This window comes from Caballeronia sp. LZ033 (assembly GCF_031451265.1).
Taxonomy (GTDB): domain Bacteria; phylum Pseudomonadota; class Gammaproteobacteria; order Burkholderiales; family Burkholderiaceae; genus Caballeronia.
The window spans coordinates 693534-749957 of record NZ_JARUXQ010000002.1 but is presented as its reverse complement, the minus strand read 5'-3'; the positions used below and the strand labels follow the sequence as shown (position 1 = coordinate 749957).

The window sequence follows — 56424 nt, the reverse complement described above, 5'->3', positions numbered from 1 at the left end:
ATGGAGCACCGATCCGGTCGACACTCTGTCAACACATGCGATATTTATTGCCGCCACCGCTTTCCGTACGATCTTCATCACTCAACTTAACCTGGGAAAGACAATGAAGATCACGGTAGTCGGATACGGCAATGTCGGCGCGGCCATGGTGAAGCAGCTCAAGGCAGCCGGTCACGACGTGCAGGTCACGGGCCGCAAGCTGGAAGGCGCGGAGAAAGTCGCGCAGCAGTTCGGCGCAACGAGCGCATCGCTGGCAGCGGCGGCGAAGGATGCAGAACTGGTCGGCGCGCGATCAGGAAAGCGGCGACACGCGCGGCAACTTCCGCATCGGCGTGGCAGCGGTACCGCGCGTCTGATGCACGCGAAGACTAACGTGACCGCAGCGGGCCAGCCGGGACGCGTGCTCGTGATCGGCAGCATCAACACGGATTTCGTCGCGCGGACGCGGCGTCTGCCGCAGGCGGGCGAGACCGAGTTGTCGCATGCATTCGAAACGGTGCCCGGCGGCAAGGGCGCCAATCAGGCGATCGCGGCGGCGTGCATGGGCGCACGCGTGGCGATGATGGGCTGCGCCGGGCGCGACGAGTTCGGTGTGCAGCGTGTCAGGGAACTGGCGGCGGAAGGCATCGATTGCGCGGGGATCGAGGTGTCGGAGACGCATCCGACCGGCATCGCGATGATCACCGTGTCGGAGACGGGCGAGAACAGCATCGTGGTGGCGTCGGGCAGCAACGCGGCGCTGTCGCCTGCCAGCGTGCTCGCGCAGACCGACCGCTTCCGTGCCTGCGATGTCGTCGTGTGCCAGCTCGAAACGCCGCCCGACACGGTCCATGCGGCGCTGGCGATAGCGCGGCGGCTCGGCAAGATCACCGTGCTCAACCCGGGACCCGCGACGCAGCCGCTGCCCCGACACTGGATGCCGCTCATCGATTACCTGGTGCCGAACGAGAGCGAAGCGTCGATCCTGGCCGACGGCTTGCCGAGCGCAGAGGACGCCGCGCTGGCGCTGCATCGTGCGGGCGCGCGGCATGTCATCGTGACGCTGGGTGCGCGCGGGGTCCATGTGATCGGGGATGCCGTCGAGGGCGCGCATCATCCGGCGCGGCCGGTGCGCGCCGTGGATACGACCGTTGCCGGGGACACCTTCGTGGGCGTGCTGGCCACGCAACTGGCGACAGGTTGCACGCTCGACGACGCGATGGCGCACGCTCAGATCGCCGCGAGCGTGTGCGTTCAACATCATGGTGCACAACCCTCGATCCCCCGACGCGAAGCCTTGCCGATCTTCGATTCAGTGAGGTAGCGGCTTGCGGTGCAGCGCGAGCCTTCGCTCCGGCGTCTATGCAAAGCACAAACGATTGGTTCGCAGCGCGCCTGATCGATGCTTCAATTGCGCCTTTGCGTTCAAGTCCGTCACCACCGAATCATGTCATCCCCGCCCGTTTCGACGACCGCGCGCGCCGGTACCGCGCGCGTCGCTTTTGCCGCCTTCATCGGTACCACCATCGAGTGGTATGACTTCTACATCTACAGCACGGCGTCCGCGCTGATCTTCAGCCACACGTTCTTTCCCCCTGCCACCAATCCGCTTGCCGGCATTCTCGGTTCCTTCGCCGCCTACGGCGTGGGCTTCTTCGCACGGCCGCTGGGCGCCGTGTTCGCCGGTCATTTCGGCGATCGCATCGGGCGCAAGCGCGTGCTGGTGCTTTCGCTCGTGCTGATGGGCGTCGCCACGGTGCTGACCGGTCTGCTGCCGACCTACGCGAGCGCCGGCCTGCTGGCGACCGCGCTGCTGGTGACCCTGCGCCTGCTGCAAGGGGTCGCGACCGGCGCCGAATGGGGCGGTGCGTCGCTGCTGTCGGTCGAGCACGCGGCGCCGCGCCGGCGCGGGCTGCTCGGCTCGTTCACGCAGGTCGGGTCGGCGACGGGCATGCTGCTCGCGTCCGGGACCTTTCTGGCGGTGCGCTCGACGCTCTCGGTCGAAGCGTTCAACGACTGGGGCTGGCGCATCCCGTTCCTGTTCAGCGTCGTGCTGGTGGCGGTTGGCGCTTTCGTCCGCTCGCGCATCGACGAGCCCGCGCCATTCGTTGCCCTGCAGAGCGAAGGCCGCATCCGCCGCGCGCCGGTTGCCGACGTGCTGCGTTACCACCGGCGCGCGTTGCTCGTCACGATCGGCCTGCGTCTGCTGCAACCGGCCATGTACGCGATCGTCACGACCTACGCCATCAGCTATCTGAATCTCAAGCGCGGCGGCGCGTCATATGCGCTGACTGCGGTGATCGTCGGATCGGCGTTCGCGGTGATCGCGACGCCGCTGTGGGCCGCGCTCACGGATCGCATCGGCCGGCGCGGGCCGGCCATCTGGGCCGTGGTGGGCATCAGCCTGCTGGTCTGGCCGTTCTTCTGGTTTCTCGATCATGGCGATCTGCGCTACCTGCCGCTCGTCTTCGCGATCGAACTCGCCATTTTCGATGCCGCCATCTACGCGCCCGGCGCTGCATGGTTCGCCGAGCAGTTTCCGGTGGAAGTGCGTTATAGCGGCATTTCGCTCGGGTATCAGATCGGCACGTTGCTCTCCGGTGGGCTCACGCCGTTCGTTGCCGCCGCATTGCTGGCCGTGGGCGGCAACACGCCCTGGCTGATCTGTGCTTATATCAGTGCGCTCGGCTTGCTGAGTCTCATCGCAGTGCTGGCCGCCGCCGATCCGGCTGCACGCGGCGCACTGCGCGCTCCGCAGCCGCCCGTCGATCCTGCTGTCGCCAGTCCGGGCTGAGCGCCGTCATCACACGAAAGGGAAGTCATGAGTCACCCACGCTCTCATACGGAAGAAGCACGCATCCTGGCCCGGCTCGAACGCGAGCAAGCCGCGCCCAAGGCGTTTCGCGCGCTGTCGGCGCCGGTCTGGAAGGCCGGCGCGCTGAGTGAGAAGGACAAGCATCTGGTTGCCGTCGTGATTGCGCAGATCACGCGCTGTGCGTTCTGCATCGAACATCACGCCGAGCTGGCCCGTCACGGCGGCGCCAGCGCGGCTGAAGCGGTGGCGATCAGCTATCTGAGCGCCGCGCTCGAATCGCTGGGTGATGCAGTCGTGTCTGTTGATGCGGGCAATCTTGTTGTACAGGATGAGGACGCGGTCGCGGGTTCAGGCATCGCCGAGGCAAGACAACGGTTCGTGCAACAGGTGTTCGATACGGACGCGCTGACGCCGGCGCTGGTCTGGGTTGCTGCGGCCGCTGCCGCGTACGCGCAATCAAACGACGCGCGACGACGGGTCTTTCACGCCCAGGCGCTCGAAGCCGGTGCGCCAGGCGAGGCGCTCGATGAAGCGTATGCGATCGCCGTGGTGCTGCGCGCGGGTGCTGTCTATGCGCACGTGCTGCACGTGGCGGATGCGTTCGCGCACCATGGTTGAAAGCACGGCAGCGGGATGCTGAGTGCGGCGACTACCACTGATTCAAATCAGTGACGTTCCGATGCCTTTTCTCATCCGACGCCCCGGCAGCGTCCGAAGTCGTGTGTGCCTGCGCTTCCTCACGCTCTTGTTCGAGCATCACACGCGCCTGATGGGTGAGCTTCAGCAGAACGTTCGGCAACATCTCGCGCTCTGAACGCGTGAGGCAGGACAGCAGCCGCGCATTGCGCTCCTCGGCGATCGGAAACACCTTCGACACCAGCGCCCGCCCTTCCGCCGTCAGTGTAATGACGACGCCGCGGCCATCGGTGGCATCGGCCTCGCGCGCGAGCAGGCCGCGTTCTTCGAGACCGCGCACGGTGCGGCTCGCGAGCCCGCGATCGAATTGCGCATGCTCCGCAAGCCGGTTCATCGACATGCCGCGCTTGCCGTGCAACAGGGCAATGCAGCGCCATTCGTTCATCGTCAGCCCGAAGTTGCGCTCGTATTCGCTCGATGAACCCTTCGTGTAGATGTTGCTCAACTGACGCAACTGAAACGAGACGAGGTCGCGCAAATCGCGCAACGCGGATGCATCGTGCTCTTCTGCAACGGCTCGTCCCGCAGCCTGCCCCGCTGCTTGTCCCTTCGCCTTACGAACAGTCGCCCCCACGTTCACCTCCACCGGTCAAGATCCGCTTTACATGACATCGTCACGCATTTTAGCAGAAGCGGCAAGCACGTCGGCGGCGTGCACGGCGGGTTCGATGCGTGGCGCGTTGAGGATGAAATCGGCGCAGCGTTCGCCGATCATGATCGCCGTCGCGTTGGTGTTGCCACTGACGAGCGCAGGCATCACCGATGCATCCGCCACCCGCAAACCGCTCACGCCATGTACGCGCAAGTGCGGATCGACGACGGCCAGTTCATCGGTACCCATGCGGCAACTGCCTGCCGGATGGAACACGGTCTTGCACACCGTACGAACATGTTCTTCGATGCGCGCATCGCTGATTTCATCGGCCGCGCCCGGCAACAGCTCTTCCGCGATCACCTCACGCAACGCAGGCGCACGCAGGATCTTGCGGCTGATGCGCACGCCGCGAATCATCGTCTCCATGTCATCCGGGTGACTGAAGAAGCGCGGATCGAGCCTGGCGGGCGCAAGCGGATCCTTCGACACGAGCCGCACCGTGCCGCGTGACTTCGGCCGCACGACACACGGTCCGATGGTGATGCCGTGCCCTTCCAGCGGCTTCCTGTCGACGTCGCCGACGAGCGTGGGCGTCGTATGGATCTGGATGTCGGGACGGCCGCTGCCGCTGGTATCGATGAACGCGCCGCTCTCGATCACGTTCGAACTCAGCAGGCCCGAACGCGTGAGCACGTATTGCAATCCATGCCGCAGCGCGCGATAACCCCGGTCATGCCCCAGCACGCTATGCGGATGACGCGCACGGCCGTAGACCGGCGCGGTCAGATGATCCTGGAAGTTTTCGCCGACGCCGCGCAGATCATGCACGACGGGAATCCCGAATTCACGCAGATGCGCCGCCGGCCCGATGCCCGAATGCATCAGCAACCGGGGCGAAGCGGCGCCGCCCGCGCACACGATCACTTCCTCGCGGCACATCAACTGCTCGGTTTCGCCGTTCGCGTGCCGTACGAGTACGCCCGTTGCGCGCCGTCCTTCGCACAGCACCTTGAGCACGTCCGCGCCGGTGACGAGACGCAAGCGCGCATCGTGCTTCACCATCCTCAGATAGGTTGCCGCGCTGCTGCCGCGACGGCCATCGAACGTGGTCGTCTGAAACAGGCCGGCGCCTTCCTGACGCTCGCCGTTGAAGTCATCGGTGAGCGGCACGCCTGCCTGAACCGCCGCGTCGACGAAGGCGCGCGTGAACGGATGAACGTGACGCGCATCGTTGACCTTGAGCGGGCCGGACGTGCCGTGCAGCGGGCCTTTGAGCCGCGCATTGCCTTCGCTCTTCACGAAGAACGGCAGCACGTCGCGCCAGCCCCAGCCGCGCGCGCCGAGCGCTTCCCAGTCGTCGAAGTCTTCGTGCTGGCCGCGAATGTAGATCATCGCGTTGACCGAACTGCCGCCGCCGAGCGTGCGTCCCTGCGGGATGTACATTTCGCGATCGTTCACGTTGCCTTGCCGCGCAGTCTTGTACATCCACATGCGATTCGTACCGTGCACCTTGAAAAAGGTCGCAGGAATATGGATGAACGGATGATTGTCGGGCGGTCCCGATTCGATCAGCGCCACGCGCTTTCCCGCCTGCACGAGGCGTGCGGTGATCGTGCATCCGGCGGACCCGCCGCCCACGATGACATAGTCGAATGCGTCCATTTGGGGTGTGCTGGTTGAGTGACTGTTTTTTAGCGATCGAACTGCGCCGCGCGGCTCACCGCCAATTCATCGGAACGGATGCGCAGCGCGAGCACGGCGGCACTCAGCGCGCTTGCGCCGATGATCATCAGCCCGAGTGCATAGCTGCCCGTATGCTGTTTGACGTAGCCCATCAGATACGGCGCGCCGAAGCCCGCCAGGCTGCCGATGGTGTTGATCATCGCGATGCCCGCCGCCGCGCCGGTGCCTTTGAGGAACATCGGCGGCAGCGACCAGAACGGCGGCAGCGAAGCGAACGTGCCGCACGCGGCGAGTCCCAGCCCGATCATCTTGAGCGTGACCGTATCCGACTCCGCGGCGATGGCAAAGCCCGCGACCGCCACCAGCAGCGGCAGGATCAGATGCAGCTTGCGTTCGCCTGCGCGGTCCGACTTGCGGCCCCAGACGATCATCGAAATGGCGCCCGCCAGGAACGGCAGCGCGGTGATCAGACCCGTCTGCATCTTGCTGAAACCGAACTCCGACACGATCAGCGGCAGGAAGAACACGCAGCCGTAACTGCAGGCAATCAGCGCCACATTGATCAGACTCAGCAGCCATACGCGCGGATGCACGAACGCCGCCATGATCTCGCCGCGTCCGTGCGATTCGACATGCTCGACATCGCGTGCAAGACGTGCGATCAGCCACTTGCGTTCGGGTTCATCGAGCCATGTGGCTTGCGCGGGGGTATCGGTGAGAAAGAAGAAGCAGAAGAACGCGAAGAACACGGCAGGCGCTGCTTCGATGACGAACACCCACTGCCAGCCCGACAGGCCGCCCACGCCGTCCATATACAGGATCGATGCCGACACCGGCGCGCCGATCACGATGGACAACGGAATGGCGACGAGAAAATAGCCGAACGCCCGCGCACGATAAGTGGACGGAAACCAGAACGAGATGTAGTAGATCAGCCCCGGAAACAGCCCCGCTTCCGCAATGCCGAGCAGCACGCGCAGTGTGAACAGCGATTTCGCGCCGACCGCGAAGGCCATCGCGCCGGACAAGAGGCCCCACGTCAGCATGATCCGCGAGATCCACAGCCGCGCGCCCAGCTTCGACAGGAAGATGTTCGACGGAATCTCGCAGATCACATAGCCGAGAAAGAAAATGCCGGCAGCAAAGCCGTAATCCGTCGGCGACAGACCGAGTTCGCGGTTCATCGCGAGTGCGGCGACCGCGAGATTGCTGCGGTCGATATACGAGATCAGATAGCAAATGATCAGGACCGGCATCAAGCGGAACATGACGCGTTTCATGACCTGCTGTTCAAGATCCATTGCTTCGTCTCCGTCAATTTGTTTTGTATTTGAAGGCGCGCTTGCCTTGGACCAGTCGCGCCAGGCGGGTTTCAGATGTCGAGTTGCGAGATGTACTTCAGGTTGAGGTAGGCATCGATGGCTTCCGCGCCGCCTTCCGTGCCGTAGCCGCTGTCCTTCACGCCGCCGAACGGCACTTCCGGAAACGCGATGGCGATCTGGTTGATCGTCAACATGCCGGTCTCGACTTCAGCCGCAATGCGATGCGCCTGCCGGGCCGACCGCGTATAGGCAAACGCGCACAAGCCGTACGGCAGGCGGTTGGCCTCGGTGATCATGTCGTCGAGCGAATCGAACGCGTTGACGACCGCGATCGGACCGAACGGCTCTTCGCGCATGATGCGGGCGCCTTGCGGCACGTTGGCGAGCACCGTCGGCTCGAAGAAATACCCGCGCTCGCCGATGCGCTTGCCGCCCATGCGCAGTTCGCCGCCACCGGAAACGGCGTCATCGACCAGCCCTTGCAGCGCGCGTACCCGGCGTTCGTTGGCGAGCGGCCCCATCGTCACGCCGTCTTCGAGACCGTCGCCTACGCGGACCTTGTTCATCGCGGTCATCAGCTTGTCGAGGAACGGTTCGAACACGGCGCGCGCCACCATGAAACGCGTCGGCGACGTGCACACCTGACCCGCGTTGCGCAGCTTGAATGCGCCGAGTTGCGCGGCGGCGGTGTCGATATCGGCGTCATCGCAAATGAGCACGGGACCGTGGCCGCCGAGTTCCATCGTCGCTTTCTTCATGTGACGTCCGGCCAGTTCGGCGAGATGCTTGCCGACCGGTGTCGAACCGGTGAACGAGATCTTGCGGATGGCCGGATGCGGCACCAGGTATTCGCTGATCTCCGCCGGCACGCCATACACGAGATTGATGACGCCACGCGGCACGCCTGCATCCGCGAACGCGCGAATCAGCGCGGCCGGTGCGGCGGGCGTTTCTTCCGGCGCTTTCACGATGATCGAGCAGCCCGCCGCCAGCGCCGCCGAGAGCTTGCGCACCACCTGATTGATCGGGAAATTCCACGGCGAGAATGCAGCGACCGGACCGACCGGCTCCTTGATCACCAGCTGATACGAACCCGGAATCCGCGACGGCACCATGCGTCCATACGCGCGGCGTCCTTCATCGGCGAACCAGTCGATCAGATCGGCGGCGGAGAGCGCTTCACCCTTCGCTTCGGCGAGCGGCTTGCCTTGCTCCAACGTCATGATGCGTGCGATGCCATCGGCACGTTCACGCAGCAGATTCGCCGCGCGGCGCATGATGTTCGCGCGCTCGTAGGCGTTCATGCGCTTCCACGTAGCGAAGCCCGCTTGCGCGGCGGCGACCGCGGCATCGAGGTCCGCGGTTTCCGCATGCGCCACGCGGCCGATCGTTTCCTCGGTCGCCGGATTCACCACGTCGATGGTGCGGCCCGCTGCGCCCGCTTTCCATTCGCCATCGATAAAAAGTTGAACGTCTTCGTACATGAATTTGCTTCTCCTGGATTATTGGGCGTTCGGTGAGACAGCGAACACGGCGCTTGCCGTGGCGACGACGTCATCGTCGGCGTTGCGCGCCTCGGCTTCGCAGAATGCGAGCGTGCGGCCGCTGCGGCGCAGTTGCGCATGCACGGCAATGCGTCCTGATGCAGGCTTCAGGTAGTTCACGGTGAGGCTCGCCGTGCCGAGGTTCTGGACGCGCCCGCTGGCGCGCGTGGCGAGTCCCATCGCGGTATCGAGCAGCGCGGCCAGCAGGCCGCCGTGCGCGTTGCCGTGGCGGTTGGTGTGGCGCGGCTGCACAGTGCAGGCGAGCGTGCTCCAGCCGTCGCCGTAATCGACCAGCTCGAATCCTTGCTCGATGCAGAACTCGGATTCGAGCAAGAGCGGCGGAAGCGTCGCGGGCGCGTTCATGCGGCGAGCGCTTTGGCGCGCATGAGCATCGGGTTGAGTCCGGTGCGTGCGACCCGGCTCGCAAGTTGCCGCCCGAGCGCCGTTTCGCAAGCCTCCGACGCTTGCATCATCGCGTCCAGATCGATGCCGGTCACGACGCCCATCGTTTCCAGCACGTTCACGAAATCTTCCGTGCAGACATTGCCGGTCACACCGCCGCCGTACTTCACTTTCGCGGGATGCCCGCCCGTGCCGCCGAACGCGACGTCGAAATGACGCACGCCGGCTTCGAGCGCCGCCAGATAATTGACGATGCCGGTGCCGCGCGTGTCGTGGAAATGCGCGATGGCATGCACGCCCGGAAACGCTTGCAGCATCGCGCGGAACAGGCGCTGGGTGCTGGCCTGCGTCGCCACGCCGATGGTGTCGCCGAGCGTCACATGATGCACGCCGAGTGCGGCGAAGCGTTCGACATCCGCGAGCACGCTGGCTTCACTGATCTCGCCTTCGAACGGGCAGCCGAACGCAACAGAAATAGTCCCGATGAGGCGGAAGCGGCCCTTCGCGGCGGCGGCCATCGCTTCGATGCGCTTCCACTGATCCGCGCGCGACTGCTTGAGGTTGCGCTGCGAGTGCGCTTCGCTCGCGGATACGAGCAGGCTGATTTCATTGGCGCCGATGCCCGCATCCAGATCCGCCAGCGCGCGTTCGACGGCGCGCAGGTTCGCGCAGGTCGCCTTGTAGAAGACGCCGTCCAGGCGCGGCAGCGTGCGCAGGAGCTCGGTGGCATCGGCGAACTGCGGAACGACTGCCGGGTTCGAATACGACGTGGCTTCCACGCGCGCAAAGCCGGCACGCGCGAAGCGGTCGATCAGCGCGGCTTTCTCCGGCGTCGGGATGAATTCGGTCTCGTGCTGAAGCCCGTCGCGGGCGAAGCATTCACACAGAGTCAGGTCGGACATGGTTGGGCGGTGCTTGCGCAAGAGGTTGACTGTCAAGCGAATCAAAACATTGTTGTGATGCAATGTCAACTATATGGCCGAATGTTTCTGACAAGTCCACAAGTCGTTCAGCGCCTCGTAAAACAGGCCTAAACACCTCTATTTGCAACGTTTATTTACGACATGAGTGTCACCGTATGCCCGCAAAAAACGACCTGAACAGACTCAAATAGCGGGTTTACACCGACCCAATTGCGCTCGAATTAGTTGTTTTCATCACGGATATTTGTTTGACTTAATCACGCATCGGCCTTACTCTTTGCACCATCGCTTCGACTCGACTACTCATGACCACCTCTGACAGCCTCCTCATCGAAGACCGCGCCGCCGTGCGCGTCCTGACGATGAATCGCCCCGACAAGCGCAACGCGCTCAACAACGAACTCACGCACGCGCTGCTCGCCGCACTGCAAGCCGCCGAGCGCGATCCCGCGGTGAAGGCCATCGTCCTGACGGGCGCGGGCAAGGCGTTCTGCGCCGGCGCCGATGTCAAGGAATTCGGCGGCTTCGTCCAGTCCGGCAACGACGATGCAGCCAGCGCCGCCCAAGCCGCGCTCGAACGCGCGCATCTGACGACGAATCTGCATCGCGTGTTCTCGCAGATGTCGAAGCCGGTCGTTGGCGCGGCGCACGGTCATGCGATGGGCGGCGGCGCCGGTCTCGCGCTCGCCTGCGACATGCTCGTCGCGGGCGAAAGCCTCAAGCTCGGCTATCCCGAGCTGAAACACGGCATCGTGGCCGCCATCGTGATGGCCAATCTCGTGCGCCAGGCCGGACGCAAGACGGCGTTCGAACTGGTATCGCTGGGCGAAGCCGCCGACGCGCAACGCACGCTTGCGCTGGGCCTTGCCAACCGCGTCGTCGCTGACGAGGACATGCTCGACACCGCCGTGGGCATCGCCGAACGCCTCGCCGCCTTCGATGCCCCCGCCATGGCCGCGACCAAGCGCCTGTTCCATCGCGTCGCGGATTTGCCGCTGCAACAGGCGCTCGATGCATCGCTCGATACGAATCTCATGATGCGCAGCTTCCGCAAGCAACGCGCAAACGACCAATGACCGACGCTCAAGTCAAACCGCTCGCAGGCGTCACGGTCATCGAACTCGCGCGCGTGCTCGCGTGCCCGTTCGCGGACATGATCCTGGCCGAACTGGGCGCGACCGTCATCAAGATCGAGCAGCCGGGAACGGGCGATGAAACCCGCAGTTTCGAGCCGCAAGTGGGCGACGAATCCGCGTATTACTTCGCGTGCAACCGCGGCAAGCAGTCCGTGACGGCCAATCTCAAGACCGAAGCGGGACGGCGCATCGTCCGCGAACTCGCGCAGAACGCCGATATCCTCATCGAGAATTTCCCGGTGGGCACGCTGGCGCGCTACGGTCTCGATCACCAGACGCTGCGCGCGGATAATGAACGCCTCGTGTACGTGTCGTGTACCGGCTTCGGCCAGACCGGTCCGTATGCGAAGCGCAAGGGCTACGACACCGTGTTCCAGGCGATGGGCGGCATCATGAGCCTGACCGGCGAGCGCGGCGGCGGTCCGGTCAAGCCCGGCCTGCCGATCGCGGATCTGACGTCGGGCATGTGGATCGCCATCGGCTTGCTGTCGGCGCTGAATGGCCGCGCGATGACGGGCAAGGGCTGCCACATCGACTTTTCGATGCTCGATGGACAAGTCAGCCTGCTCACGCTCGCGGCGGGCCGCTTCTTCGCGCTGGGCGAAGTGCCGCCGCGTCTTGGCACGGAACATCCGGGCCGCGTGCCCTCCGCGACTTTCGCATGCAGCGACGGCGCGTTCGTGCATATTACGTGCAGCGACCAGCACTGGCTGCCGCTCTGCAAACTGCTGAAGCTCGATGCACTTGCCGGCGATCCCTTGCTGTCGACCAACGCGGGGCGCGTGGAGCATCGCGAACGCGTGATGGCGGCGCTCACGCAAGCCATTGCGGGCTGGACACGTCAGGCCTTGTGCGATGCGTGCGACGCCGAAGGCGTGCCCGCCGGTCCCATCAAGGACGTCGCGGAAGTGCTCTCCGACCCGCACGTGAAGGCGCGCGGCATGGTGAGCGAGTTCGAGCATCCCACCATCGGCACCTTCGGCGCATTGCCGCTGCCCTTCAAGTTCGATGGCTTCGCCGATCCCGAAGTGGTCCGCCCGCCTTTGCTCGGCGAACATACGGAACAGGTCCTGCGCGAACGGCTCGGCTACGACGCACAGCACATTGCAGCGCTGCGCCGCGACGGCGCCATCTGAGCGTGGCGCGCGCGGTACGGAATCAAGCATCAAGGGGAAACCATGACAGATGACCAAACGCTGATCGTCGAGCGCCTGGACGGCGTGGCCGAGATCATTCTCAACCGGCCGGAGCAGCGCAACGCGCTCAACGCACTGATGTGCGACGAATTGCGCGCCGCCGCGGTGCGCCTGCGCGCCGACGACTCGATCCGCTGCGTGATCGTGCGCGCCAACGGCCCGGTGTTCTGCGCGGGCGCGGACCTGAAGGAACGCAAGGGCATGAATATCGACGATGTGCGCGCCCGCCGCCTCAAGGCCTTCGCCGCTTACGATGCGCTCGAGAAGATCGGCAAGCCGTGCATCGCGCTGGTCGAAGGGCCGGCGGTCGGCTCGGGCGGCGAGATTGCGATGGCATGCGATTTCATCGTCGGAACGGAGAAAACGAGCTTTCGCACGCCGGAAGCGCTGTGGGGCACCGTCGGCGCGACGCAGCGTCTGCCGCGCGTGATCGGCAAGCGGCTCGCGAAGGACATGGCCTATACGGGCCGCACCCTGAGCGCCGACGAAGCGCTGCACGCCGGTCTCGTGTCGCGTATCGTGCCCGCCGGCGAAGCGGTGAAGCTTGTCCGCCAGATGGCCCGCGATATCGCCGATGCCCCGCCGCTCGCGATGCAGCTGACGCGCGATTGCATCGACCGTGGCGTGGAGACCGACCCGGCGGGCGCGCTTGCCATCGAGATTCTCGCTATCGACACGGTGCTGCAAAACTCCGACTGGAAGCAGTCGATCTCGGGCTTCGGCCAGCGCAACGATGCCGACGACAAACATGACAGCAGCGGAGCGCGCCATGCATGACGATTACCTGGCCTATGCCGAACGCTTCGGCCTGACACAACCGGTCACGCTGCCCGCGATCCTCGCCGCGCGCGCCGCCGCGACACCGGATGCCGAAGCGCTCGTCATCGACGGTGAGCGTATTGCTTACGGCGCCCTGGCGGAACGCGTGCAAAGCGCCGCCGCGCGAATGATCGCAGCGGGCGTGCAGCATGGCGAGCACGTCGGCATTCTGATGGGCAATTCCATCGACTGGGTCGTGCTGTTCTATGCGGCGGCGTCCATCGGCGCGGTGACGGTTCCGGTCAATACGCGCTTCAAGCTCGACGAGCTGAACTACTGTCTGAAGCAGGGCGACGTGCGCGTGCTGTTCTACGTCGATACCTTCCTCAACATCGACTACTCACAGCTGCTGCGCGACGTCGAACCGGCCTTCGATGCACACCTGCCCGGCGACGTGCTGCCGCTGTTGCGCCGCGCCGTGCTGGTCGGCAAGACGGAACGCGCTTTGCCCGCCGGCGTCGAACGTTTCGAAGCGCTGGCCGACACGCCGGAGACGCGCGCCGAAGCCACCAGGCGCGCGAACGAAGTCTCGCCCGAAGACACGCTGCTGATCCAGTACACGTCCGGCACGACCTCGTTCCCGAAGGGCGTGCTGCTCCGGCATCGCAACATGCTGATGAACGCGGCAGCCTCGGCGCAGCGCATCGGCGTGCAGCCGGACGACCGCTATTTCAGCGTGCGCCCGTTCTTTCACGTGGCGGGCACGACGATGTCGCTGCTCGTATCGCTGGTATCGGGCGCGTGCCTGCTGTCGGTGCCGTCGTTCGACGTGCCGAAGGTGCTCGACATCCTCGATGAAGAACGCTGCACGCTCACCTCGGGCAACGACACCATCTTTCTGATGATGATGAGCCACCCCGAATTCCGGCGCGAACGCATCCACTTGCGCGGCGGCTGGGCGGCGGCGGGTCCCGAGATCATGCAGAAGATTCACGACGTCATGGGCGTGAGGCACATGGTCGGCGCATACGGGCAATCGGAAGCGTCGCCGAACGTGGTCCTCAACGACTGGCGCGATCCGCTCGAGACTCGCGTCGCGGGCTGGGCGTCGCCGCATGCGGGCATCGAGATTCGCACGGTATCGACGGAAACGGGTGAAGTGCAGCCCGCCAACGCGCCCGGCGAAATCCAGGTGCGCGGCTGGAGCGTGATGAAGGGCTACTACAACAAGCCGCAGGAAACCGCGAAGGCGTTCAGCGAAGACGGCTGGCTGCGCACCGGCGATCTCGGCGTGATCGATGCCGATGGCCGCATGCGCATGCTCGGCCGCCTGAAGGACGTGTTCCGCGTCGGCGGCGAGAATGTCGCGCCTGCCGAAGTGGAAGAGACGCTGTTCGGCCATCCCGCCGTGCAGCTCGCGCAAGTGGTCGGCGTACCCGATGCGCGTCTCGGCGAAGTGGCCGCCGCATTCGTCGTGTTGCGGGCGGATGCCGAGGCATCGAGTGAAGAGTTGATCGCGTGGTGCAAGGCGCGCTGCGCGAACTTCAAGGTGCCGCGCTATCTGCGGGTGGTGCAGTCGTTCGACGACATCGGCATGACGGGAAGTTCGAAGGTGCAAAAAAACAAACTGCGCGACTACGCGATCCGTGAGTTCAAGCTCGCGTGATTGCAAGGCGGACGGCTGCGGCCGTCCGCGTGTCGACGCAAGCTGAAGAAGCCATCCACCAAGGAAGAGACAATGACGACGTACGCATCCGGCGCCGTCGGGCTTGCACGCCCGGAAGAAGCCGTCAGCGAAGCGACGTATCGCAAGATCAGCCGGCGCATTTTGCCGCTGCTGTTCGTGTGCTACATCATCAATTACATCGACCGCGTGAATATCGGCATCGCGCAGATTCAGTTCAAGGCCGACCTGCAGTTCAGCGATCTGGTGTACGGCATCGGCGCGGGACTGTTCTTCGTCGGCTTTCTGCTGTTCGAGGTGCCGAGCAATCTGCTGCTCGCGAAGATGGGCGCGCGCCGCACGCTTTTGCGCATCATGGTGCTGTGGGGCGCCGTCTCTGCCGCGACGATGTTGGTGCGCACGCCGTGGGAGTTCTACATCGCGCGCATGTTGCTGGGCGTAGCCGAAGCGGGCTTCTTTCCCGGCATCATCCTGTACCTGAGCTACTGGTTTCCGGCGGAGCGGCGCGCGCGCGTGACGGCCTTGTCGTTCATCGCCATTCCCGTTGCAACGATGATCGGCGCGCCGCTGTCCGGCTGGATCATGCGCAGCTTCCACCAGTTCCATGGCCTCGCGGGCTGGCAGTGGATGTTCCTGCTCGAAGGCTTGCCTGCGATTCTGCTCGGCGTCGTCGTGTATTTCCGGCTGGAAGACAAGCCTGAATCCGCTGCATGGCTGACGGCTGAAGAGAAGGCAAGCCTGGTCAGCGCGCTGTCCGCCGAACGCCGGGTGCGCGCCACGCATGGACACGGCGGCATGCTCGCCGCCCTGAGCGACTGGCGCGTGTATGTCGCGGGGCTGGTGTCGTTCTGCGCCTATGTGCTTGCCAGCACGATCGCCTTCTTCGCGCCGATGGTGATCCAGGCCACCGGCGTGCGCGATGCGCTGCACGTCGGCCTGCTCGCCGCCATTCCGGCGATCGCCGGCATCGTGACGATGGTCATCGTCAGCCGCCATTCCGACCGCGTCCGCGAACGCCGCTGGCACGCCGCCGTGCCGCTGATGTGCGCGGCCGCCAGCCTCATCGCCCTGCCCTTCGCACGCGGCGACCTGATGTTCTCCGTGCTGCTGCTCGCCATCGCGACATCGGGCCATCTGTCGAGCCTGTCCGTGTTCTGGACCATTCCATCGACCTATCTCGGCTCGACGAGCGCGGCGGCGGGGATCGCGCTGGTGAGCAGTATCGGATCGCTGGGCGGGCTGGTCGGCCCGAGCATGATCGGCTATGTGAAGTCGGTGTCGGGCAGTCTCACGCTCGGCATCCAGTTCGCCGGCTGCCTGATTCTTGTGGGCGGCGTCACCTTGCTGATCGGCATTCCGGCGCGCCTGCTGACGACCCGGAGCTGAGTTTTTAGAACAGGAATTTGGAGGATCGCACGATGACACCGACCCGACTCACCCGCATGCTGAACATTCGCTATCCAATCATCCAGGCCGGCATGAGCTGGGCGTCGTCGAATGCGGCGCTGCCTGCCGCCGTCAGCAACGCGGGCGGCCTCGGCGTGATCGCGGCGGGACCGATGTATCTCGATGCCTTTCGCCAGGCCGTGCGCGAGGTCAAGGCCGCCACCCACGGCGCGACGTTCGGCGTGAACCTGCCGCTGTATCGCCCCGAAGCGGCGCTGTTTCTCGATGTCATCGAGGAAGAGCGCGTGCCGGTGGTGTTCGCCTCGCAGGGCGGACCGAAAGCGCATCTGGAGCGCTTCAGGCGCGTCGGCACGCGCTGGATTCATGTCGTCTCGACGATGGAACATGCGCGCAAGGCCGCCTCCGCAGGCGTCGATGCGCTGGTCGTCGTCGGCGCGGAAGCAGGCGGTCATCCGCCCGCAAACGGCGTCAGCACGCTGATCGCGGTGCGGCGCGCGGCACAGGAGTTCAGCGTGCCGATCGTCGCGGGCGGCGGCGTGGCGGACGGCTACGGCATCGCGGCGCTGCTCGCGCTCGGCGCGGATGCGGTGCAGCTCGGCACGCGCTTCATCGCCACGCGGGAAGCCGGCGTGCATGAGAACTACAAGCGCGCCGTGCTGGAAACCGAAATCGATCAGACCGCGCTGGTGGGCGTGCGTCAGCTGCCGGTGCGCATGACGAAGAACCAGTTCGCCGCCGATGTCCTGCACGCCGACACCCACGAACCCGACGATGCCGCCTACGACACGCTCTTCAAAAGCAGCACGCTCAAACAAGCCGCGCTCGATGGCGATATCGAACGCGGCAAGGTGGAGCTAGGCCAGTCGGCGGGTCTGATCCACGATCTGCCGGGCGCGGCGGAAGTCGTGGCCCGACTCGTCGATGAGTATCGCGATGCGGTGGGACGGCTCATCGGCTGAATGAATGCAGCGGTATCCGCACGGATGCCGCTTCATGCAACCACTATTTCGCCACCCTAATCAAAATAAACCGGAGACTTGCAAGATGAAGAACGCATGCGCTGCAGCCGCTCTGCTCGCTTTCACCTGCGCCGCACACGCGCAAAGCAGCGTCACGCTGTACGGCCTGATCGATACCGCGATCTCGTGGCAGAACAACCAGGTCGGCGCGACGGCCGCGAACGGGCGCGCGCTGTCCAGCGGCAGTTCCGTGGCGCTCGGACCGGGCTTCTTCAACGGCTCGCGTTGGGGCTTGTTCGGCACGGAAGACCTGGGCGGCGGACTGTCCGCGATTTTCCGCATCGAGGCGGGCTTCAATCCGGGGACGGGGGTCTCGCTGCAAGGCAACCGCGAGTTCGGACGGCAGGCGTATGTCGGCATCAAGAGCAGCTATGGTCAATTGACGTTGGGCCGTCAATACAGCGTACCGTTCGAAACGCTGCTGCCATACGATGTCATCGGCTGGGCCAATTCCGCCGCCAGCGACGTGTGGGTTCAGTTGCTGGCCGGCTCGCGCATGGACAACACGGCGAAGTACACGCTCACCCTCGATCAGTGGAAGATCAACGCGGCCTACTCGTTCGGCGGCCAGGCGGGCAGCGTGTCGCACGGGTCCACGTATGCAGCCGGGCTCAACTATACGGGCAACGTGTTCTCCGCAGGCCTGACTGCGCAGCAGGCGAAGGATCTCGTCGGCAACAAGCAGTCGAATCTCGGCGCGGGCGCGTTCGTCGTGACGGGACCGGTGACGTGGCAGGCCTACTACCTCTACACGCGCCGCGACGGCGGCTTCACGCCGACCAGCGGTCAGGACTTCTCGCCCACTTACGGCACGTATTCGCAGCTCTACACGAATCCGGGCAATACGAACATCGGCGTGAGCAGTCAGGCGCGCACGGACAACGTGTTCCAGTTCGGTGCGACGTGGCAGGCGACGTCGTCGGTGCAAGTCAAGGCGGCCGCCATTTACGACCTCGGCCGCCATGTCAACGCGAACGGCGAAGGCGGCAACAAGCTATCGACGTTCCTGACCGGCGACTACTTCCTGTCGAAGCGGACCGACGTGTATCTGGCCGGCGCATACAGCAAGGTCAGCGGCACGTTCAATGGCCCGTTCGCGGGCAATGACGACAGTGCGTCGGTCACGCTGGGGCTGCGGCATCGGTTCTGATCGGGATACCGACACGATGCTGCGTGCGGGCAGGGGCTCCATGCTCGTGACTGCCGGCTAGTGCCGGCAGCGCCAGAACTTCTGTGCCGCTGCCTCGCTTCGAAGATCAACGGTCATTCGAATGACTGTACGCGGGCTTCGACCCCGGACAAGGCCATGCAACCGGTTTGTCCGGCCGAACGAAATCATCGAGCTTCCCGCCGGTGATTCTCTGCCGGTACTCCTCGGTATGCAGCATCGAATGCGGGAAGATCGGCGGGGGCTGGCTCACGGCATCGAGGTGCGCGACGTCCTCGGCGGAAAGTGCGATGTCGGCAGCGGCAAGATTCATGCGCAATTGTTCGACGCTTCGTCGTCCGATGGTCGGCAGCACGCCTTTCGCCATCACCCAGGCAGTGGCGATCTCATCCGGGCTCACGCCGCGCGCTTGTTCGGTCGCATATGAGGCGGAGGGGTCCGTTGGATGACTCGCTACGGATGTTGGGCTACAGCAACCGGACGGCGCGCAGGTTCTTTGTGCGGCAATAGATCAATGATGCTTTCGTTCGTCGCATCGTGTGCGTGTCGTACGCACGGTTGTCGAGTCCGATCGACGCGACCCAACGATGAACAATACGCGCGTACTGACGCGTCGACACATGGGCTGACGCGTGCTACCGACGTGGAAACAAACAGTCGGCTGGCCTTAATCCTCGAAGCGAAATCCAACCCGAAACACCTTGACGGGATCGAACACTGACTGCTCATGAACGATGGCTTCACAGCCGGTCGCAGCCATTCGATTTGAGACTACTGAATTTATTGTTGCAGAACCAAGGCACTACCCAATGCGGCTGTATCGCTTCGATCGCGACCTGAATTGGGCTAGCTCTTTCTCAGTGAGCAGGTATTCTCGGCAATCAAGCAGGCGAGCAAAAGCGAGGTCCAGGAAGGCTCGTACTCGCTTGGGTTGAGCAGCCCGGCTTCCGTAGTACACGTGCAAACCGATATGCGCGCTCATATGCCGCAAGAGAACTGGCTTCAGTCGGCCAGCCCGGATGTGGGCCGCTGCCGAGAAGCTCGCGAGTTGACCGATGACCTGCCCCGCAAGCACGGCTTGTAATTCGAGCTCCGAATCGTTCGTCGCGAATGCGGGGGACAATTGCCGGTGTTCGAGCTTACCGTCCACGGTCAAATACCAGGGCGCCACCTTGCCAGTGACCGGATGCCGGAACACACTGCAGCGATGTGCCGCCAGATCATCGAGTATCGATGGCGCGCCGTACGCTTTCAGGTAGGCGGGCGCCGCGCACACGATCATCTGGATCGGGAAGAGTTGCCGACCGATCACACCCTCGCTGGGCGACGCACCGATCCTGAAGCCGACATCTACGCGGTCCAGCACCCAGTTGCCGATACCGTCATCGAGCTGGACGTCCGGCTCGATGCCAGGGTACTCCCGGCAGAACTCGTCGAGCAGAGGCATGAGGATGGCGGCGAACGACGATTTCGGCCCGACGATCCGCAACGGCCCCGCGATCTCATCCTTGGACTCCCGCGCCAAGGCCAGAGCCCTGTCCAGTGCCGCCAGGGCGGGCTGTGTATTTTCCAAGAAGCGTTGGCCCTCCTCGGTTAAGGCGAGGCTGCGCGTCGTCCGATGCAACAGGCGCACTCCTAGATGCTCTTCCAACTGCGCAATGGCCTGACTGGCAGCCTGGGGGGTGACACCCTGGGCCAGAGCGGCCTTGCGGATGCTGCCGAGTTCGACGGCTCTGGCGAACGTCGCGATGGCCTTGAAATCATTCGTGGGCATGGTCGATTCTTTTCCTGAAGTACGACAGAAGCGTCGCACATTTACTCAGTATCAATCTGGGATTGATACTGGTGCAAGGGATAATCGACTAGTCGGTTGAAACTGCGGCGCCTAAAGTAACAAACATCGGGCCACGGCCCTCGTCGTCTACTGTAAGGAGCGCATCTTGGACAAGCGACAACTCGGCCATTCGGGACTCGAAGTTTCGGCGATTGGCCTGGGGTGCATGGGATTGAGTCACGGCTATGGGCCGGCCACGGATCGAACCAAAGCCGTTGAGCTGATTCGTGCGGCCTTTGACCGAGGCGTGACCTTCTTTGATACCGCCGAGGTCTACGGGCCGTATCTTAACGAGGAGGTTGTCGGAGAGGCGCTGGCGCCCGTACGAGACCAGGTTGTCATCGCCACCAAATTCGGCTTCACCTTTGGTGACGACGGCAAGCAGCAGATTCTCAACAGCCGCCCGGATCATATCCGGTGGGCGGTCGATGGCATGCTTAAGCGCCTGAAGACGGACGTGATCGACTTGCTGTATCAGCACCGAGTTGACCCGGACGTGCCCATCGAGGATGTCGCCGGCACCGTCAAGGAACTCATCCAGGCGGGCAAGGTGAAACACTTCGGCCTGTCGGAAGCCGGCGAGCAGACCATCCGCCGGGCGCATGCCGTGCAGCCCCTGACCGCTCTCCAGAGCGAATATTCGATGTGGTGGCGCGAGCCCGAAGAAAGAATTCTGCCCACGCTGGAGGAACTCGGCATCGGTTTTGTGCCGTTCAGCCCGCTCGGCAAGGGCTTCCTTACGGGCGCCATCGATAAGAGCGCGACGTTCGGCAAGGACGACTTCCGTAGCATCGTCCCTCGTTTCACTCGTCAGGCGCTTGAAGCTAACCAGGCACTGGTCGACGCTCTCAGCGGGATCGCCAAGGGCAAGGGCGCGACGCCGGCTCAGGTCGCGCTCGCATGGCTGCTTGTCCAAAAGCCCTGGATCGTGCCGATTCCGGGCACGACGAAGTTGCATCGTCTGGACGAGAATCTGGGCGCAGCATTGGTCGAACTGACTGAGCCTGACCTCCAGCACATTGCCCAGGCGCTCGCGAACGTCGAAATACATGGCGATCGCTACCCGGCCTCCTTGAAGGCTCGCGTTGGTCGCTGACACAAGGCAACATGATGTCTTCCAACGAGCGTAAGCGCCGGGTGCTTATGGCCGCGGTCGCAGCCTTGCCTTGGAACGCCGCAGTGGCTATAGGCAGCGGCAGCAACACAGTTCGCAAGACGAGGTCGCGAGTTCTCGTCGCCTACTTTTCGCGTTCCGGCAATACGCGGGTTGTAGCCGGGCTGTTGCAGCGAGCGTTCGAGGCGGACGTGTTCGAGATGCGACCGGCCGACCCGTATCCCGAGGAGTATCTCGCAACCGTCGAACAGGCCCGACAGGAGCGGGACAGTGGCTTCGCGCCGGCGCTGGCGGCTCGTCTCACGGACATCGGCACGTACGACACCGTCTACCTTGGCTTTCCGATCTGGGGAGAGACGGCGCCACCGGTGGTTCGTTCGTTTTTGGCGACCCACGATCTCACGGGCAAAACGCTCACGCCTTTCGTAACACATGGTGGATACGGCCTCGGCAACGGCCTGTCCGTGCTCGCCAGCCTCGCGCCGTTGGCGAAGATGCGTAGCCCGTTCGTGATGGAGGCGGACCAGGAGCGCAAAACGCTGAATCTCGTCAACGAGTGGCTCGACAAGACAGACTTGACCAGGGAACCTGGCGCGTCCTGAGCAGACCTCATGCCGCCGTCGACTTTCAACTGCAAGGAACGAACATGCAAGACGTGACACTCAACAACGGAATCAAGATGCCGATCCTCGGCTACGGTGTCTTCCAGATCGCCGACGAGACGGAATGCGAACGCTGCGTCGTGGACGCGGTGCAGGCAGGCTATCGTCTCATCGACACCGCTGCGTCCTATAAGAACGAGGAGGCGACCGGGCGTGGCCTCAAGCGTTGCGGGGTCCCCCGCGACCAGCTTTTCGTCACCAGCAAGCTGTGGGTCGAGGATGCTGGCTATGAACGTGCTCAGGCGGCCATCGACAAGTCGCTGAAGCGTCTGGGTCTGGACTACCTCGATCTGTTCCTGATTCACCAGCCGTTCTCGGACGTTCACGGCGCGTGGCGAGCGATGGAGGAGGCGCATCGCGCCGGCAAGCTTCGTGCGATCGGCCTGAGCAACTTCCAGCCGGATCGTCTCATGGACATCAAGTGTTTCAACGAGGTGACGCCAGCCGTTAACCAGATCGAAGTCAATCCCTTCCATCAGCAAGTTGAAAGCGTCGATTTCATGCGCGGGCTCGGCGTTCAGCCAGAGGCCTGGGCCCCCTTCGCCGAAGGACGAAACAACCTGTTCGAGAACGAGCAACTAGTGGCGATTGCGCAGGGCCACGGCAAGACCGTGGGGCAAGTGGTACTGCGATGGCTGGTTCAGCGCGGCATTGTCGCCCTCGCGAAGTCTGTGCGGAAGGAACGGATGCTGGAAAACCTGGCTGTCTTCGACTTCGAGCTGTCCGAGGGAGACATGCAGGCAGTCGCAACGCTGGAGACTGGTAAGAGCAGCTTCTTCTCCCATCGCGACCCGGCGATCGTGAAATGGATGAGCGAGCGAAAACTCGGCCTCTGACATGGCGGTCTGGCTAGTCGCCGAGGGAGACCCGGGCACCCCATAACCTGAAAGAGCGCAATCATGACCAAAGCATCTCAGACCATCGTCCGTAACGGCACGAAGCCGTCAATCAAGGGCCCTGAAAGCTGGTTTACCGGCTCGGTCCGTATCGATAGCCTCTTTCAGGCTGAGGAACCGGCGCGTCTCGGCGGCGGCATCGTGACGTTTGAACCCGGTGCACGCACCAACTGGCATACGCACCCGCTCGGGCAAACACTCCTCGTTCTCAATGGCGTCGGCTGGACTCAATGTGAAGGCGGCCTCCGAACGGAAATCCGCGCCGGTGACATCGTCTCGTGCTCGTGCGGCAAGCGGCACTGGCACGGAGCGGCTGCGACCACCGCCATGTCGCATCTTGCTCTAACCGAATTGCTCGACGGCAAGAATGTCGAATGGATGGAGCCGGTGACCGACGAGCAATATCATGCGGGGCCGCTCGTCACTGAATAATCGTGCTCCCGGTCTCAGCAGATATTCTTAGGCGAGACCGCAAATCGGTTAAGCGGCCACTGTACATGGCCCCCTTGTAACGGCGATGCAGCCCTACGGCTCAAGCGGTGAGGAACACCTTCAAAGTCGCGGAGAGGGTTGCCCCTGAACGTCGGGTTCTTTTCTGAAACCGGTCGCTCAGATTTCAGTTGCGTCCGGCCGTTCATGGCCGCCTGCTGCCTGCTGCGCCCGGCTACGCCGACCCTGATTCCAATAACGTCGCTGGCCTTCCGACCAAGAGAAGGCGCCGTATGGAATGGGAAGCTAACCCGGCCACTTTGCCTTAACGCAACGTGCAGTCGAAATCAGCGAAGGACTTCCCTGTTCGTCTGGACATCATTTGCTTTCTGCCTTGCCAGGTTTGCAGTCTTTTGCGACCGCCTTGCGACTAAGCCATTCACCGAAGCCTCATCTTCGGTTGAGCAATCACCGATCGCCATTCCCCTGATCTCTGTGCCTTGCTGACGAGCGGCCAGGACGAACCGCGCGGCGCACGTCCACCGGAAACCAGCACCCCTCCCCTTAATGTCCATATTCCAATTAATTATTTGCAATTTGCATTATTGACGCCCCAGAATGTGAAAACCACATTCTCCTCGCGACCATACACCGCATGGACCTACGCCAGCTCGAAGCCTTCGCCGCAGTCGTCACCACCGGCAGCATCACCGCCGCTGGCCGCCTGCTGAACCGCTCGCAGCCTGCCATCACGCGTCTGATCCAGGATCTGGAGGCCGACGTACGCTACGCGCTGTTCACCCGCAACGGCCCCCGCGTCACGCCAACCGAACAAGGCATCCAGTTCTACAATGAAGTCGAATCCATCCTTGCAAGCCTGCAAGGAATCCAGAAACGCTCTGACGAAATCGCGCGTGGCGACAGCCGTCCCTTGCGGATTGCCGCGACCTCGGCACTTGCCGCGGGCCTCGTGCCGCTCGGGCTCGCCCACGTCCAGACCGCCAACGCCACGCGCAACATCCAGTTACGCAGCGTGACCCCGGAGCAGGTGGTGCACGCCGTGCTCACCGGTGCCGCCGATATCGGCGTGGCCAGCCTGCCGCTCGAACATCGCGGCGTGCTCGTGCACTGGATCGGCCAATCCGCGTGCGTCGCGGCGCTGCGCGACGACGATCCCCTTGCGCAACACGACCGCCTGCCCCTTTCGGCCTGCGAGGGTCGCCCCATCGTCACGATGCAGAATCCGTATCGCCTGCGCCGCCGTCTCGACCACGCGTTCGCGCAAGCGTCAGTCAAACCCACGGAATTGATCGAAACGAATTCGTCGCTGAACGCGCTGACCGCCGTGCGCGCAGGCCTCGGCATCTCCGTTCTCGAACCGGTCACCGCCTATGGCACACCGCTGACCGGCATCGCGATCCGTCCGATCGACGCCGACATTCCGTATTTCTTCGGCGTGATCTCACGCGACGCAGTCCCGCTGCCGCCCGTAGCCGCACACCTCGTCGACGCGCTCGCCGATGCCGCCCGCACCCTGCTCCCGGATTTCACTCTGCGCGCGGGCACCGAACACGCCCAGGTCCTGCAGTCGCTCTATGGCGACCTGCCCGCCATGAAGGAAAACTTGCTGTGATGAACCCGAGCACTCCATCTACCGCGGGTCTCGCGGCGCTCGAAACCCGCTTGCGCCAGGATCTCGCCTGGCTCGAATTGCCCGCGAAACGCTGGATCCCTGAGCGGACCGTCGACGGCCACGCGCTCGTCAACGTCGCCATCATCGGCGGCGGCATGGCCGGGCTCGCGGTGTCGGCAGCACTGGGCCATCTCGGCATCGATGCCGTCATCTACGATCAATCGCCGCGCGGCTTCGAAGGCCCGTGGGCGACCACGGCACGCATGGAAACCCTCCGCTCGCCGAAGCAACTCACCGGTCCCGCGCTCGGCCTGCCGTCGCTCACCTTCCGCGCGTGGTTCGAAGCGCAGTTCGGCACGCAGGCCTGGGACGCGCTCGACAAGATCCCGCGCCTGCAATGGATGGACTATCTGCGCTGGTATCGCGATGTGCTGGACATCGACGTGCGCAATGAACACCGCATCACCGCCATCACGCCGCGCGAGGACGGTTGCGTGGCGCTCTCCATCACGAATGCCGCGGGCAACGAGACGGTCTTCGCGCGCCATGTCATCCTCGCGATGGGCCGCGACGGACTGGGCGGCCCCGCCGTGCCCGCGTTCGTGCGCGACCTGCCGCGCCGCTTCTACGCCCATTCGTCCGATGCGCTGGACTACGGCACGCTGCGCGGCAAGCGCGTGGGCGTCATCGGTGCGGGCGCATCGGCGATGGACAGCGCGGCGACCGCGCTCGAAGCAGGCGCAGCGTCCGTCGATCTGCTGATTCGCCGGACGGACATTCCCCGCATCAACAAAGGCAAGGGCGCAGGCAATCCGGGCCTCACGCACGGTCATGTCGTGTTGCCCGACGACTGGAAGTGGCGCATCCGCCATTACATCAACGTGCAGCAGGTGCCGCCGCCACGCGGCAGCACACTGCGCGTATCAGGTCACGCCAACGCGCGCTTCAATCTCGGTACGCCGATCACCGATGTCGAAGTGACCGGGAACGCGTTGCAGGTCCATACGCCGAAAGGCGACTTTGCGCTCGACTTCCTCCTGTTCGGCACGGGCTTTCGCATCGACTGGACGGCCCGTCCCGAGTTCGCGCCGTTCGCGCGTCATGTCCGCGTCTGGAAAGACCGCTACGCGCCGCCCGCCGGTGACGATGACATCGAGCTTGCTGATTCGCCGGATCTCGGACCTGTCTTCGAATTCCAGGAAAAGACCGCGGGCGAATGCCCCGGCCTGGAACGCATCCATTGCTTCTGTGCGCCTGCGACGCTCTCGCACGGCGCGCTCTCAGGCGACATCCCGGCCGTGAGCGACGGAGCCAAGCGGCTTGCCCAAGGGCTCGCGGCGACGTTCTATCGGGAGGATGTCGAATTGCATTACGCCAACATGGAGACGTTCGCGGAGCCCGAAATTGACGGGACCGAGTGGACGCCCGCGCCACCGCCGCCGGCACTCGCCGACCAGGCTTTCGGGAGTTGAACATGACACATGACATTGATCAGGACGTGATCGATAGCGTCGCTGGCCTCGCGCCCGACTCAGGCACTTACGCGCTGCGGCACCAGCGGGCGAAGGTCGTGGACGCGACTCAGGGCAGCTACGACGCGCTGTTCGATCCCGCGCTCGAAGACCTCACGCTTGTCGAACGATTGCTCGTCGCGCTCTACGCAAGCCGTCTCACGCCCTCCCCGGCGCTTGCCGCCCATTACCGCGCCGAACTGACCGCGCACGATATCGATCAAGCGACGCTCAGCGCCGTGGAAAGCGGCACGCCTGACGATCTGACCGAGCCGCGCCTGCGTGCAATCCTCGCGTTCACGCGCACGTTGATCGAGAACCCGGTCGCCGGCGACGAGGCCGCCCTGCAGACGCTGCCCGCTGCCGGACTCACGACGCCCGCTGTCGTCGCGCTTGCGCAATTGATTGCCTTCCTCTCGTATCAGACGCGCCTCGTCGCGGGTCTGCAAGCCTTTGCACAACTGGAGCGCGCAGCATGACCGACTTCATCCGTTCGAACGGCTTCACGAACGAGTCACTGGGATGGCGCGCATGGCTCGACGTCGTGAACCTCGACCAGGCGACCGGGGAACAGATCGCCGTGCTCGAAGAGAGCCACCCCAAGGCAAAGGAGTCGGATTACTACCGCTTTCTGGTGCATCAGCCGGAGATCCTGCGGCAGCGCTCCGCGGCTTTCAACGCGATCATGTACGCACCCGGCGGCCTGCCTCGCGCGGAACGGGAACTGTCGACCACCGTGGTATCGCGGATCAATGGCTGTGTGTATTGCGCGTCGGTCCATGCGCAGCGTTTCGAACAGCTCGCCAAGCGCAACGACGTCATCCGCCAGGTTTTCGACGATCCCCACAGCGCCGGCACGACGAGCCGCGAACAAGCGATTGCGCGCTTCTCGGCCGCGTTGACCGAGCATCCCGACAACATCGAAGCCAGCCATCTGCGCGCGTTGCGCGAGGCCGGTCTCTCTGATGCCGAGATTCTCGATCTCATCCATTCGATCGCCATCTTCGCGTGGGCCAACCGGCTGATGCTGAATCTCGGCGAGCCTGTGTTTCCCGGGCAAACGCCGGTTGCATGATCCGACGAATTCGGACTCTCCTTCCAACCTTGTCCCGAGATAGCCGATGGATACTCAACCTGGCCTGAAGCCCGTCATCGTGGCCGCGGTGCTGGCCAATGCGATGGAGTGGTTCGACTTCACCATCTTCGCCGCGATGACGCCGCTCATCAGCAAGCTGTTCTTTCCCGCCGCACCTGCCGATTCGGGCGCGAGCCTGAATGCCATCCTCCTGACGACCGCCCTGTTCGGCGCGGGCTTCTTCATGCGGCCGGTGGGCGGCGTGCTGCTCGGTCTCTATGGCGACAAATACGGCCGCAAGTCGGCCATGACGCTCGGCATGAGCATCATGGCGCTGGCCGCGGCCATCATGACCTTCGCACCGACCTACGCCACGGCGGGCGTCGCCGCACCGCTGCTGATGCTCGCGGCCCGGCTGCTGCAAGGCTTCTCGATTGGCGGCGAGTTCGGCACCTCGACGGCCTTCCTGATCGAACTCGCGCCGCCCAGGCGCTCCGGCTTCTATGGATCGTGGCAGATGAGCGGCCAACTCATGTCGACGATGCTGGGCGCCGCGCTCGGCGTGCTGGTCACCCAGGTGTTCACGCCCGAGCAGCAGATTGCGGGCGGCTGGCGTCTTCCCTTTGCCGTCGGCCTGCTCATTGCGCCACTGACGGTTTATCTGCGCCGTCACGCCAGCGAAACCTACGCGCGCATCCATGCAACGCCGCACGCGCGCCCGGCAGACGCAAGCGCCGTCAAGCGCGGACTGTCGGACTATCTGATCGGCATGGGCATGGTGGTCGCGAGCACGGTCACGTTCTACGTCACCTTCGGCTATACCGTCACCTATGCGAAACAGGTGCTCAAGCTGCCCGTGTCCGAGAGCTTCATGGTGCAGATGATCGCGGCCATCGTCATGCTGATCGTCACGCCGATTGCCGGCGCGCTGTCCGATCGTCACGACCGCAAAACCCTGCTGGTCGGCTCGCTGGCCGCCTACCTCGTCGCCATCTATCCGCTCTATGCCTGGGTCGTGGCGGCGCCATCCGTCTCACGGCTTCTGGTCGCGCAGATCGTGATCGGCGTGATCAGCGCCACCTTCCTCGGCGTCTATTGCACGACGCTCGCGGAAATGTTCCCCAGGCGTTCGCGCGCGACGTCGCTCGCCGTGGTCAACAACGTGGTCGTTTTAATCTTTGGGGGCTTTGCGCAGACCTTCGTCACGTGGCTCATCGCGCTCACGGGTTCGCCGCTTGCGCCCGTCCTGTACGTGATGATCGGCATTGCGTTGAGTCTCATCGCCGTGCTGGCCCTCAAGCCGGGCCACTTCGCGCAAGGCCGGGCCAGCGCTGCGCAAACCACGGGATAGCCGCAAGCGGGTCAAGCGGCGTACGGCCCGCGCTTACGCCGCCTTGACCGCCGCTTCGTCCCGCGCGGCTCGCTCCAGATGCCGCAGCAGCAGGTTCACCATCACGACCACGGTCACGCCGATCGCGACGAAGAACAGGGCCAGCGGCGCAAGTATCTGCACTGACACGAAGCCGGCCAGTCCCATCATGACGGACGAAACCAGCAGCAGTGCGCAACCGAGAATCGCGCTCGTCAAACCGGCGATATGCGGAAACAGCGAGTTGCCCTTCGCCATGAAGGTCGGATACATGGCCCCTGCACAAAAGCCCATCACGAGCACGGGCAAGGCAAGCGACCACACCGTGAGTCCCGCGGTGAGCGAGAAGAGCAGCATCGCGACCGCGGCGCCTGCCATGATTCGCGAGCCCAGGCGCAAGCGCGTTTCGGCGCTCGGAAAGCGCGGTCCATGCAAACGGTTCGAGAGGCCGCCGAGAAAATACATCATGCCGATGGCCAGCGCGAGATAGCCGAAATAGGTCGGCGGCCTGTGCAGCGTGTTCTGCACCATGAACGGCCCGACGATATTGAACACCAGCAGAATGCTGTAGCACAGGCCTTGCGCCAGAAAACAGCTTTGAAACACGGGGCTTGCCAGGACCTTCCCGGCATTGCTGATCAGCGTGCGCGGCGCCAGATGCACAGGCTTGCGCAACGTCTCCTGGTATCGCCAGACGAACCCCCACATCACGATCGAATAGATCAGCAGGAACACCAGGCAGGCTTTCCAGCCCAGCCATTCCTGCAGGTGCGCGCCGATGACCGGCGCGACGATCGGCGCGAACCCCCAGGCAATCGACATGTAGGTGAACGCGTGCAGCAAGCGCTGGCCACTGAACGAATCGGTGATGATCGCCTTGGCAAGCAGATTGGTGGCCGCGATGCCGAAGCCCTGCAGGACGCGCGCGAGGATGAAGGTTTCGAGGCTGTTCGCCGTGAGCGAGAGCAGACAGCCGAGGGTATAGACCACCAGCCCGAAAGCGAGCACGCGCTTGCGGCCATAGGCATCGGCGACGGGACCGAGCACGAGCTGGCCGATGGCGTAGGCGGCCATGTAGCCGGACACGCTCGACTGAATGGCTTGCGCCGACACGCTGAAATAGCGCGCCATCGCGGGCAGCGCGGGCACATAAATGTCGATGGCGAGTTGTCCGGCGGACGCGAACAGGCACACGAGCAACAGCAGAAAGCGCGGCGAATTCTGCCTGGAAGAAGCTTCAGTCATGGGTGGGCGGGGACGAGGAACAGGCGGCCGCGCGCGGACAACCCGCAGCGGCTGGCGCTGCGTATTGTGCCTGCTATCGTTGGCGTCGTCCCAATACCCCTGCTTCAGCCGATGTCGGCCACCGGCATCGAACGCGCCCGTTCCGGTTCATGCAAACGCAACGGCCCCGCGCGTCAGGCCGCCTTTTCCTTCCTCGCCAGCTTCCTGCCCTCTTCAACCCACCCCTCACCCTTCAGCTTCTTCTTCGTCTCCCGCAGCACGCCCGCCAGCTCGGACGCCTTGGTCGCATCGAGCAGCACGAAGCTCCGCAGTGCCGCCGTGGCGTCGATCTCGAAGCAACGCCTGCCGCTCGTCGTCGTTCTGGCGTCGCCCGCCTCGATCCCGGCGATCTCCTCTGCCAGCGAATGAAGCTGTCGCTTGAGCAAGGCGCGAAGGCGCGCGTCAACCATCACGCGGTCCATGCTCCAGGAGGCCCGGTTCGACAGCGCGTTTTCGCCGGCAAGCACGCTATCGGCGACGACCTGAAGCCCCATTGCCCTGAGCCTCGCGAGATCCGCGCGCAGGCTTTCCGTGTTCACGCGAGCGGTGCCGCGTTCGAGCCGCAGTTCAAGGCGGTTCGCGTCGACGCCGCTCTCGCGCAGCGCCAATGTCAGCGTCTCGGTGAAGTCGCTCGTCAGAAGCTGCTTGGGGTAGACGGGCACGCAGACCGTCACTTCGGGCAGCCGCGTGGCGAGCTTGCAGGCCTCGCGCAAGACCCATTCTCCGAGCGGCACGACAAGCCCGCTCTGCTCGGCCACGCGCAGATAACTTTCCGTGCCGAGCCGGCCGAGCGTCGGATGATTCCACCACGGCTGGACCTCGACGGCGATCGCGTTCGTGGACGAGACGCGCACGCTGCAGGCGAGATCGAATTCACGCGCCTTGATCGCGATCAGCATGTCATGCGCGAGATGCCGTTCGGTCTCGGCCGAGGTTTCCGCATCTTCGGCGTAGAACGTGTAGGTGCCGCGCTGCTTGCCCTTGGACCGATACAGCGCAACGTCGGCGAAGCGGAACAACTCGTCTTCTTCGAGCGTATCCTGCGGCGTCAGCGCGATACCGATCGACAGGCCCACCTCCAGCCACCGGTCGCCATGAGCGATGGGCTGGGACACCGCCTCGATCAGGCGTTCCGCGAGTTCGACGACCTGCGGCCGCGCCAGGTTCGAGGCAGCAACAACGAACTCGTCGCCACCGATCCGCGCAACCAGCTGCCCTTCCCTCATCTCACCCGTCAGGCGCGCGGCGACAGTGCGCAACACGAGATCGCCCACATCATGGCCGAACGTGTCGTTGATCGGCTTGAAGTGATCGAGGTCGAGATAGAACAGCGCGAGTTCGCTGTCGGTCGCCCTGAGCACCTGGCGCATGAACATGCGCAGGCCGAGCCGGTTCGGCAGGCCCGTCGCCGGGTCGTGCTGGACCTCCTTCTGGGCCCGCGAGAGATCGGCGGCGAGGGACACGTCGGCGGTGATGTCGGCGGCGATCTTGACGATCTTGAAGGGCTTGCCGTTCAGGTCGTAGATCGGGTTATAGGATGCCTGGATCCAGACCTCGGCCCCGTTCGCCGCGATGCGCTTGAACTTGGAAGACAGGAACGTGCCCGCGCGCAGCTCGGTCCAGAAGCGTGCGTAATCCGCATGCGCGGCGGTTTCCTTGTCGACGAACATGCGATGGTGCCGGCCCACCACGTCCCGAAGCGTGTAGCCCATCAGCGTCAGGAAGTTGTCGTTCGCTTCGAGCACGTTGCCGTCCATGTCGAACGAGACCACGCTCTGCGACTTGTTGATCGCGGCGATCTGGCCTTCGTAGTCGCCTTGCCGCAGCTTCTGCTGGGTCACGTCGACGGCGTTCTTGACGACCTTGAAGGTCCGCCCGTTCATGTCGAGGATCGGATTGTAGGAAGCCTGCAGCCAGATCTCGCGGCCATCGCGGCCGAGGCGCTTGAATTCGCCCGCCTGGTACTGACCCGCGGCGAGCGCCTGCCAGAACTTCCCATAGCTTTCGCTGTCCCGCTCCTCCGCCGAAACAAACATCGAATGATGCCGGCCGATAACCTGCGACAGGCGGTAACCCGCCAGGTCGAGAAAGTTGTCGTTGGCGTCGAGGATCGTGCCGTCGACATTGAAGGCGACCACGCTCTGCGACTTGTGGATCGCGGCGATCTGACCTTGATGGTCCGCCTGGCGAAGCTTCTCGCGCGTGACCACCGTTGCGTACTTGACGATCTTGAAGGGCCGGCCGTCCTGATCGAGCACCGGGCTATAGATGGCCTGCAGCCAGATCTCGCGCTTGTCGCGGCCAATCCGCCGGAACTCGCCGCTGCGATGACGGCCGGCGGCCAGATCGCTCCAGAAAATCTCGTAGTCGAGACTGTGCGCGTAGGCCGGATCGACGAACATGCGGTGATGGCGGCCTTCGAGTTCCTCCATCGTGTAGCCCACCGCTTCGAGGAAGTTGCGGTTGGCATCCAGAATGGTGCCGTCGGGCGCAAAGGTCACGATGCACTGCGACTTGTCGATGGCCGCAATCTGGCCTTCGAAATCGGCGTTCTGCTGTTTTTCCGAGGTGACGTCGACCGCATACTTGACGATCTTGAACGGACGACCTTCGAGGTCGAGGATGGGATTGTAGGTCGCACGCAGCCAGACGGCGCGGCCGTCCTTGCTGAAGCGCCGATATTCGCCGGAAGCGTGCAAGCCTTCTCGCAAGCGTTCCCAGAACGCGGCATACGACGGGTCGCTGGCCTCGTCGGCGGCGACGAACATGCGGTGATGCTGGCCGACGACTTCATCGAGACCATAGCCGGTCGCGTCGAGAAACATCTCGTTGGCGTGAAGGATCGTGCCGTCCATCGCGAAGTGGATCACGGCCTGCGAGGTATTGATGGCGGCGATCTGGCCGGCGTCGTCCACGGCCGACATCATGCGGGCGGTCACGTCGCGCACCAGCATGACGATTTCGCCGACCGTGCCGTCCGCGGCCGCGAACGGGATGCAGGAAACCTCGGTCCAGAAGGACGAGCCGTCGCGCTTCAGCTGCTGCATTTCGCCGAAGAACGCTTCGGCGGTTTCAAGGACCGTATCGATCTCGTCCCGCACGGCTGCGCCCGCTGCGAGCGGCCGGAAGATGCTGCGATTGCGTCCGACGAGCTCCCATCCCTGGTAGTCGAAGAGTTCCAGGAAGCGCTCGTTCACGCGAAGGATGCTGCCGTCGGGCGCAAAAGCGATCCGCCCCACGGTTCGCTCCATGGCTTCCGCATCGGCGGGCGTGAAGGAAGACTTGATCGAATTGTGAAGCATCATCACCCCGCCAATATGGGTTGCGGCGACATGTGCTGATGACGGGTTGCAACGGCGTTGGCTTATGCTCGAACACGATGATCGCTCAACCCCTTCGCTCAGCACGAACTTTCCGCTTATCGGCACTGAATGGGAAAAGTTGAGCGTAATGACATGAACCAAACGACCCAAGGCAGGAACTACTTCCTCGCAAACCTTTGCGATGCTTCCGGCGTAACCGGCGTGAAGAAGTTGATGAGATTGCCGTCGGGGTCACGGAAGAGCAGGGAGCGGTTGCCCCATGGTTGTGTGACGGGCGCCTGCTCGATGCGTGCGCCCATTGCCTGCAGCTTCTCGTAGTCGGCGTCGGCGTCCTCCACGCGGAATTCAATGATGACCGAGCGATTGCTCGCCGCCGTCGCAGCGCCGGCAAAGAACTGCTGCATCGTCCGGGTGGTGCCGATCGCCAGCGTGCAGGACGGCGACCTGAGTTCTGCAAACTCGTCGGCCAGCCACGTGGCGGTCAGGCCGAGCTGTTCATAGAAACGGACGAGCCCGGCAATGTCGTCGGTGATAATGCGGGTTGAAACGAAGTCCATGTTTTCCTCCGTGATGGGATCGCACCAGAATGGTGTGCGACGTCACGGCCATCCTACAAAGGTGCTGTTGCCACCGTGTTGTCAGCAGCGAACGCATGCGCCGATCCGACCGCCTCTTCCAGCTCATCCAGATCCTGCGACGCGCACGGCGTCCCGTCATCGCGCGTAGTCTCGCCGAGGAACTCGAGGTGTCGACCCGCACGGTCTACCGGGACATCGCGGACCTGATGGCGCAGCGCGTGCCGATTCGTGGCGAGGCCGGGACAGGGTATGTTCTCGATCGTCAATACGACATGCCCCCTTTGATGCTGACCGCCGAGGAACTGGAGGCGGCCGTGCTCGGCGCACAATGGGTGGCGCAGCGTAGCGACGCGGTGCTCTCGCGGGCAGCGAACGACCTCATCGCGAAGATCGCGGCCGCGGTGCCCGACCATCTCCGGCCCTTCATCGCAGACCCGACGATCGGCGCGGTGGCGCCGCTCACGGTCTCCGCCGACACGCTCGACATGAGCCGCTTGCGCGAGTCGATCCGCGACGGCCGCAAGCTGCGGATCCGCTATCGCGACGAAGCAGAACGCATGAGCGAGCGGACGATCTGGCCGCTAATCATCGGCTATGCGGATGCCGCGCGTCTGTTGGCTGCCTGGTGCGAGTTGCGGCAGGCCTTCCGACACTTCAGGACCGACCGGATCGTGAGCATCCACTTCCTCGATGAACGGCACGGCGAACGCAGGCTGATGCTGGTCGCGCGCTGGAAGCGGTATATGAAGGAATCGCGTGGCGTGGATCTGTCTCCTTAGACAACCGCGCGTCATGACTGACGGGCCCGCCCCCGCCCGCGTAAACACCTACCCGCTTCTATTGACGCCCAACATACGCGTCAGTATGATTTCCCTCGCGACATACTCATGAGTATGTATTTGAAGATGCCACTTCGCCCGCCAGCCGGGCTTCCTCGTTGTCTGATGTTCAAGGAGAGCTTCCGCCGTCATGGATCGCATGCCCACAATGTCGCTCTCCGGCAGCGAGCCGCGTGCGCCGCTCCCCGCCCTCATCCAGATCGACGGTCTGCAGAAGCATTACCGCACCCGCAGCGGCGATTCGGTGCAAGCCCTCGGTCCCATCGACCTGACCATCGACCGGGGTGAATTCATTACCGTCGTCGGTCCCTCGGGATGCGGCAAGTCCACGCTTCTCAAGATGCTGGCCGGTCTCATCCCGCGTACTTCCGGCACCATTCGCGTCAATGGACAGGCCATCGACGGTCCGCAGCGCGATATCGGCGTCGTGTTCCAGAGTCCGGTCCTGTTGCCGTGGAAAACCACCTTCGACAACGTCATGCTGCCCGCCACGGTGCTCAAGCTCGATCGCGAGGCGACCGGCGCGCGTGCCAGGCAATTGCTCGACATGGTCGGTCTGGCCGATTTCGCAAACCGCTATCCGAACGAGCTGTCGGGCGGCATGCAGCAGCGCGTTGCGATCGCCCGCGCCTTGGTGCACGACCCGGCCGTGCTGCTGATGGACGAGCCCTTCGGCGCGCTCGACGCCATGACGCGCGAAACCATGAACGTCGAAATCCGGCGCATCTGGCGCGAGTCCGGCAAGACGGTGCTGTTCGTCACGCACTCGATTCCCGAAGCGGTGTTTCTCGGCAGCCGCGTGCTGGTGCTGTCGAGCCGTCCGGGCTGCATCGCTGAAATCGTCGATGTCGAGCTGCCCGCGCAACGCGATCTCGATGTCATGACCACCGAACGCTTCGGCTCGTACACGCGCCGCATCCGTCAACACTTCCAGGCCAAGGGATTCATAGAATGAGCGCCGAACTCGCGATTCCGCATTCGCCGCCGACGCCGCGCCGTCAGGCATTCGCCATGTTGAAGCAACATCCGGAATGGATCTGCGTGCCGGCGCTGTTCGTGCTGGTCGTCGCCGTGTGGGAAATCGGCTTCATGCTGGCAGCGGTGCCCATCTACATTGCGCCGGCGCCTTCCGACATCTTTCACGCGCTCGTCAACGGCCTCTCGTCCGGACTCTTCATCAGCAACGGCCTGACCACGCTCGCTGAAGCGCTGCTCGGCTTCCTGCTGGCGACCATTCTCGGCATCATGCTCGGCGCGGTGATCGCGCAATCGCGCTTCGTCGAGAAGACGCTCTACCCCTATCTGATTGCCATCCAGACCACGCCGAAGGTGGCGATCGCGCCGCTCTTCATCATCTGGTTCGGCTTCGGCATGACGTCGAAGGTCATCATGGCGGCGGTCGTCGCGTTCTTTCCAATCCTGGTCAACGTGATCGTCGGGCTGCGTTCCACCGATATCTCCCGCATCGAACTGATGCGTTCCCTGCAGGCGAGCCGCTGGCAGATCTTCACGATGGTGCGCCTGCCGAGCGCCGCGCCGATGATCTTCGCCGGCCTGCACATCGCGGTCATCTTCAGCGTGCTGGGTGCGATCGTCGGGGAATTCGTCGGCTCGCGCAAAGGGCTGGGCAATCTCATCATGCAGCTGAACAACAACCTCGACACCGCCGGCGTGTTCGCTGCGCTCGTCGTGCTGTCCGGGATGGGCATCGTGCTGCATCTGCTGATGCACATGCTGCAGAAGAAGCTGTTGTTCTGGTCCGAGCAGCAGCAGATCGCGCAGGTCTGATCGCACCCGGTCCAACGTCACATCACACGGATTCCATCATGACGTTCACGTTGAAACCTCTTGCGTCGGCGATCGGCGCGGAAGTGGTCGGGCTCGATCTGCGCACAGCGATCGACGACGACACCATCGCCGCGTTACGCGACGCCTGGCATCGTCATACGATCCTGCTGTTTCGCGGCCAGTCGCTAGATCATGCGCAGCATGTTGCGTTCAGCCGCCGCTTCGGCGCGCTCGACGATCACGCTTCCATTCCGCGCTTCCGGCATCCGGAGCATCCGGAAATCCTGCTGGTGACCAATCACGAAGCGGGCGGCAAGCGGCTTGCGGTGGGCCGGCAATGGCACTCCGATCTGTCGACCACCACGCGTCCCGCCAAGGGTTCGCTGCTGTATTGCTCGGTGCTGCCGCCGGTCGGCGGCGACACCATGTTCTGCAACATGGTGCGGGCGTGGGAGACGCTTTCGCCTGGCCTTCAGTCGATGCTCGACGGCCGCTGGGCGCTGCATGACATGACCATCGCGCGCGAGACGCGGGCGAACCGCACGCCGGAAGATCTCGCCGACATTCGCCGGCGCAACCCGCCCGTGTTTCAGCCGGTCGCGCGCGTGCACGACGAAGCAGGTCACAAGGCGCTCTACGTGAGCGAGATGACGACGGTTTCCTTCGAGGACATGACGCGCGCCGAAAGCCGTCCATTGCTCGAATACTTGTATCAGCACAGCGTGCAGCCGGAGAATGTCTATCGGCACCGCTGGCAGGTCGGCGATCTGATGATGTGGGACAACCGCAGCGCCATGCATATCGCGCTATCCGACTACGACCAGACGCAGCCGCGCATGATGTATCGCACCACGCTGCTCGGCAATCCGAGCGGACGCGTCGCCGAAGAAGCGGCGCTCGCGCTCGCCGCCTGAAGCATGCCTGCACACGCGCCGCTGGGTCCGGCGCAACTGCTGAACTGGCCGATCGACGCCCTCTCGCAGCGCTACACCGCCCGTGACGTCATGTTCTACGCGCTGTCACTGGGCATCGGTCAGGCGCCGCTGGACCCGGCACAACTCGCTTACGTGTATGAAGAAGGCCTCGCTGTATTGCCGGCCTTCGCCACCGTCCTCGCCGATCCGGGCCCCTGGCTCGGCGATCCGCGTCTCGGGCTCGACTGGCCCGGCATGCTGCATGGTGCGCAGCGCATCGAGCTTCATCGTCCGCTGGCAACCGCTGCACATGTGCGCAGCGAAAGCCGTGTGGTGACCGTGGAGGATCTCGGCCGCGAGCGCGGTGCGCGCGTCGTGACGAGACGCAAGTTGTTCGATGCCGACGATGGCGCGCCCATCGCCACGCTCGACATGACTTCGATCCTGCGCACCCATGGAGGATTCGACTCCACTCCTCGCGTGCGTGAGGCAGCGCAACGCGACGAGCGTAAAGCCGCAAGCCGTCATGCATTCGACTACACCGTGCCGCCGCAAACCGCGCTTCTGTTTCGCCTGAACGGCGACATGAACGGCCTGCATGCCGATCCCGCCATCGCCCGCGCGGCAGGATTCGCGCAACCCATCCTGCATGGCATGGCGAGCTTCGGCATCGCGGGCTACATGCTGTTGCGCGCGCTCGAACGGCGCGCCGTCGAACTCCGCGAAATGGAAGCGCGTTTCAGCGCGCCCGTGTTTCCAGGGGACACGCTGCGCATCGAAGCATCCAGCCGTACCTGCGTTGAAGGCGATCACCTCTCTTTCGACGTGTTTGCCCTCGAACGCAACGTGAAGGTCATGACGCGCGGGGCCGCGCGCTTCGGCCCCGCCTGACGCCCGAGTCTCAGTATCGGCCGCCGGAGACGTGCAGGAGATCGCCGCTTACATAGCTCGCGCGTTCGGACAGCAGGAATGCCACCGCATCCGCGACATCGGACGGGTTGCCCATGCGCGGCACCGGCGTGGTCTTCTCGGCGGCTTCGCGCACCTTGTCGTAGTGAGGCAGATCGCGCACCGCCTGCGTGTCGATGATGCCCGGCGCGATCGCATTCACGGTCACGCCAAAGCGCCCGTTCTCCAGCGACATCGCCCGCGTGAAGCCGATCAGTCCCGCCTTGGCCGCCGAGTAGTTCGCCTGCCCCGGATTGCCCAGATGCGCACGCGACGAGATATTGACGATGCGTCCCCACCGCTGGCCTTCCGCCGTCATGTGCGGCAACACGGCGCGCGTACACAGGAAGGCGCCCTTCAGGATGACATCGACAACGCTGTCCCAGTCGCCGACGCCCATCTTCGTGATGCGCATGTCGCGGGTGAATCCCGCATTGTTCACGAGCAGGTGCACGCTGCCCCATGTGTCCGCCACCGCCTCGACCATGTCGTTGACCGATGCTTCGTCGGTGACATCGACGGCATACGCGCGCGCCTCCACGCCCATCGTCTGAAGCTTGTCCGCTTGTGCCCGCGCGCCGGCTCCATCGCGATCGACCACCGCGACGCGCGCGCCTTCCATCGCCAGACGCTCGCCGATTGCCGCGCCGATGCCGCGCGCCCCTCCGGTGACGATCGCCACCTTGTCCCTGAGTCCGAGATCCATTTCCGCCGTTTCCCTGTTTTTATGAAGTCATGACGCCGCGGCACGCCGGGCGAGTTCCCTGCCGATGATGATCTGCTGAATCTGCGTCGTGCCTTCGTAGATGCGGAACAGCCGCACGTCGCGGTAGAAGCGCTCCACGGCGCTGTCGCGCATGTAGCCCGCGCCGCCGTGAATCTGCACGGCGCGATCCGCGATGCGGCCGACCATCTCCGAGCAGAACAGCTTGCAGCACGACGCTTCGAGCGAGACACGCTCGCCCGCGTCATACCGGCGGGCGACGTCGCGCAGCATGCATTCGGCAGCGTAGAGATCGGTCTGGCTGTCGGCGAGCATGGCCTGGATCAGCTGGAAGCTGGCGAGCGGCTCGCCGAACTGCGTCCGTCCGACCGCATACTGCGTGGCCTCGTGAAGAATGCGCCGCGCCTGGCCGACACACACCGAGGCAACATTGATGCGGCCGCGATCGAGCGACTTCATGGCCGTCACGAATCCCCGGCCAGGTTCGCCGCCGATGATCGCGCTCCGCGGCACCCGCACGTTTTCGAAGTACACGTCCGCCGACCAGGCGCCCGCCTGACCCATCTTCTTGTCCTTCGGGCCAACGGTCACGCCCGGCGTATCCGCCGGCACGAGGAACGCGGTGACGTGCCCGTTCTTCGGCAGCCGTTCCGGATGCGTGCGGGCCATGACGAGGAACAGCCCCGCGACCGGCGCATTCGTGATGTAGCGCTTGCTGCCGTCGATGACCCAGCTGTCGCCGTCGAGCACCGCGCGCGTGCGCAGCGCCGCGCTGTCCGAGCCCGAATCGGGTTCGGTGAGGCAGAAGCTCGTGATGACTTCGCCGCTCGCGATCTTCGGCAGCCAGTGATCCTTCTGCGCCTCGGTGCCGTCCATCAGGATGCCTTGCGAGCCGAGCCCGAGATTGATGCCCACCGCCGAGCGGAAGGCCGCCGAGGCCCACGTCAGCTCGATGATGATCTCGATCTCTTCCGCGCAGACGAGCCCGAGGCCGCCGTACGCTTCGGGCGTCGAGAGTCCGAACAGGCCCATCTGGCGAAAGTCGTCGAGGATGCCAGGCGGAATGCGGTCTTCTTCAGCGACCTGCTGCTCCAGCGGCACCAGCTTCTCGCGCACGTAACGGCGCACGGAGTCTTTCAGTTGTTCGAGGGTTTCGCGGTCGAGCATCGTCAGGCTCCGGCCACGCCGACAATCGCGACCGCACTGACGTTCTGGTTCGGCATGCCGCCGAGGTTGTGCGACAGCGCGAGCACCGGCGGCTTGCGCACCTGCCGCTTGCCGGCGCGGCCCAGCAATTGCAGATAGTTCTCGTAGATCATGCGCAGTCCCGATGCGCCGATCGGATGCCCGAAGCACTTCAGCCCGCCGTCGATCTGGCATGGATTGGCGCCGTCCGCGTCGAAGCGGCCGTCGAGCACGTCGCGCCAGCCTTCGCCGGGCTCGCTCACGTGCAGATCTTCCATCGTCACGAGTTCGGTGACGGAGAAGCAGTCGTGGACTTCCATCAGGCTCAGTTGCTCGCGCGGCTTCGTGATACCCGCTTCGTCGTAGGCGCGTTGCGCGGCAATACGTGTGGTATGGAAATAGCTGCCGTCCCAGCCCGCGCCCTGCAGTTCCCAGCCGTTCGATACCGCGAGTTGCAGCGCCTTCACCGTCACGAGCTCGCCGCCCTTGCCGAGCGCGCGGGCGATCTCCGGCGTCGTGACGATCGCGCAGGCCGCGCCATCCGACACGCCGCAGCAGTCGTACAGGCCGAGCGGCTCGGCGACCATCGGCGCGTTCAGCACGGTGTCCATGTCCACGGCACGGCGCAGATGCGCCTTCGGATTGTTGACGCCGTTCGCATGGCTCTTGACCGAGACGTGCGCCATGGCGCGTTTGAGATCGTCACGCGAGACGCCATGCCGCGCGCGATAGGCGCCGGCAAGCTGGGCGAAGTTGCCGGGCGCCGAACCCACCACGCCGATCATGTCGAACGTGGTGCCGCGCGTGCGCACCGGCAGGCCGCCGTAGCCCGTGTCCTTCAGCTTCTCGACCCCAAGCGCGAGCGCGATGTCGGCCGCGCCCGAAGCGACCGCATAGACCGCGCCGCGAAAGGCCTCGGTGCCCGACGCACAGTAGTTCTCCACTTTCGTGACCGCAATGTCGTGCAGCCGCAGCGCCATGGCGAGCGGAATGCCCGACGGCCCGATGTTCATCGCGTCGAAGCCCACCGACAGCCACGCCGCGTCGATCTGCGCGGTCTCGACGCCCGCATCGGCGAGCGCCTCCGTGTAGGCCTCGACCATGAGATCGTCGGCCTCGTCGTTCCAGCGCTCGCCGAAGCGCGCGCAGCCCATGCCGAGTATCGCTACCTTGTCCCGAATGCCTTTGGGCATGTTGATTCGCTCCTTGTCAGGCGGGCATCGCCTTCCAGAAATATTTGACGAAGCCGCGCCGCTCATCGACGGACTTGATTCGAAAGCTCATGCGCATGGCCCGGCCGACTTCAATCTGATCCGCATCGGCGTCCGTGAACTCCGCCAGCATGCGGCCGCCGCCGTCAAACTCGACCATGCCGTAGCAGCCCGGTGGATCCGGCGTGAAGGCCAGCCGGTCCGCCGTGAAGGTCAGCACGCGCGCGGTGCGTTCGGCGAGCGGATAAGGTTCGAGCGTCGCGCTGCGCGCATCGTGCGATCCCACGGCGATGCCGGTCGGCGGGTACTGCACCGCGCCGCTTTCCGGATCGCGCCCGCCGACCAGGCCGAGCACCGCCGACCGGTTGCGATACAGCGCGGTGAGCGGCTGCTTCTGCTCGAACTCGGCGCGCATGCCGGTATCCAGCCCGATGCCGCCCGTGAAGAACAGATACTTGAGGTAGTTCGCTTCGGGCTTGCCGCGCGCGAGCCAGCCCGACACGCCGCGCTTCGTCGCGTTCGTCTGGGCGGCGATGGCGGGCGTGGTCTCGAAGATCAGCACGTCCGCGCCCTGGCCGAAGCCGAGCAGCACGATCCGCTCACCCGGCTGCGCGCGTTCGAGCGCATGCGCCAGCAGCACGAGCGGCTGCGCGCAGCCGGCATGACCGAGCGTGGCGCCGAGCGTGTCCACGATGGCGCTCGCCGGCACGCCGCAGGTCCGCGCCAGCGCTTCGGCGACGCCACGCACCGGAATCGGCACGATCAGCCGATGCACGTCCTCGCCGGCCAGGCCGAACTTCGCGAGCGCCTGCGTCAGCGCGTCGCCGGCAATGCGGCCGTAGCCTTCATCGCGGACCCAGCGCGCTTCCCAGCCGTAGTCGAAACTGGCGTCGCTGCCGCGGAAATGATCGACGAAATCGACCGAGACCGAATGGCTGCCGATGAAGCGCGCAATCGCTTCGCCGCGACCCAGCACGAACGCGGCGGCGGCATCGCCGTTGATCAGTTCCGCCTCCGAGGCAGGCTTCGCGGCCGCGCGCTCGGATGCGATGCAGAGCGTGTGCGCGGCATCGGCCGAGGCTACCCCGCGCAATGCCTGGATCAGCGCGCCCGTGCCCGCTTTCTGGCTGCCGGTGATGTCCTGGGTGAACACGTCGTCGGCGAGATTGAGTGCTTCCTTCACGATGCCGGCATTCTGACGGTCCGCGAACGGCAGACTCGTCGAGGCGAGCATCAACGTGCCGATTTCCCCGCGCGCCGCTTCGGCGGCGGCGTCGCGCGCGGCTTCCACCGCGAGCGTGAGCGCGTCTTCGTCCCAGTTCGCCATCGCCCGCTCGCCTTTGCCATGCGCCTTCAATGCCGGCGCGAACCACGCGTGCGCCGCGCTCACCGACGCGCGTTGCAGGCGCAGACGCGGAACATACGCGCCGCAAGCCAAGATTCCAATCATTGCTGTATCCGTCAGGTTGAAGGCTTCAATGCCATTGAAAGCGGCCATTGCCGAGGACGACCGCATCGCGTTCCGCGACGCGCGCGACGAACGACGCCTCGCCCGCGCCAGTGACCCAGATGTCGGTGACGATCGTCTCGCCCGGATAGACCGGCTTCGAGAAGCGGCAGTCCATGCGCGAGAAGCGGACGGCGTCGCCGTCGCACAAGGCGTCGGTCAGCGCGCGCGCCGCCACGCCGTAGGTGCACAGGCCGTGCAGGATGGGCCGCGCAAAGCCCGCCGATTCGGCGATATGCGGATCGATATGCAGCGGATTGCGATCGCCGCTCAGCCGGTACAGCAACGCCTGATCGTCCCGGGTGGCAAGCGCGACCGACTTGTCCGGCGCGCGTTCCGGCAGCGCGTGCGGCGTTGGCGCCGCATCGTCATGCGGGCCCGCCGAGCCGCGTCCGCCGTCGCCACGCAGAAAAGTGGCGCGACGCTCGGTCGCGAGCAACTGGCCGCTCTCGCTCGCATACAGGTCGCGCCGCGAGTACAGCAGCGCGCCCTTGTCGGCGCCCTTGTCGACGATGCGCTCGACCCTCAGCACGCTTCGGATGCTGCCTTCGCAAGGCAAGGGCGCGAACACTTCCAGCGACTGCTCCGCGTGCAGCACCTTGCGCCAGTTCACGCCGTATTGCGGTTCCTTCAACCAGAAGCCGGGCCATGCGAGCACCACTGCCATCGTCGGGCAGACCTGCAGCCGGTCTTCGTAGACGTATCGCAAGGTGGAAGCCGAAGTCGCCGCATCGCTGCCGACACCGATGCCCAGCGCATACAGCATCACATCGCGCACATCATGCGTCGCGACGGTCTCGCGCGGCGGCGCTGCCACGAGGCGCGCGGGTTCGAACGCGGCGTTCATGCCGGATCCCACGCGAACACATCCGATGAGCGCTGCAAGGGCTGCAAGGTCGGGCGGAACGCGGGCAGCAGATCCGAGGCGAGCGTATCGACACTCCAGCCTTCGGCACGCTGCATCGAACGCACCGGACGCGGCAGGGAAAACAGGAAGATTTCGTTCTTGCGCGCGCAGAACACCTGCCCGCTGACGTCCTTCGCCAGGTCGGAGCACAGGAACGCGGCAAGCGGCGCCACCTTGTCGGCGGACATGGTCTTGAGCCGCTCCACGCGCGCCTTGTCCGCTTCGGTTTCCGCCGGGATCGATGCCGTCATGCGGCTCCACGCGAACGGCGCGATGCAGTTGGAACGCACGTTGTAGCGCTGCATGTCCAGCGCAATCGATGTCGACAGGCCGACGATACCCATCTTCGCCGCCGCATAGTTCGCCTGGCCCAGGTTGCCGACCAGCCCTGACGTCGACGTGAAATGAACGAACGCGCCGCTGCCCTGCTCCTTGAAATGAACGGCCGCCGCTTTCGATACGTAGAAATAGCCGTTCAGATGCACATCGACGACGTCGCGCCATTCGGCACGGCTCATCTTGTGGAACATGCGGTCGCGCAGAATGCCGGCGTTGTTGACCACGGCATCGATGCGGCCGAAGTGCTGCACCGCATCCTCGACGATGGACGTCGCGCCCTGCTCGTCGGCGATGCTGGCCGCATTCGACACCGCGCGCCCGCCGGCCTTTACGATCTCCTCGACCACCTCCGCACCAGGATTCGGCTCGTTGCCGTCCGCACCGCCATAGTCGTTCACGACCACCGCCGCGCCCTCGCGCGCGCACAGCAGCGCAATCTCCCGGCCAATGCCGCGTCCCGCCCCCGTTACCGCCACTACCTTGTCGATCAGGTTCACGTCGTCTCCGTTGTTGAGAGCATTATTTGTCGTCGTCCCACGCTTTTTCGGGCAGCGGCAGGCCGGCGAGGTCGGCGGGCGTGAACGGCTCGCGGACCGCATGGCCTTGCGCCTCGATTACGACCGTCAGTTGCCGCGCGTGCTGCATCGCATGCCAGGTTGTGCGCTCGAGCACTTCGTGCAGGGATTGCTCGCCCCAGTAGGTGGGCTGCATGGCAGAGAAGTCGTCGTCGCGATGCATCTGCCACCAGCGGTTGAAGCGCGCGAGCACCGCTTCCCCGTAGGTCAGTACGTCCTGGCCCGGCACCACTTCATGCGTGCCGCGCATCGTCATTTCGTAGGTGAGTTCGCGCTGTTCCTCGACCGCTTCGAGATACGCCTCGACCACGCGGAATACGTGATGAGCCAGCCCGCGCGGCGGCGCCCAGCTGTTGCGGAACGGACCGTCGAGCACGTCGTCCGGCAACTGCTTCACGAAGCCAAGCGCCTTCATGATGGTGAGGTTGACCCGCTCCGCCAGCGTGGCGGGCGTCAGCCGCGTGTCGTCGGGGATATCGAGTTCGAGGAAGGTCTTGATGTCCGCAAGCGACTGGCAGTACACATAGCGCGTCCCGATCGCGAGCACCGGCACGCTGCGGGCGCCGAGACTGCGCAACTCCTCCATCGCGCCCGCCTGCGCCGCCACGTTCACCGATTCGAACGCGATGCCATGCCGCGTCAGAAACTCCTTGGTACGCAGACAGCTTGAACAACCCGGCGCCCAGAACACCCTGAGCGGCTGTGCAGCCGTTTCCTGTGCGTGCATCGCGTGTCTCCTGTTGATCGGTTTGCAGCCTCCGGGGCGGGCTTTCCCTGCCCTGCGCGCTGTTGACCGAAAACATACTCGTTAGTATGATGCGTTGACCGAGCATACTACACAGTATTTTTTTGGGTCAACCGTTTCGAACCTGGCAGGGTCCTGGCGAATGAATATTTCCGAACGCGCAGCCGTTGCAGCAGAGAGTGAAGAGAGGGCGCATGAAGAGCCCGCAAACGGCGCCACGCGCGGCATCCGTCCGACGCGTGAAGTCGTGTGGCAGCCGCAGTTGAACGCTGCGGAAGCGCATTGGCGCGATCTTGCCGCTGAGTTGTCCGCCACGTACTTCGCACCGCTTGCGGCCGAGATCGATGCGAGTCAGCGCTATCCGCTCGAGACCGTGCAGCGCCTGCGCGACAGCGGCATCGCCAGCATGGTGCTGCCCGCGCGCCACGGCGGCGGCGGCGCGAGCCTGGTCGCGTATTGCGCGGTGGTGGAAGAGATCGCGCAGACCTGTGCTTCGACGAGCGGCATCGTCGCCACCATTCAGCTCGGCGCGGCGCCGCTCCTGTTGCTGCGCGACGAGGCGCTCAAGAGCGAACTGCTGCGCGGCCTCATTGAGCGCGGCGAAGCCATTTCGTTTGCGTTGAGCGAACGCCACGCGGGCTCCGATCCCGCGTCGATGCAGACCCTCGCGACGCCTGAAGACGGCGGCTGGCGCATTCGCGGCGAGAAGTGCTGGATCGGCGGCGGCGGCGCCGCGCACTGGTATGTCGTGTTCGCGCAGACCCAGGCGGGCGCGGGCAAGCACGGCATCGCCGCGTTTCTCGTCGATGCAAAGGCGCCCGGCGTCGACGACAGCCAGCTCGAAGACAAGATGGGCATGCGCGGCACCCGCACCGCGACGATCGAACTCGATACCTGGGTCGCACAGGCGCGCATGCTCGCGCCGCCAGGCGATGGCCTGCGCATGGCGTTCGGCTCGCTCGATGTGGGCCGCATCGGCGTGGCCGCGCAGGCTTGCGGCATGGCGCTGGCCGCTTTCCGCCTGGCTGTGGAGTATGCTGCGAAGCGGCGCACGTTCGGTCAGTTGCTGATCGATCATCAGGCGCTCGGTTTCAATCTCGCCGATCTCGCGGCCCGCCTGTCCGCAGCCCGCGCCCTCACCTACGAAGCGGCGCGCGCCCATGACAACGGCCTCGACGTTTCCGTGCTGGCCGCCCAGGCCAAGCTGATCGCGAGCGAAACGAGTCACGACGTGATCGATGCCGCGCTGCAGATCTTCGGCGGCGCGGGTTACGTGAAGCCGAATCCGGTGGAACGTCTGTACCGCGACCAGCGTGTCACTGAAATCTACGAGGGCACTTCCGAGATCCAGCGCCTGCTCATCGCGCGCGCGATCCGTGCTCAGGCAACAGGAGAATCCGCATGACGGTCGAAGTCGAATCCCGCCCGGCGCGCAGCCGCGCGGCTCAGCCGAAAGCATCGAAGTCCGCCGACGACGACAGCAGCAGCGTCGCCCAGATCCTGCACGCGGCGGCGAGCGCGTTCATGCTCAAGGGCTACGCCGCCACCAGCATCGACGATGTCGCCGAGGTGCTCGGCTGCACCAAGGGCCGCATTTATCACCACTTCAAGAGCAAGGCCGACCTGTTCTTCCAGGTGCACGGCGCGGCCATGCAGATGGTCACGAACGCGGTCGCCACGGCGGCGGAAGGCGTCGCCGATCCCATCGCCCGCATTGCCGCGATGTCCCGCGCGCACGTGCTGATCATCATGAGCAACATCGAGTTCCAGTGCGTGGTCGTGCAGGGTCTCGACATGCATCTGCACGGCCAGACCACGCCGGCGCAGCGCAAGGTGCTCAAGGAGTTCCTGGCCATGCGCGACCGGTATCAGGCCTTGTTCGTCGGCGCGATCGAAGAGGCGATGGCGGCGGGGTCGTTGCCGCAGCAGGACACGCACGTCGTCGTGAAGGCGCTGCTCGGCGCGCTCAACTGGACGACGATCTGGTATCGCCCGCGCCGCACCGAAACCGTCGCGGAGCGCAATGCCACCGCCGACAGCGTGGCCGCATTCTGCGTGCGCGGACTGGGAGCGACGTATGCAGGCTGACACGCTCACGCCGACGGATACGCCGCGCGACGCCTGCGAGACCTGGACGCGTGAAGCAATCGGCGCCTATCAGCTCGGGCGCCTGCGCGAGCAGCTCGACTACGTCGGCGAGCACAGTGTGTACTACCGTCGCCTGTTCGCGGAACACGGCTTTCGCGCGGCGCAGCTGACGAGCCTCGACGATTTGCGCGCGCTGCCGTTCACCCGCAAGCGTGACTATGTGGATTCGATCGGCCGCGTGCCGCCTTATGGCGAGTTCCAGGCCGCCGCGCCCGCCGACGTGCGGCGCATCCACTTTTCCTCGGGCACCAGCGGCGCGCCCGCACCGCAATACTGGACCGAAGCCGACCTGGATCGCTGGGCAGGCCTGTACGCACGCTATGCCCATGCGCAGGGCGTGCGGCCCGGCGACGTCTACCAGTGCCTGTTCGGCTATGCATGGTTCGTCGGCGGCCTTGGAGCGACAGCGGGCTACCAGAAGCTCGGCGCGACCTGCATTCCCGGCGGCAGCGCCGACTCCGAAAGACAGATCCGCTCGATCTTCGAATACGGCGTCAGCGTGATTACCGCGACGCCTTCCTTCGTCGCGCATCTGGCCCAGACCGCGCGTTCGATGGGCCTCGACGCACGCGAGTCTCCGGTCCGGCACATCATGCTCGGCGGCGAGACCGGCGCGAGCGTGCCGGCCACGCGCGAGCGTCTCGAAGCCGAATGGAACGCGAAATGTTTCGATGCGTACGGCAGCCTCGAATTCCAGACCATCGGCCAGGACTGCCATGTACAGAGCGGCCCGCATCTCGCGGAAGACTTCGCGTACGCGGAAATCGTCGATGACGAGGGTCAACCGGTTGCCGACGGCACGCCGGGCGTGTTGGTGCTGACGCATCTGGACAAGCAGGCGGGTCCGCTCGTGCGCTGGTGGACCGGCGATGTCGTCGTGCGCGACAGCAGCCGCTGCGCATGCGGACGGACGCACGCGCGTCTGCCCGGCGGCGTGCGCGGCCGTGCCGACGACATGCTGGTCATCCGCGGCGTCAACGTGTTTCCCTCGTCGGTCGAGCAGATCGTGCGCGGCTTCGAGGGACTCAGCAGCGAGTATCAGATCGTGCTCGATCCGTCCGTATGCGATGCCCGCACCGGCTTCCTGACCGGCTTCCGCTTGCGCGTCGAACTGGAAGGCGCGCCACTCGGCGCGGACGTGGCAGAACGGCTCGCGCATGAGATCCGCGAGAAGCTGCAAGTCCGCGCGAGCGTCGATATCGTGCCGGCCGGAAGCTTGCCGCGCAGCACGCACAAATCGAAGCGCGTGGTCCGCGAAGGGCTCGACACGTGAATGCGTCCGCGCCGGTCCTCGCCCCGTCCGCACTGCGCGGCAAACGCATTTATGTGACCGGAGCGGGCTCGGGCATAGGACGCGCCATTGCGTGCCGGGCCGCGGCGCTGGGCGCCACGGTCGGCGGTTGTGGCCGGCATGCCGAAGGCCTTGCCGAGACCGGCCGCATGATCGCGAACGCGGACGGTACGTTCCTTTACGACATCTGCGACGTGCGCGACGCCGAGGCCCTGCGCTCCGTGCTGCACGCCTTCGCGGGCGAACACGGCCTGGACGGCCTCGTGAACAACGCAGGCGGCCAGTTTGCCGCGCGTGCCGAACAGATCTCGCCCAAGGGCTTCGCGGCTGTCGTCGATCTCAACCTCAATGCGGTATTTGCCGCATCGCGCGCCGCGCACGACGCGATGCCGCGCGGCGGCGCAATCGTCAACCTGTCGATCTGTCCCGCCGAGCGCGGTGGTCTCGGGCTGGCGCATGCGGTCGCGGCGCGCAGCGGCGTGGCCGGACTGACGCGCGCGCTCGCGCTGGAATGGGGCGGACGCGGCATTCGCGTGAACAGCGTGGCTCCAGCGGCGGTGGAAACAGAAGCGTTCGTCGCGTCCTATGGCGCCGCTGCAAGCCAGGCGCTCGGCGCCGCAACGCCGCTCGGCCGCAATGCGAGCGTCGGCGAGATTGCCGAACTCGTGGCGTTCCTGCTGAGCGATGCGGCAGCCCTCATCACCGGACAACTGCTGCGCATCGACGGCGGCGCGTTTCTCGGCGCGCCGCTGGACCTTCGCCCCGTGCACGAGGAGACATTGGCATGAGCGACGAAACCACAAGCGACACAGGCGCTTCCGTGCGCTGCGAACGGCATGGCGCTGTCCTGCTGATCCGGTTGAACCTGCCGGACAAGCGCAATGCCCTCGCGGCCGAACTGCGTGAAGGCCTGATCGCGGCGCTCGAGTCCGCGCAGCAGGACGAAGCGTGCCGCGCGATCGTCGTCACGGGCAACGGTACGAGCTTCTGTGCGGGCGGCGATCTCGACGGCCTGCGCGATCACGATCCGCTCAACGTGCGTGCGCGCATGAGGCGCGGCCAGCAGCTGATCCGCCTGATCGCGGCCGGCGACAAGCCGGTCATCGCCGCCGTCAACGGCGCGGCGCACGGCGCGGGACTGTCGATCGCGGCGGCGTGCGATTTCGTCGTCGCAAGCCAGACGGCGAAGTTCGGCGCCGTGTTCGGCAAGCTCGGCCTGATGGCGGACTTCGGTCTGCTGTGGACGCTGCCGCGCCGCATCGGCATGGCGCAGACCCGGCGCGTGCTGTTCGCGAGCCGCGTGCTCGATGCCCGGGAAGCGGCCACGCTCGGCCTCGTGGATCAGCTTGCCGAACCCGCTGCGCTGCTCGCCGATGCCCTCGCGCTCGCCGAGTCGTTCTGCGACGCCGCACCCGTCGCCGTGGCGATGACGAAGGCCGCGCTCGCCAAGCCCATCGAGTCCCTGGACGCCGCACTCGCGCTCGAGCTCGAAGGCCAGACCCTGCTCTTTTCCACCGAGGATTTCGTCGAAGGCCGCAGCGCATTTCGTGAGCGCAGAACGCCGCAATTCAAAGGCCGCTAACAGACACCACGGCCCCATTCATAAAAAGCAAGGAGACACGCATCATGACCCGTTCGACCCGCGCCCGCCTGACGCTGTGCGCCCTCGCCGCTTCACTCCCGCTCGTCGCGGCGCCGGGCATCGCTCTCGCGCAGGACATGCAGAAGATCACGATGGCGGTGGGCACCACGGTCATCGATGCATCGCAGGCCAACAACACGTCCATCCCGCTCTACACCAAGTGCTGGCAGAAGCAGGGTCTCGACGTGACCATCCAGCCGATCAACTCGACCGCCGGCATGCAGGCAGTGCTCTCGGGTCAGGCGCAGTTCGTCAACATGGCGCCCGGCGCGGCGATCGTCGCGCGCTCCAAGGGCGCGCCGATCAAGGCGGTCTATCTGAACATCCGCCACAACTTCCAGTTTCCGGTCGTGCTTGATTCGAGTCCGATCAAGAGCATCAAGGACTTCAAGGGCAAGACCATCGGCGTGATTTCCTATGGGGCGGTGCTCGTCAACATCATCAAAGGACAGATCGCCGAGGCGGGTCTCGACCCGGACAAGGACGTGACCTTCGTCGAGACCGGCACCGGCGCGCAAGCCATTACGGCGCTGCGCAGCGGCAAGGTCGATATCTGGGGAACCTGGGATTCGCAGATTGCGCTGGCGGAAGACATGGGCCTCAAGCTGCGTGTGTTCAAGTCGCCTTCCGCCGAGAAGCTCACGTTCGGCAGCGCCTATTTCGTGCGCGACGACTACACCAGGTCGCATCCTGAAGTGATCGAAAAGCTGCTGCGCTGCGTCGTGCAGGGCACGCAGATCACGATGGCCGATCCGCAAGGCGCCATCCGTGCGCACTGGGAAGAGTTTCCCGCCAGCAAGCCTACGGGTCTTTCGGACGCGGCCGCGATGAAACAGGCACTGGCGCTCGTCAACATGCGCATGAACTACCTGAAGACGGACGCGGGCGAAAAGATGGGCGAGACGCCTTCCGCATCGGCCGCCGCCATGGTCGATTTCCTGAAGGCGAACAAGCAGCTCGCGGGGCCGCTCGATCCGAAGGACGTGTACACCAACCAGTTCATTCCCGCCGCCAACCAGTTCGACTCGCAAGCGGTCAAACAGGCAGTGGCGACGCTGCCGAAGTCGTGAGGCCAGTCATATGAGTTCTTCTTTGTCGCAGGATGCAAGCAAGGGGGCGCGCGTGCGCGCCATGCTCGCGAGACGCGAGGCGGTGGCGGTGCCGGGCACGCACGACGCCCTCGGCGCGATGCTCATCGAAGCCGCGGGCTTCGAGGCCGTGTACATGTCGGGCTATTGCGTGGCGGCGAGCCGCGGCAAGCCGGACATCGGCCTCATCAGCGGGTCGGAGATGATTGCGCAGGCTGCGCAGATCGTCACGGCGGTGAATCTGCCGGTGATCGCCGATGCGGACACCGGCTACGGCGATGTGTCCAACATCGCGGAAACCGTGCGCGCACTCGAACGCGCGGGCGTGGCGGCGATGCACCTCGAAGACCAGATGTCGCCGAAGCGTTGCGGCGCGATGTCAGGCAAGGCGCTCGTCGACGATGCCGAGATGGCCGGCCGGCTGCGTGCCGCGTTGCTCGCGCGCCGTTCGCCGGACTTCCTCGTCATCGGACGCACGGATGCGGTGGCGCTGCACGGCGTCAGCGAGGCGATCCGCCGTCTGAAAGCCATGGCCGAGCTCGGCGTCGATGCGGTGATGGTTCCGTCGCTGTCGTCGCTGGACGAGTGCCGCGCAGTGGCCGAGGCGGTGAACATCCCGGTCATCCACACGGTCGCTGAAACCATCCGGCCGTTGCAACCGCAGCGCGAACTGGCGCAGACCGGACTGGGCATGTCGCTCTATCCGATCACGCTCATTCAAGGCATCGTCGGCTGGCAGCGTACGCTGCTGGAACGCCTGAAAGAGGAAGGCAGCACCGCTGCGATGGTGCCGGACATGGCGCCGCTCGCGCAGATCACCGAGATGCTCGGCGCGTCGCACTATGCGGCGTTCGAGCGCCAGGTCGTGAAGGGAGCGTGATCCATGGCCGCGACGCTGGTACAAAAAATTCTGGCGCGTGCAAGCGGGCGCGCGCACGTCGAACCGGGCGAAGTGATCTGGGCAACGCCCGATCTGACGACGATGCCCGAGGTGTCGTATCCCGCGTATGTGAAGCGGCTCGCGGATATCGGCATCGACACGCTTGCGCATCCTGAGCGCCTCGTCGTTGCCATCGACCACGAGACGCCGGCGCACAGCGTGGCCGCCGCCGATCGCAACCGTCTCACGCGGCAACTCGCCGTGAAGATGCAGGTCGGCCATCTCTTCGACAGCGAAGGCATTACGCATCCGCTGACCATCGAACGCGGGCTGGTGGCGCCCGGCATGTTCGTCGCGGGCGCCGATACGCATACGCCGGGACTCGGCGGCGTCGGCGCGCTGGCGATTCCTTTCGGCATCGAAGTGACCATGATCATGGCGACCGGTCGCATCTGGCTCAAGGTGCCCCGGACGATCCGCGTGCGCGTGCACGGCGTGCTGCTTGCGGGCGTCACGGCGCGTGATGTCGTACTGCATGCGATGCGGCTCATCGACGCGGACGAGGCGAACGAGAGCGTCATCGAATACGGCGGGACGGCCATCGAACGGCTTTCCGTGCCGGAGCGCTGTACGATTTCCGGCCTGAGTGTCGATATGGGCGCCGATGCGGGCGTGGTACCCGCGGATGCACGCACGCTCGATTATTTGCGCGAAGCGGGCATGCAAGCACCCGCGCTCCTTCGCGGCGATGATGACGCGCCCTGCCTGCGCACGATCGACATCGATGCCGGCACGCTCGAACCGCTCGTCAGCATTCCGCCCTCCCCCACGCACGTGCGCACCGCGGCGGAACTGGGCGGTATCGAGATTCAGCACGCGTATATCGGTTCATGTGCATCCGGGAGTCTCGCTGAACTGCGCGCGGCGGCTGACGTATTGAAGGGACGAAAAGTCCACGACAACGTGAAGCTGCTGGTCATTCCCGCCACGCGGCGCGTGCATGAACAGGCAATGGCCGAAGGCGTGCTGGGCGTGCTGATGTCGGCCGGCGCGCAGATCGCGCCATCGACGTGCGGACCCTGCTTCGGCGGCCTTGCGCAACTCGCGGCGGGCGAGGTGCGCATCAGCACCAGCACGCGCAACGACCCTGGCCGCATGGGCAGCCCCGATGCGCATATCTATCTGGCGAGCGCGCTGACGGTCGCCGCTTCGGCGCTTGCGGGCCGGGTAGCCGATCCGCGCGCCTTCCTGCAGGAGACCGTTGCATGACCGCCCCGCTGACGACGACAGGCCGAGTCTGGAAACTGCCCGACGATGTGTCGAGCGACGCGCTCATCTCCGCGAATCATGTCTTCAACTACGACCCGCGCGTGCTGCGCAAACACCTGCTGCATGAGGTGCGCCCCGAGATCGCCGAAGACGCCCGGCCCGGCGACATGCTGATGGCCGGAAAGCGCTTTGCTCACGGCAGTCAGCACAGCCATCCGTTTCTTGCCATGAAAGAGATTGGCCTGGGATTGCTGGCGATGCGGCTGACGCGTGCGCCATATCGCATCTCGGTCTACATGGGCGTGCCCTTCCTCGAGATTTCCGCGGCTGAATACGATGCCATCGCCGATGGCGAAACGTTGGAGATCGACTATCGAAATGGAGTCATCCGGCAGACGGCGAGTGGCGTCGTGCATCGCGTGCCGACCTTGCCGCCGTTCGTGATGGACATCGTGTCGGCGGGCGGTGGCCTCGCTTATTTGCAGGCGCAGGCGTCGCCGGTAGGGAACGGGGTGCGGGGTGCCTGAGCGCACAGGCTCGTGAACGCTGCAGCCGGTCTTCGTCAGGCAAGGATCGTCTGCAGCTCGCCGTCCGGCCCGTACTCCAGACCAGACGATACGCCTTCGATACCGTTCAAAAACTGCTTGATCGCGCGCGGCTTCGCCGGCGACGTGGCGAGCAACTTTTCGACCAGCGCATCGGTGACGTTTTCGAGTTCGGTGTCCACCGTGAACTCGTTCGCGATGCCCCAGTTGTAGGCCTTCACGCCATCCAGGAAGCGCGAGCGCATGACCAGGTCCTTGGTCCTGCCCGTCCCTATCAGCCGATGCAGCCGCCGCATGCTCTCATATCCTGGCAGATGGCCGTCGTGCAGCGCCGGCAAGGCATAGACCGTGGACTCCGTGACTACCCGGAAGTCGCACGCCAGCGACAACTCGAAAGCGCTGCCGAAGCAATGGCCGCGATTGGCTGCAATCACCGGCTTGCTGCAGCGCGAAGGCGCGCTCAATGCAAAAACCAGTTTCGATGCGTTCTGCATGGCGGCATGGCTCAGGCCGAACGCGTCCATGCCATTGGAGAAGTGTTCCCGCGAACTTCGCAGCACGATGATCTGAACGACCGGATCACGATCCAGCGCTTCGATGACGGCACGGATCTGCTCGTGCTGCGAGAGCGACATGACGTTGAACGGCGGCCGGTCGAGCACGATGTCGGCGCGCACGCCCTGCATGCTGGTTTCGACACGAAAGCTGTCGAGGTCTTACAGACAGTCGGAAGAGAGATACACAAGCCGGTTCATATGCTCACCTTTTGCCATGCGCTTGCGGGAAGCAAACGCCTTCACGCGCGTCCTTCGAAGCCCAGCAGTACGTTCACGGCATTGACCCCGATCTCGTCGACCATGTAGCCGCCTTCCATGACGAAGAGCGTCGGCAGCCCGAACGTCGCGATCCTTCGGCCGATGCGCGTGAAGTCAGGCGTGCTCAGACGGAAATGGCCTATGGCGTCGCTTTCGAACGTATCGACGCCCAGCGAGACGATCAAGGCATCGGCGCCATGCTGTGCAATCGCGACGCCGGCTTGCAGCAGCGCGGGTTCGTGGAGATCGAATGTCGTCGCGCGCGGCAGCGGGAGATTGAGGTTGCTTCCCACGCCCTCACCCGCGCCACGTTCATCGGCATAGCCCGAGAAATACGGGAACGACACGCCGGGGTCTCCGTGGATGGAGACGAACAGCACGTCCTTGCGTTCGTAGAAGATGTCCTGCGTGCCGTTGCCGTGATGGAAGTCGATGTCCAGGATGGCCACGCGCCGCGCGCCCTGTTGAACGCAGCGCTGTGCCGCAAGCGCCGCATTGTTCAGATAGCAGTAACCGCCCATGTACTCGCGCCCCGCGTGATGACCCGGTGGCCTGCACAATGCGAATGCGGCATTCGTGCCTTTGGACAAGACTTCCGCGCCCGTCAGCGCCGAGTTTGCGCTGGCGGACACGGCGTCCCATGTACCTGCGTTGATGGGCGATCCGGCGTCCATCGAAAACAGGCCGAGCTTGCCGTCGATGAATTGCGGCATGGCCGTGGCAGGCAGCCCCCGAACGGGCCATACCAGCGGCAAGGCCTGACAGGTGCGGCCCGTGGCGGTCCACTCGTCCCACGCATGAGCCAGAAATTCAACATACCTTTCGCTATGCGCGCCGACATAGTGATGACGCTCATAGTGGGTCGGGCTGATGACCTCGCCCAGTTCCGCCGCCTTGACCTGACGAAGTATCGCTTCTGCACGAACCGGTTTTTCGAAGGACTCGGAGATCGCGCCGTCCTTCAGTTCGACACCTTGATGAAGACTGTGATCGCTGCTGTAGATGGTAAGCATGGTGGACTGCCGTGC

53 protein-coding genes and 1 pseudogene are annotated in these 56424 nt (G+C 64.8%); 33 read left to right on the top strand and 21 right to left on the bottom strand.

Annotated features, from left to right (window positions below; genetic code table 11):
* Positions 1-103 precede the first annotated feature (103 nt).
* The 3 genes from rbsK (at position 104) to QCE62_RS18930 (ending at position 3412) form a co-directional block, all read left to right on the top strand.
* On the top strand, positions 104-1303 hold the full coding sequence (gene rbsK / locus QCE62_RS18940) for a ribokinase (RefSeq protein ID WP_309921655.1): 1200 nt from the start codon (positions 104-106) through the stop codon (positions 1301-1303).
* A 123-nt stretch (positions 1304-1426) separates the two neighbouring features.
* Positions 1427-2773: an MFS transporter gene (locus QCE62_RS18935; RefSeq protein ID WP_309921653.1), complete on the top strand. Its 1347-nt coding sequence runs from the start codon at positions 1427-1429 to the stop codon at positions 2771-2773.
* A 27-nt stretch (positions 2774-2800) separates the two neighbouring features.
* Entirely contained in the window at positions 2801-3412 is a 612-nt protein-coding gene (locus tag QCE62_RS18930; protein WP_309921650.1) for a carboxymuconolactone decarboxylase family protein, read from the top strand.
* A gap of 31 nt (positions 3413-3443) precedes the next feature.
* Here QCE62_RS18930 and QCE62_RS18925 read toward each other — a convergent pair whose 3' ends face one another.
* The 6 genes from QCE62_RS18925 to QCE62_RS18900 all read right to left on the bottom strand — a co-directional run bounded on the left by QCE62_RS18925 (position 3444) and on the right by QCE62_RS18900 (position 9938).
* On the bottom strand, positions 3444-4064 hold the full coding sequence (locus tag QCE62_RS18925; protein WP_309921647.1) for a MarR family transcriptional regulator: 621 nt from the start codon (positions 4062-4064) through the stop codon (positions 3444-3446).
* Between the two features lie 27 nt (positions 4065-4091).
* On the bottom strand, positions 4092-5747 hold the full coding sequence (locus tag QCE62_RS18920) for a GMC family oxidoreductase N-terminal domain-containing protein (protein WP_309921644.1): 1656 nt from the start codon (positions 5745-5747) through the stop codon (positions 4092-4094).
* A gap of 29 nt (positions 5748-5776) precedes the next feature.
* Positions 5777-7069 (bottom strand): MFS transporter, encoded by a 1293-nt coding sequence (locus tag QCE62_RS18915; RefSeq protein ID WP_309921641.1) that lies wholly within the window; start codon positions 7067-7069, stop codon positions 5777-5779.
* Between the two features lie 71 nt (positions 7070-7140).
* Entirely contained in the window at positions 7141-8574 is a 1434-nt protein-coding gene (locus QCE62_RS18910; protein ID WP_309921638.1) for an NAD-dependent succinate-semialdehyde dehydrogenase, read from the bottom strand.
* Between the two features lie 18 nt (positions 8575-8592).
* Positions 8593-8997, bottom strand: coding sequence for a PaaI family thioesterase (locus QCE62_RS18905; RefSeq protein ID WP_309921636.1), 405 nt, complete (start codon positions 8995-8997; stop codon positions 8593-8595).
* Positions 8994-9938, bottom strand: a complete 945-nt coding sequence (locus QCE62_RS18900) for a hydroxymethylglutaryl-CoA lyase (protein WP_309921633.1) — start codon at positions 9936-9938, stop codon at positions 8994-8996. The genes QCE62_RS18905 and QCE62_RS18900 overlap by 4 nt, the downstream gene beginning before the upstream one ends.
* A 326-nt stretch (positions 9939-10264) precedes the next feature.
* On the opposite strand from QCE62_RS18900, the gene QCE62_RS18895 reads away from it, so the two are divergent.
* The 7 genes from QCE62_RS18895 (at position 10265) to QCE62_RS18865 (ending at position 18310) form a co-directional block, all read left to right on the top strand.
* Complete coding sequence (locus QCE62_RS18895) at positions 10265-11035, top strand: enoyl-CoA hydratase-related protein (protein ID WP_309921630.1); 771 nt, start codon at positions 10265-10267, stop codon at positions 11033-11035.
* Complete coding sequence (locus tag QCE62_RS18890; RefSeq protein ID WP_309921627.1) at positions 11032-12231, top strand: CaiB/BaiF CoA-transferase family protein; 1200 nt, start codon at positions 11032-11034, stop codon at positions 12229-12231. The genes QCE62_RS18895 and QCE62_RS18890 overlap by 4 nt, the downstream gene beginning before the upstream one ends.
* Before the next feature lie 42 nt (positions 12232-12273).
* Complete coding sequence (locus QCE62_RS18885) at positions 12274-13068, top strand: enoyl-CoA hydratase/isomerase family protein (protein ID WP_309921625.1); 795 nt, start codon at positions 12274-12276, stop codon at positions 13066-13068.
* The gene (locus QCE62_RS18880) at positions 13061-14716 is read left to right on the top strand and encodes an AMP-binding protein (protein ID WP_309921622.1); all 1656 of its coding nucleotides are present in this window, start codon (positions 13061-13063) and stop codon (positions 14714-14716) included. Before QCE62_RS18885 ends, QCE62_RS18880 begins: the two co-directional genes overlap by 8 nt.
* 72 nt (positions 14717-14788) lie before the next feature.
* Positions 14789-16120, top strand: coding sequence for an MFS transporter (locus QCE62_RS18875; protein WP_309921618.1), 1332 nt, complete (start codon positions 14789-14791; stop codon positions 16118-16120).
* 32 nt (positions 16121-16152) lie between these two features.
* Complete coding sequence (locus QCE62_RS18870) at positions 16153-17100, top strand: nitronate monooxygenase (protein ID WP_309921616.1); 948 nt, start codon at positions 16153-16155, stop codon at positions 17098-17100.
* A gap of 85 nt (positions 17101-17185) precedes the next feature.
* Complete coding sequence (locus QCE62_RS18865; protein WP_309921613.1) at positions 17186-18310, top strand: porin; 1125 nt, start codon at positions 17186-17188, stop codon at positions 18308-18310.
* 106 nt (positions 18311-18416) lie between these two features.
* Here QCE62_RS18865 and QCE62_RS18860 read toward each other — a convergent pair whose 3' ends face one another.
* The 3 genes and pseudogenes from QCE62_RS18860 to QCE62_RS18850 form a co-directional block, all read right to left on the bottom strand.
* A complete protein-coding gene (locus tag QCE62_RS18860; protein WP_309921610.1) occupies positions 18417-18728 on the bottom strand; it encodes an aldo/keto reductase in 312 nt (103 codons plus the stop codon).
* A gap of 67 nt (positions 18729-18795) precedes the next feature.
* Positions 18796-19017, bottom strand: a pseudogene (locus QCE62_RS18855) (integrase); the annotation flags it as partial.
* Between the two features lie 113 nt (positions 19018-19130).
* Positions 19131-20102 carry a LysR family transcriptional regulator gene (locus tag QCE62_RS18850; RefSeq protein WP_309921608.1) on the bottom strand — a complete coding sequence of 324 codons (972 nt, stop codon included), beginning with the start codon at positions 20100-20102 and terminating at the stop codon, positions 19131-19133.
* 166 nt (positions 20103-20268) lie between these two features.
* On the opposite strand from QCE62_RS18850, the gene QCE62_RS18845 reads away from it, so the two are divergent.
* The 9 genes from QCE62_RS18845 to QCE62_RS18805 all read left to right on the top strand — a co-directional run bounded on the left by QCE62_RS18845 (position 20269) and on the right by QCE62_RS18805 (position 28833).
* On the top strand, positions 20269-21258 hold the full coding sequence (locus QCE62_RS18845) for an aldo/keto reductase (protein ID WP_309921605.1): 990 nt from the start codon (positions 20269-20271) through the stop codon (positions 21256-21258).
* Positions 21259-21269: 11 nt separating this feature from the next.
* Complete coding sequence (locus tag QCE62_RS18840; protein ID WP_309921602.1) at positions 21270-21878, top strand: flavodoxin; 609 nt, start codon at positions 21270-21272, stop codon at positions 21876-21878.
* A 44-nt stretch (positions 21879-21922) separates the two neighbouring features.
* On the top strand, positions 21923-22774 hold the full coding sequence (locus tag QCE62_RS18835) for an aldo/keto reductase (protein ID WP_309921599.1): 852 nt from the start codon (positions 21923-21925) through the stop codon (positions 22772-22774).
* Between the two features lie 63 nt (positions 22775-22837).
* Complete coding sequence (locus QCE62_RS18830) at positions 22838-23266, top strand: cupin domain-containing protein (protein WP_309921596.1); 429 nt, start codon at positions 22838-22840, stop codon at positions 23264-23266.
* Positions 23267-23918: 652 nt separating this feature from the next.
* Complete coding sequence (locus QCE62_RS18825; protein ID WP_309921593.1) at positions 23919-24896, top strand: LysR family transcriptional regulator; 978 nt, start codon at positions 23919-23921, stop codon at positions 24894-24896.
* A complete protein-coding gene (locus tag QCE62_RS18820) occupies positions 24896-26368 on the top strand; it encodes an NAD(P)/FAD-dependent oxidoreductase (RefSeq protein ID WP_309921590.1) in 1473 nt (490 codons plus the stop codon). Before QCE62_RS18825 ends, QCE62_RS18820 begins: the two co-directional genes overlap by 1 nt.
* A 2-nt stretch (positions 26369-26370) precedes the next feature.
* Complete coding sequence (locus tag QCE62_RS18815; protein WP_309921588.1) at positions 26371-26886, top strand: CMD domain protein; 516 nt, start codon at positions 26371-26373, stop codon at positions 26884-26886.
* A complete protein-coding gene (locus QCE62_RS18810) occupies positions 26883-27482 on the top strand; it encodes a peroxidase-related enzyme (protein WP_309921587.1) in 600 nt (199 codons plus the stop codon). Before QCE62_RS18815 ends, QCE62_RS18810 begins: the two co-directional genes overlap by 4 nt.
* A gap of 46 nt (positions 27483-27528) precedes the next feature.
* Positions 27529-28833: an MFS transporter gene (locus QCE62_RS18805; protein WP_309921584.1), complete on the top strand. Its 1305-nt coding sequence runs from the start codon at positions 27529-27531 to the stop codon at positions 28831-28833.
* Positions 28834-28866: 33 nt separating this feature from the next.
* Here the strand turns inward: QCE62_RS18805 and QCE62_RS18800 are convergent, their stop codons facing one another.
* The 3 genes from QCE62_RS18800 to QCE62_RS18790 form a co-directional block, all read right to left on the bottom strand.
* The gene (locus tag QCE62_RS18800) at positions 28867-30096 is read right to left on the bottom strand and encodes a multidrug effflux MFS transporter (protein WP_309921581.1); all 1230 of its coding nucleotides are present in this window, start codon (positions 30094-30096) and stop codon (positions 28867-28869) included.
* Positions 30097-30269: 173 nt separating this feature from the next.
* Entirely contained in the window at positions 30270-33440 is a 3171-nt protein-coding gene (locus tag QCE62_RS18795) for a PAS domain S-box protein (protein ID WP_309921578.1), read from the bottom strand.
* A 176-nt stretch (positions 33441-33616) separates the two neighbouring features.
* Entirely contained in the window at positions 33617-34015 is a 399-nt protein-coding gene (locus tag QCE62_RS18790; protein ID WP_309921575.1) for a VOC family protein, read from the bottom strand.
* A 95-nt stretch (positions 34016-34110) separates the two neighbouring features.
* On the opposite strand from QCE62_RS18790, the gene QCE62_RS18785 reads away from it, so the two are divergent.
* The 5 genes from QCE62_RS18785 to QCE62_RS18765 all read left to right on the top strand — a co-directional run bounded on the left by QCE62_RS18785 (position 34111) and on the right by QCE62_RS18765 (position 38468).
* Positions 34111-34815 carry a YafY family protein gene (locus QCE62_RS18785; RefSeq protein ID WP_309921572.1) on the top strand — a complete coding sequence of 235 codons (705 nt, stop codon included), beginning with the start codon at positions 34111-34113 and terminating at the stop codon, positions 34813-34815.
* 199 nt (positions 34816-35014) lie between these two features.
* Positions 35015-35830: an ABC transporter ATP-binding protein gene (locus QCE62_RS18780; protein ID WP_404987406.1), complete on the top strand. Its 816-nt coding sequence runs from the start codon at positions 35015-35017 to the stop codon at positions 35828-35830.
* The gene (locus QCE62_RS18775; RefSeq protein ID WP_309813872.1) at positions 35827-36663 is read left to right on the top strand and encodes an ABC transporter permease; all 837 of its coding nucleotides are present in this window, start codon (positions 35827-35829) and stop codon (positions 36661-36663) included. Before QCE62_RS18780 ends, QCE62_RS18775 begins: the two co-directional genes overlap by 4 nt.
* A gap of 38 nt (positions 36664-36701) precedes the next feature.
* Positions 36702-37577 carry a TauD/TfdA family dioxygenase gene (locus QCE62_RS18770; RefSeq protein WP_309921566.1) on the top strand — a complete coding sequence of 292 codons (876 nt, stop codon included), beginning with the start codon at positions 36702-36704 and terminating at the stop codon, positions 37575-37577.
* Between the two features lie 3 nt (positions 37578-37580).
* Positions 37581-38468 carry a MaoC/PaaZ C-terminal domain-containing protein gene (locus tag QCE62_RS18765; RefSeq protein ID WP_309921563.1) on the top strand — a complete coding sequence of 296 codons (888 nt, stop codon included), beginning with the start codon at positions 37581-37583 and terminating at the stop codon, positions 38466-38468.
* A gap of 10 nt (positions 38469-38478) precedes the next feature.
* On the opposite strand, the gene fabG is transcribed toward QCE62_RS18765, so the two are convergent.
* The 7 genes from fabG to QCE62_RS18730 are packed head-to-tail and all read right to left on the bottom strand — an operon-like array spanning position 38479 to position 45700.
* Positions 38479-39231, bottom strand: coding sequence for a 3-oxoacyl-ACP reductase FabG (gene fabG / locus QCE62_RS18760; RefSeq protein WP_309921560.1), 753 nt, complete (start codon positions 39229-39231; stop codon positions 38479-38481).
* A 27-nt stretch (positions 39232-39258) separates the two neighbouring features.
* Entirely contained in the window at positions 39259-40416 is a 1158-nt protein-coding gene (locus QCE62_RS18755) for an acyl-CoA dehydrogenase family protein (RefSeq protein ID WP_309921557.1), read from the bottom strand.
* Positions 40417-40418: 2 nt separating this feature from the next.
* On the bottom strand, positions 40419-41627 hold the full coding sequence (locus tag QCE62_RS18750) for an acetyl-CoA acetyltransferase (RefSeq protein ID WP_309921554.1): 1209 nt from the start codon (positions 41625-41627) through the stop codon (positions 40419-40421).
* A 16-nt stretch (positions 41628-41643) separates the two neighbouring features.
* Positions 41644-43095, bottom strand: a complete 1452-nt coding sequence (locus QCE62_RS18745) for an OB-fold domain-containing protein (protein WP_309921551.1) — start codon at positions 43093-43095, stop codon at positions 41644-41646.
* A gap of 25 nt (positions 43096-43120) precedes the next feature.
* Entirely contained in the window at positions 43121-43999 is an 879-nt protein-coding gene (locus QCE62_RS18740; RefSeq protein ID WP_309921547.1) for a MaoC/PaaZ C-terminal domain-containing protein, read from the bottom strand.
* On the bottom strand, positions 43996-44895 hold the full coding sequence (locus tag QCE62_RS18735; RefSeq protein WP_409017877.1) for an SDR family NAD(P)-dependent oxidoreductase: 900 nt from the start codon (positions 44893-44895) through the stop codon (positions 43996-43998). The genes QCE62_RS18740 and QCE62_RS18735 overlap by 4 nt, the downstream gene beginning before the upstream one ends.
* 22 nt (positions 44896-44917) lie before the next feature.
* Positions 44918-45700, bottom strand: coding sequence for a glutaredoxin domain-containing protein (locus QCE62_RS18730; RefSeq protein WP_309921546.1), 783 nt, complete (start codon positions 45698-45700; stop codon positions 44918-44920).
* Between the two features lie 160 nt (positions 45701-45860).
* Here QCE62_RS18730 and QCE62_RS18725 point away from each other — a divergent pair, with 160 nt between their 5' ends.
* Genes QCE62_RS18725 through QCE62_RS18685 form a run of 9 tightly spaced genes read left to right on the top strand, consistent with a single transcriptional unit; the run spans position 45861 to position 54563 of the window.
* Entirely contained in the window at positions 45861-47123 is a 1263-nt protein-coding gene (locus QCE62_RS18725) for an acyl-CoA dehydrogenase family protein (protein WP_309921541.1), read from the top strand.
* Complete coding sequence (locus QCE62_RS18720; RefSeq protein ID WP_309813904.1) at positions 47120-47806, top strand: TetR/AcrR family transcriptional regulator; 687 nt, start codon at positions 47120-47122, stop codon at positions 47804-47806. Before QCE62_RS18725 ends, QCE62_RS18720 begins: the two co-directional genes overlap by 4 nt.
* Entirely contained in the window at positions 47796-49139 is a 1344-nt protein-coding gene (locus QCE62_RS18715) for an AMP-binding protein (protein ID WP_309921538.1), read from the top strand. The genes QCE62_RS18720 and QCE62_RS18715 overlap by 11 nt, the downstream gene beginning before the upstream one ends.
* Positions 49136-49945: an SDR family oxidoreductase gene (locus QCE62_RS18710; RefSeq protein ID WP_309921535.1), complete on the top strand. Its 810-nt coding sequence runs from the start codon at positions 49136-49138 to the stop codon at positions 49943-49945. The genes QCE62_RS18715 and QCE62_RS18710 overlap by 4 nt, the downstream gene beginning before the upstream one ends.
* Complete coding sequence (locus tag QCE62_RS18705) at positions 49942-50739, top strand: enoyl-CoA hydratase-related protein (RefSeq protein WP_309921533.1); 798 nt, start codon at positions 49942-49944, stop codon at positions 50737-50739. Before QCE62_RS18710 ends, QCE62_RS18705 begins: the two co-directional genes overlap by 4 nt.
* Before the next feature lie 44 nt (positions 50740-50783).
* Positions 50784-51869: an ABC transporter substrate-binding protein gene (locus QCE62_RS18700; RefSeq protein WP_309921530.1), complete on the top strand. Its 1086-nt coding sequence runs from the start codon at positions 50784-50786 to the stop codon at positions 51867-51869.
* Positions 51870-51879: 10 nt separating this feature from the next.
* On the top strand, positions 51880-52767 hold the full coding sequence (locus QCE62_RS18695; protein WP_309921525.1) for an oxaloacetate decarboxylase: 888 nt from the start codon (positions 51880-51882) through the stop codon (positions 52765-52767).
* 3 nt (positions 52768-52770) lie between these two features.
* On the top strand, positions 52771-54036 hold the full coding sequence (locus tag QCE62_RS18690; protein ID WP_309921522.1) for an aconitase/3-isopropylmalate dehydratase large subunit family protein: 1266 nt from the start codon (positions 52771-52773) through the stop codon (positions 54034-54036).
* Entirely contained in the window at positions 54033-54563 is a 531-nt protein-coding gene (locus tag QCE62_RS18685; RefSeq protein WP_309921519.1) for a 3-isopropylmalate dehydratase, read from the top strand. Before QCE62_RS18690 ends, QCE62_RS18685 begins: the two co-directional genes overlap by 4 nt.
* Positions 54564-54598: 35 nt before the next feature.
* Here QCE62_RS18685 and QCE62_RS18680 read toward each other — a convergent pair whose 3' ends face one another.
* Positions 54599-55267 carry an enoyl-CoA hydratase/isomerase family protein gene (locus tag QCE62_RS18680; protein ID WP_309921516.1) on the bottom strand — a complete coding sequence of 223 codons (669 nt, stop codon included), beginning with the start codon at positions 55265-55267 and terminating at the stop codon, positions 54599-54601.
* 110 nt (positions 55268-55377) lie between these two features.
* Complete coding sequence (locus tag QCE62_RS18675) at positions 55378-56409, bottom strand: histone deacetylase family protein (protein WP_309921513.1); 1032 nt, start codon at positions 56407-56409, stop codon at positions 55378-55380.
* Positions 56410-56424 lie beyond the last annotated feature (15 nt).

Excerpts from the sequence above, each read along its gene's own strand:
- QCE62_RS18785 (WP_309921572.1), top strand. The coding sequence starts at position 34,111 with ATGCGCCGATCCGACCGCCTCTTCCAGCTCATCCAGATCCTGCGACGC.
- QCE62_RS18730 (WP_309921546.1), bottom strand. The coding sequence starts at position 45,700 with ATGCACGCACAGGAAACGGCTGCACAGCCGCTCAGGGTGTTCTGGGCG.
- QCE62_RS18880 (WP_309921622.1), top strand. The coding sequence starts at position 13,061 with ATGCATGACGATTACCTGGCCTATGCCGAACGCTTCGGCCTGACACAA.
- QCE62_RS18840 (WP_309921602.1), top strand. The coding sequence starts at position 21,270 with ATGATGTCTTCCAACGAGCGTAAGCGCCGGGTGCTTATGGCCGCGGTC.
- QCE62_RS18865 (WP_309921613.1), top strand. The coding sequence starts at position 17,186 with ATGAAGAACGCATGCGCTGCAGCCGCTCTGCTCGCTTTCACCTGCGCC.
- QCE62_RS18870 (WP_309921616.1), top strand. The coding sequence starts at position 16,153 with ATGACACCGACCCGACTCACCCGCATGCTGAACATTCGCTATCCAATC.
- QCE62_RS18745 (WP_309921551.1), bottom strand. The coding sequence starts at position 43,095 with ATGATTGGAATCTTGGCTTGCGGCGCGTATGTTCCGCGTCTGCGCCTG.
- QCE62_RS18790 (WP_309921575.1), bottom strand. The coding sequence starts at position 34,015 with ATGGACTTCGTTTCAACCCGCATTATCACCGACGACATTGCCGGGCTC.
- QCE62_RS18850 (WP_309921608.1), bottom strand. The coding sequence starts at position 20,102 with ATGCCCACGAATGATTTCAAGGCCATCGCGACGTTCGCCAGAGCCGTC.
- QCE62_RS18920 (WP_309921644.1), bottom strand. The coding sequence starts at position 5,747 with ATGGACGCATTCGACTATGTCATCGTGGGCGGCGGGTCCGCCGGATGC.
- QCE62_RS18895 (WP_309921630.1), top strand. The coding sequence starts at position 10,265 with ATGACCACCTCTGACAGCCTCCTCATCGAAGACCGCGCCGCCGTGCGC.
- fabG (WP_309921560.1), bottom strand. The coding sequence starts at position 39,231 with ATGGATCTCGGACTCAGGGACAAGGTGGCGATCGTCACCGGAGGGGCG.
- QCE62_RS18750 (WP_309921554.1), bottom strand. The coding sequence starts at position 41,627 with ATGCCCAAAGGCATTCGGGACAAGGTAGCGATACTCGGCATGGGCTGC.
- QCE62_RS18815 (WP_309921588.1), top strand. The coding sequence starts at position 26,371 with ATGACACATGACATTGATCAGGACGTGATCGATAGCGTCGCTGGCCTC.
- QCE62_RS18690 (WP_309921522.1), top strand. The coding sequence starts at position 52,771 with ATGGCCGCGACGCTGGTACAAAAAATTCTGGCGCGTGCAAGCGGGCGC.
- QCE62_RS18775 (WP_309813872.1), top strand. The coding sequence starts at position 35,827 with ATGAGCGCCGAACTCGCGATTCCGCATTCGCCGCCGACGCCGCGCCGT.
- QCE62_RS18915 (WP_309921641.1), bottom strand. The coding sequence starts at position 7,069 with ATGGATCTTGAACAGCAGGTCATGAAACGCGTCATGTTCCGCTTGATG.
- QCE62_RS18680 (WP_309921516.1), bottom strand. The coding sequence starts at position 55,267 with ATGCAGGGCGTGCGCGCCGACATCGTGCTCGACCGGCCGCCGTTCAAC.
- QCE62_RS18875 (WP_309921618.1), top strand. The coding sequence starts at position 14,789 with ATGACGACGTACGCATCCGGCGCCGTCGGGCTTGCACGCCCGGAAGAA.
- QCE62_RS18685 (WP_309921519.1), top strand. The coding sequence starts at position 54,033 with ATGACCGCCCCGCTGACGACGACAGGCCGAGTCTGGAAACTGCCCGAC.
- QCE62_RS18885 (WP_309921625.1), top strand. The coding sequence starts at position 12,274 with ATGACAGATGACCAAACGCTGATCGTCGAGCGCCTGGACGGCGTGGCC.
- QCE62_RS18740 (WP_309921547.1), bottom strand. The coding sequence starts at position 43,999 with ATGAACGCCGCGTTCGAACCCGCGCGCCTCGTGGCAGCGCCGCCGCGC.
- QCE62_RS18800 (WP_309921581.1), bottom strand. The coding sequence starts at position 30,096 with ATGACTGAAGCTTCTTCCAGGCAGAATTCGCCGCGCTTTCTGCTGTTG.
- QCE62_RS18910 (WP_309921638.1), bottom strand. The coding sequence starts at position 8,574 with ATGTACGAAGACGTTCAACTTTTTATCGATGGCGAATGGAAAGCGGGC.
- rbsK (WP_309921655.1), top strand. The coding sequence starts at position 104 with ATGAAGATCACGGTAGTCGGATACGGCAATGTCGGCGCGGCCATGGTG.
- QCE62_RS18705 (WP_309921533.1), top strand. The coding sequence starts at position 49,942 with ATGAGCGACGAAACCACAAGCGACACAGGCGCTTCCGTGCGCTGCGAA.
- QCE62_RS18795 (WP_309921578.1), bottom strand. The coding sequence starts at position 33,440 with ATGATGCTTCACAATTCGATCAAGTCTTCCTTCACGCCCGCCGATGCG.
- QCE62_RS18810 (WP_309921587.1), top strand. The coding sequence starts at position 26,883 with ATGACCGACTTCATCCGTTCGAACGGCTTCACGAACGAGTCACTGGGA.
- QCE62_RS18830 (WP_309921596.1), top strand. The coding sequence starts at position 22,838 with ATGACCAAAGCATCTCAGACCATCGTCCGTAACGGCACGAAGCCGTCA.
- QCE62_RS18825 (WP_309921593.1), top strand. The coding sequence starts at position 23,919 with ATGGACCTACGCCAGCTCGAAGCCTTCGCCGCAGTCGTCACCACCGGC.
- QCE62_RS18715 (WP_309921538.1), top strand. The coding sequence starts at position 47,796 with ATGCAGGCTGACACGCTCACGCCGACGGATACGCCGCGCGACGCCTGC.
- QCE62_RS18935 (WP_309921653.1), top strand. The coding sequence starts at position 1,427 with ATGTCATCCCCGCCCGTTTCGACGACCGCGCGCGCCGGTACCGCGCGC.
- QCE62_RS18695 (WP_309921525.1), top strand. The coding sequence starts at position 51,880 with ATGAGTTCTTCTTTGTCGCAGGATGCAAGCAAGGGGGCGCGCGTGCGC.
- QCE62_RS18720 (WP_309813904.1), top strand. The coding sequence starts at position 47,120 with ATGACGGTCGAAGTCGAATCCCGCCCGGCGCGCAGCCGCGCGGCTCAG.
- QCE62_RS18780 (WP_404987406.1), top strand. The coding sequence starts at position 35,015 with ATGCCCACAATGTCGCTCTCCGGCAGCGAGCCGCGTGCGCCGCTCCCC.
- QCE62_RS18905 (WP_309921636.1), bottom strand. The coding sequence starts at position 8,997 with ATGAACGCGCCCGCGACGCTTCCGCCGCTCTTGCTCGAATCCGAGTTC.
- QCE62_RS18820 (WP_309921590.1), top strand. The coding sequence starts at position 24,896 with ATGAACCCGAGCACTCCATCTACCGCGGGTCTCGCGGCGCTCGAAACC.
- QCE62_RS18725 (WP_309921541.1), top strand. The coding sequence starts at position 45,861 with ATGAATATTTCCGAACGCGCAGCCGTTGCAGCAGAGAGTGAAGAGAGG.
- QCE62_RS18890 (WP_309921627.1), top strand. The coding sequence starts at position 11,032 with ATGACCGACGCTCAAGTCAAACCGCTCGCAGGCGTCACGGTCATCGAA.
- QCE62_RS18930 (WP_309921650.1), top strand. The coding sequence starts at position 2,801 with ATGAGTCACCCACGCTCTCATACGGAAGAAGCACGCATCCTGGCCCGG.
- QCE62_RS18765 (WP_309921563.1), top strand. The coding sequence starts at position 37,581 with ATGCCTGCACACGCGCCGCTGGGTCCGGCGCAACTGCTGAACTGGCCG.
- QCE62_RS18900 (WP_309921633.1), bottom strand. The coding sequence starts at position 9,938 with ATGTCCGACCTGACTCTGTGTGAATGCTTCGCCCGCGACGGGCTTCAG.
- QCE62_RS18805 (WP_309921584.1), top strand. The coding sequence starts at position 27,529 with ATGGATACTCAACCTGGCCTGAAGCCCGTCATCGTGGCCGCGGTGCTG.
- QCE62_RS18755 (WP_309921557.1), bottom strand. The coding sequence starts at position 40,416 with ATGCTCGACCGCGAAACCCTCGAACAACTGAAAGACTCCGTGCGCCGT.
- QCE62_RS18835 (WP_309921599.1), top strand. The coding sequence starts at position 21,923 with ATGCAAGACGTGACACTCAACAACGGAATCAAGATGCCGATCCTCGGC.
- QCE62_RS18675 (WP_309921513.1), bottom strand. The coding sequence starts at position 56,409 with ATGCTTACCATCTACAGCAGCGATCACAGTCTTCATCAAGGTGTCGAA.
- QCE62_RS18770 (WP_309921566.1), top strand. The coding sequence starts at position 36,702 with ATGACGTTCACGTTGAAACCTCTTGCGTCGGCGATCGGCGCGGAAGTG.
- QCE62_RS18700 (WP_309921530.1), top strand. The coding sequence starts at position 50,784 with ATGACCCGTTCGACCCGCGCCCGCCTGACGCTGTGCGCCCTCGCCGCT.